At 70.4% G+C, this 56,654-nt stretch carries 51 protein-coding genes; 30 read left to right on the top strand and 21 right to left on the bottom strand.

The genetic code is table 11. The features are described 5' to 3' along the window. The first annotated feature begins 48 nt into the window (after window positions 1-48). Window positions 49-462, top strand: a complete 414-nt coding sequence (locus tag ACWDSJ_RS30830) for a hypothetical protein (RefSeq protein WP_450036071.1) — start codon at window positions 49-51, stop codon at window positions 460-462. Here ACWDSJ_RS30830 and ACWDSJ_RS30825 read toward each other — a convergent pair. From ACWDSJ_RS30825 to ACWDSJ_RS30810, 4 genes are read right to left on the bottom strand one after another with little or no spacing between them, the layout of a single operon-like run. After that, a complete protein-coding gene (locus ACWDSJ_RS30825; RefSeq protein ID WP_450036069.1) occupies window positions 447-929 on the bottom strand; it encodes an N-acetyltransferase family protein in 483 nt (160 codons plus the stop codon). The two genes, ACWDSJ_RS30830 and ACWDSJ_RS30825, sit on opposite strands and share 16 nt — an antisense overlap. Then, window positions 926-1,534 carry an acid phosphatase gene (locus ACWDSJ_RS30820; RefSeq protein WP_450036067.1) on the bottom strand — a complete coding sequence of 203 codons (609 nt, stop codon included), beginning with the start codon at window positions 1,532-1,534 and terminating at the stop codon, window positions 926-928. The genes ACWDSJ_RS30825 and ACWDSJ_RS30820 overlap by 4 nt, the downstream gene beginning before the upstream one ends. Window positions 1,535-1,564: 30 nt before the next feature. After that, window positions 1,565-2,785, bottom strand: coding sequence for an Rv3212 family protein (locus ACWDSJ_RS30815; RefSeq protein ID WP_450036066.1), 1,221 nt, complete (start codon window positions 2,783-2,785; stop codon window positions 1,565-1,567). A 17-nt stretch (window positions 2,786-2,802) separates the two neighbouring features. Then, window positions 2,803-4,548 (bottom strand): DEAD/DEAH box helicase, encoded by a 1,746-nt coding sequence (locus ACWDSJ_RS30810; protein ID WP_450036064.1) that lies wholly within the window; start codon window positions 4,546-4,548, stop codon window positions 2,803-2,805. 330 nt (window positions 4,549-4,878) lie between these two features. Between ACWDSJ_RS30810 and ACWDSJ_RS30805 the strand changes: the two genes are divergently transcribed. From ACWDSJ_RS30805 to ACWDSJ_RS30795, 3 genes are all read left to right on the top strand, one after another. Continuing rightward, window positions 4,879-5,937: an alpha/beta hydrolase gene (locus ACWDSJ_RS30805; protein WP_450036062.1), complete on the top strand. Its 1,059-nt coding sequence runs from the start codon at window positions 4,879-4,881 to the stop codon at window positions 5,935-5,937. Between the two features lie 41 nt (window positions 5,938-5,978). Further along, window positions 5,979-6,677 (top strand): ferritin-like fold-containing protein, encoded by a 699-nt coding sequence (locus ACWDSJ_RS30800; protein WP_387364072.1) that lies wholly within the window; start codon window positions 5,979-5,981, stop codon window positions 6,675-6,677. Window positions 6,678-6,797: 120 nt separating this feature from the next. Further along, window positions 6,798-7,025: a DUF3107 domain-containing protein gene (locus tag ACWDSJ_RS30795; RefSeq protein WP_387364075.1), complete on the top strand. Its 228-nt coding sequence runs from the start codon at window positions 6,798-6,800 to the stop codon at window positions 7,023-7,025. Between the two features lie 61 nt (window positions 7,026-7,086). On the opposite strand, the gene ACWDSJ_RS30790 is transcribed toward ACWDSJ_RS30795, so the two are convergent. Then, complete coding sequence (locus tag ACWDSJ_RS30790) at window positions 7,087-7,746, bottom strand: TetR/AcrR family transcriptional regulator (RefSeq protein ID WP_387364078.1); 660 nt, start codon at window positions 7,744-7,746, stop codon at window positions 7,087-7,089. Between the two features lie 268 nt (window positions 7,747-8,014). Here ACWDSJ_RS30790 and ACWDSJ_RS30785 point away from each other — a divergent pair, with 268 nt between their 5' ends. The 3 genes from ACWDSJ_RS30785 to ACWDSJ_RS30775 all read left to right on the top strand — a co-directional run bounded on the left by ACWDSJ_RS30785 (window position 8,015) and on the right by ACWDSJ_RS30775 (window position 11,287). Continuing rightward, window positions 8,015-9,067 (top strand): DUF3152 domain-containing protein, encoded by a 1,053-nt coding sequence (locus ACWDSJ_RS30785; protein WP_450036060.1) that lies wholly within the window; start codon window positions 8,015-8,017, stop codon window positions 9,065-9,067. Between the two features lie 50 nt (window positions 9,068-9,117). Then, on the top strand, window positions 9,118-10,341 hold the full coding sequence (gene moeZ, locus ACWDSJ_RS30780; protein ID WP_387364084.1) for an adenylyltransferase/sulfurtransferase MoeZ: 1,224 nt from the start codon (window positions 9,118-9,120) through the stop codon (window positions 10,339-10,341). 94 nt (window positions 10,342-10,435) lie between these two features. Beyond that, window positions 10,436-11,287: a TIGR02569 family protein gene (locus ACWDSJ_RS30775; RefSeq protein WP_387364087.1), complete on the top strand. Its 852-nt coding sequence runs from the start codon at window positions 10,436-10,438 to the stop codon at window positions 11,285-11,287. 89 nt (window positions 11,288-11,376) lie between these two features. On the opposite strand, the gene ACWDSJ_RS30770 is transcribed toward ACWDSJ_RS30775, so the two are convergent. Further along, the gene (locus tag ACWDSJ_RS30770) at window positions 11,377-12,846 is read right to left on the bottom strand and encodes an MFS transporter (RefSeq protein ID WP_450036058.1); all 1,470 of its coding nucleotides are present in this window, start codon (window positions 12,844-12,846) and stop codon (window positions 11,377-11,379) included. A gap of 151 nt (window positions 12,847-12,997) precedes the next feature. After that, window positions 12,998-13,675: a FadR/GntR family transcriptional regulator gene (locus ACWDSJ_RS30765; protein WP_450036057.1), complete on the bottom strand. Its 678-nt coding sequence runs from the start codon at window positions 13,673-13,675 to the stop codon at window positions 12,998-13,000. A gap of 64 nt (window positions 13,676-13,739) precedes the next feature. On the opposite strand from ACWDSJ_RS30765, the gene ACWDSJ_RS30760 reads away from it, so the two are divergent. From ACWDSJ_RS30760 to ACWDSJ_RS30735, 6 genes are all read left to right on the top strand, one after another. Next, complete coding sequence (locus ACWDSJ_RS30760) at window positions 13,740-14,981, top strand: CynX/NimT family MFS transporter (RefSeq protein WP_450036056.1); 1,242 nt, start codon at window positions 13,740-13,742, stop codon at window positions 14,979-14,981. A 205-nt stretch (window positions 14,982-15,186) separates the two neighbouring features. Beyond that, window positions 15,187-16,656, top strand: coding sequence for a nitrate/nitrite transporter (locus ACWDSJ_RS30755; RefSeq protein ID WP_450036055.1), 1,470 nt, complete (start codon window positions 15,187-15,189; stop codon window positions 16,654-16,656). A 23-nt stretch (window positions 16,657-16,679) separates the two neighbouring features. After that, window positions 16,680-19,217 (top strand): nitrite reductase large subunit NirB, encoded by a 2,538-nt coding sequence (gene nirB, locus ACWDSJ_RS30750; protein WP_450036053.1) that lies wholly within the window; start codon window positions 16,680-16,682, stop codon window positions 19,215-19,217. Window positions 19,218-19,282: 65 nt separating this feature from the next. Further along, window positions 19,283-19,681, top strand: coding sequence for a nitrite reductase small subunit NirD (gene nirD / locus ACWDSJ_RS30745; protein ID WP_450036051.1), 399 nt, complete (start codon window positions 19,283-19,285; stop codon window positions 19,679-19,681). Next, entirely contained in the window at window positions 19,678-20,901 is a 1,224-nt protein-coding gene (locus tag ACWDSJ_RS30740) for a uroporphyrinogen-III synthase (RefSeq protein WP_450036049.1), read from the top strand. The genes nirD and ACWDSJ_RS30740 overlap by 4 nt, the downstream gene beginning before the upstream one ends. Before the next feature lie 41 nt (window positions 20,902-20,942). Next, window positions 20,943-21,644 (top strand): sirohydrochlorin chelatase, encoded by a 702-nt coding sequence (locus ACWDSJ_RS30735; RefSeq protein ID WP_450036047.1) that lies wholly within the window; start codon window positions 20,943-20,945, stop codon window positions 21,642-21,644. Window positions 21,645-21,647: 3 nt separating this feature from the next. Here the strand turns inward: ACWDSJ_RS30735 and ACWDSJ_RS30730 are convergent, their stop codons facing one another. Next, window positions 21,648-22,706, bottom strand: coding sequence for an aldo/keto reductase (locus ACWDSJ_RS30730; protein ID WP_450036045.1), 1,059 nt, complete (start codon window positions 22,704-22,706; stop codon window positions 21,648-21,650). Window positions 22,707-22,819: 113 nt separating this feature from the next. Between ACWDSJ_RS30730 and ACWDSJ_RS30725 the strand changes: the two genes are divergently transcribed. The 3 genes from ACWDSJ_RS30725 to ACWDSJ_RS30715 all read left to right on the top strand — a co-directional run bounded on the left by ACWDSJ_RS30725 (window position 22,820) and on the right by ACWDSJ_RS30715 (window position 25,303). Continuing rightward, on the top strand, window positions 22,820-23,653 hold the full coding sequence (locus ACWDSJ_RS30725) for a helix-turn-helix transcriptional regulator (protein WP_450036043.1): 834 nt from the start codon (window positions 22,820-22,822) through the stop codon (window positions 23,651-23,653). A 98-nt stretch (window positions 23,654-23,751) separates the two neighbouring features. After that, the gene (locus ACWDSJ_RS30720) at window positions 23,752-24,198 is read left to right on the top strand and encodes a VOC family protein (RefSeq protein WP_450036042.1); all 447 of its coding nucleotides are present in this window, start codon (window positions 23,752-23,754) and stop codon (window positions 24,196-24,198) included. A gap of 124 nt (window positions 24,199-24,322) precedes the next feature. After that, window positions 24,323-25,303 carry an alpha/beta hydrolase gene (locus ACWDSJ_RS30715; RefSeq protein WP_450036040.1) on the top strand — a complete coding sequence of 327 codons (981 nt, stop codon included), beginning with the start codon at window positions 24,323-24,325 and terminating at the stop codon, window positions 25,301-25,303. A gap of 84 nt (window positions 25,304-25,387) precedes the next feature. On the opposite strand, the gene ACWDSJ_RS30710 is transcribed toward ACWDSJ_RS30715, so the two are convergent. Next, entirely contained in the window at window positions 25,388-27,091 is a 1,704-nt protein-coding gene (locus ACWDSJ_RS30710; protein ID WP_450036038.1) for a metallophosphoesterase, read from the bottom strand. Window positions 27,092-27,175: 84 nt separating this feature from the next. Here ACWDSJ_RS30710 and ACWDSJ_RS30705 point away from each other — a divergent pair, with 84 nt between their 5' ends. Beyond that, the gene (locus ACWDSJ_RS30705) at window positions 27,176-27,511 is read left to right on the top strand and encodes a TfoX/Sxy family protein (protein ID WP_450036036.1); all 336 of its coding nucleotides are present in this window, start codon (window positions 27,176-27,178) and stop codon (window positions 27,509-27,511) included. Here the strand turns inward: ACWDSJ_RS30705 and ACWDSJ_RS30700 are convergent, their stop codons facing one another. Next, the gene (locus ACWDSJ_RS30700; protein WP_450036034.1) at window positions 27,512-28,105 is read right to left on the bottom strand and encodes a TetR/AcrR family transcriptional regulator; all 594 of its coding nucleotides are present in this window, start codon (window positions 28,103-28,105) and stop codon (window positions 27,512-27,514) included. It lies immediately after the preceding gene. A gap of 104 nt (window positions 28,106-28,209) precedes the next feature. Between ACWDSJ_RS30700 and ACWDSJ_RS30695 the strand changes: the two genes are divergently transcribed. Next, window positions 28,210-29,253 (top strand): NAD(P)-dependent alcohol dehydrogenase, encoded by a 1,044-nt coding sequence (locus ACWDSJ_RS30695; protein WP_450036136.1) that lies wholly within the window; start codon window positions 28,210-28,212, stop codon window positions 29,251-29,253. A gap of 17 nt (window positions 29,254-29,270) precedes the next feature. Next, window positions 29,271-30,899: a class I adenylate-forming enzyme family protein gene (locus ACWDSJ_RS30690; RefSeq protein ID WP_450036032.1), complete on the top strand. Its 1,629-nt coding sequence runs from the start codon at window positions 29,271-29,273 to the stop codon at window positions 30,897-30,899. On the opposite strand, the gene ACWDSJ_RS30685 is transcribed toward ACWDSJ_RS30690, so the two are convergent. Continuing rightward, window positions 30,880-31,461, bottom strand: coding sequence for a TetR/AcrR family transcriptional regulator (locus ACWDSJ_RS30685; RefSeq protein ID WP_450036031.1), 582 nt, complete (start codon window positions 31,459-31,461; stop codon window positions 30,880-30,882). The two genes, ACWDSJ_RS30690 and ACWDSJ_RS30685, sit on opposite strands and share 20 nt — an antisense overlap. Before the next feature lie 57 nt (window positions 31,462-31,518). Between ACWDSJ_RS30685 and ACWDSJ_RS30680 the strand changes: the two genes are divergently transcribed. Together ACWDSJ_RS30680 and ACWDSJ_RS30675 are read left to right on the top strand one after the other, a co-directional pair. Beyond that, entirely contained in the window at window positions 31,519-32,220 is a 702-nt protein-coding gene (locus tag ACWDSJ_RS30680) for an SDR family oxidoreductase (protein ID WP_450036029.1), read from the top strand. 13 nt (window positions 32,221-32,233) lie between these two features. Continuing rightward, on the top strand, window positions 32,234-32,656 hold the full coding sequence (locus ACWDSJ_RS30675; RefSeq protein ID WP_450036028.1) for a tautomerase family protein: 423 nt from the start codon (window positions 32,234-32,236) through the stop codon (window positions 32,654-32,656). 2 nt (window positions 32,657-32,658) lie between these two features. Here ACWDSJ_RS30675 and ACWDSJ_RS30670 read toward each other — a convergent pair whose 3' ends face one another. The 6 genes from ACWDSJ_RS30670 to ACWDSJ_RS30645 all read right to left on the bottom strand — a co-directional run bounded on the left by ACWDSJ_RS30670 (window position 32,659) and on the right by ACWDSJ_RS30645 (window position 38,480). Continuing rightward, window positions 32,659-33,168: an anthrone oxygenase family protein gene (locus ACWDSJ_RS30670; protein ID WP_450036026.1), complete on the bottom strand. Its 510-nt coding sequence runs from the start codon at window positions 33,166-33,168 to the stop codon at window positions 32,659-32,661. A 208-nt stretch (window positions 33,169-33,376) separates the two neighbouring features. Continuing rightward, window positions 33,377-35,113 carry an NTP transferase domain-containing protein gene (locus ACWDSJ_RS30665; protein ID WP_450036024.1) on the bottom strand — a complete coding sequence of 579 codons (1,737 nt, stop codon included), beginning with the start codon at window positions 35,111-35,113 and terminating at the stop codon, window positions 33,377-33,379. Window positions 35,114-35,161: 48 nt separating this feature from the next. Further along, the gene (locus ACWDSJ_RS30660; RefSeq protein ID WP_450036022.1) at window positions 35,162-35,878 is read right to left on the bottom strand and encodes a VOC family protein; all 717 of its coding nucleotides are present in this window, start codon (window positions 35,876-35,878) and stop codon (window positions 35,162-35,164) included. 278 nt (window positions 35,879-36,156) lie between these two features. Then, on the bottom strand, window positions 36,157-36,471 hold the full coding sequence (locus ACWDSJ_RS30655; protein ID WP_450036020.1) for an MGMT family protein: 315 nt from the start codon (window positions 36,469-36,471) through the stop codon (window positions 36,157-36,159). Further along, on the bottom strand, window positions 36,472-37,233 hold the full coding sequence (locus ACWDSJ_RS30650; protein ID WP_450036019.1) for an alpha/beta fold hydrolase: 762 nt from the start codon (window positions 37,231-37,233) through the stop codon (window positions 36,472-36,474). 38 nt (window positions 37,234-37,271) lie between these two features. Further along, the gene (locus ACWDSJ_RS30645) at window positions 37,272-38,480 is read right to left on the bottom strand and encodes a flavin-dependent oxidoreductase (protein WP_450036017.1); all 1,209 of its coding nucleotides are present in this window, start codon (window positions 38,478-38,480) and stop codon (window positions 37,272-37,274) included. Window positions 38,481-39,066: 586 nt separating this feature from the next. On the opposite strand from ACWDSJ_RS30645, the gene ACWDSJ_RS30640 reads away from it, so the two are divergent. Then, a complete protein-coding gene (locus ACWDSJ_RS30640; protein WP_450036135.1) occupies window positions 39,067-42,729 on the top strand; it encodes a PD-(D/E)XK nuclease family protein in 3,663 nt (1,220 codons plus the stop codon). 7 nt (window positions 42,730-42,736) lie between these two features. Continuing rightward, on the top strand, window positions 42,737-46,231 hold the full coding sequence (locus ACWDSJ_RS30635; protein WP_450036015.1) for an ATP-dependent helicase: 3,495 nt from the start codon (window positions 42,737-42,739) through the stop codon (window positions 46,229-46,231). 45 nt (window positions 46,232-46,276) lie between these two features. Here the strand turns inward: ACWDSJ_RS30635 and ACWDSJ_RS30630 are convergent, their stop codons facing one another. Next, on the bottom strand, window positions 46,277-46,666 hold the full coding sequence (locus ACWDSJ_RS30630; RefSeq protein WP_450036013.1) for a DoxX family protein: 390 nt from the start codon (window positions 46,664-46,666) through the stop codon (window positions 46,277-46,279). A gap of 64 nt (window positions 46,667-46,730) precedes the next feature. Between ACWDSJ_RS30630 and ACWDSJ_RS30625 the strand changes: the two genes are divergently transcribed. Together ACWDSJ_RS30625 and nudC are read left to right on the top strand one after the other, a co-directional pair. Then, window positions 46,731-47,789: a potassium channel family protein gene (locus ACWDSJ_RS30625; RefSeq protein ID WP_387364168.1), complete on the top strand. Its 1,059-nt coding sequence runs from the start codon at window positions 46,731-46,733 to the stop codon at window positions 47,787-47,789. Window positions 47,790-47,811: 22 nt separating this feature from the next. Continuing rightward, a complete protein-coding gene (gene nudC / locus ACWDSJ_RS30620) occupies window positions 47,812-48,723 on the top strand; it encodes an NAD(+) diphosphatase (protein ID WP_450036011.1) in 912 nt (303 codons plus the stop codon). A 10-nt stretch (window positions 48,724-48,733) separates the two neighbouring features. On the opposite strand, the gene ACWDSJ_RS30615 is transcribed toward nudC, so the two are convergent. Further along, complete coding sequence (locus ACWDSJ_RS30615; RefSeq protein WP_387364174.1) at window positions 48,734-48,985, bottom strand: mycoredoxin; 252 nt, start codon at window positions 48,983-48,985, stop codon at window positions 48,734-48,736. Between the two features lie 75 nt (window positions 48,986-49,060). On the opposite strand from ACWDSJ_RS30615, the gene ACWDSJ_RS30610 reads away from it, so the two are divergent. After that, window positions 49,061-49,483 (top strand): EVE domain-containing protein, encoded by a 423-nt coding sequence (locus ACWDSJ_RS30610; RefSeq protein ID WP_450036009.1) that lies wholly within the window; start codon window positions 49,061-49,063, stop codon window positions 49,481-49,483. Continuing rightward, a complete protein-coding gene (locus ACWDSJ_RS30605; protein ID WP_450036008.1) occupies window positions 49,480-49,947 on the top strand; it encodes a MarR family winged helix-turn-helix transcriptional regulator in 468 nt (155 codons plus the stop codon). The genes ACWDSJ_RS30610 and ACWDSJ_RS30605 overlap by 4 nt, the downstream gene beginning before the upstream one ends. 4 nt (window positions 49,948-49,951) lie before the next feature. On the opposite strand, the gene ACWDSJ_RS30600 is transcribed toward ACWDSJ_RS30605, so the two are convergent. Then, entirely contained in the window at window positions 49,952-51,139 is a 1,188-nt protein-coding gene (locus ACWDSJ_RS30600) for a low temperature requirement protein A (protein ID WP_450036006.1), read from the bottom strand. Window positions 51,140-51,189: 50 nt separating this feature from the next. Here ACWDSJ_RS30600 and ACWDSJ_RS30595 point away from each other — a divergent pair, with 50 nt between their 5' ends. From ACWDSJ_RS30595 to ACWDSJ_RS30585, 3 genes are all read left to right on the top strand, one after another. Next, complete coding sequence (locus tag ACWDSJ_RS30595) at window positions 51,190-53,364, top strand: ATP-dependent DNA helicase UvrD2 (RefSeq protein WP_450036133.1); 2,175 nt, start codon at window positions 51,190-51,192, stop codon at window positions 53,362-53,364. A 103-nt stretch (window positions 53,365-53,467) separates the two neighbouring features. After that, window positions 53,468-53,767, top strand: coding sequence for a hypothetical protein (locus ACWDSJ_RS30590; protein WP_450036004.1), 300 nt, complete (start codon window positions 53,468-53,470; stop codon window positions 53,765-53,767). A gap of 135 nt (window positions 53,768-53,902) precedes the next feature. Beyond that, entirely contained in the window at window positions 53,903-54,211 is a 309-nt protein-coding gene (locus ACWDSJ_RS30585) for a WhiB family transcriptional regulator (protein ID WP_387364191.1), read from the top strand. Window positions 54,212-54,311: 100 nt separating this feature from the next. On the opposite strand, the gene ACWDSJ_RS30580 is transcribed toward ACWDSJ_RS30585, so the two are convergent. Then, window positions 54,312-55,655 (bottom strand): ABC1 kinase family protein, encoded by a 1,344-nt coding sequence (locus tag ACWDSJ_RS30580; protein ID WP_450036002.1) that lies wholly within the window; start codon window positions 55,653-55,655, stop codon window positions 54,312-54,314. Window positions 55,656-56,654: the final 999 nt, after the last annotated feature.

Below are 56,654 nucleotides of genomic sequence, written 5' to 3'. Positions count from 1 at the left end.
CTCCCCGGCCCCTGCCGTCCGCTGACGGGCGGGCCTTAGGCTGGGCGGGTGGCGAAGCAGGAGAACGGGGTCGGGCGGGTGGGGACGCCCGGGACGGTGCGGGGGGCCGGGGCGCTGGCCGCGGTCGAGGGGCTGGTGGGGGTGATCATCGCGGTCGTGCTGGTGGTGCAGGGCGCGCGGGGGAGCGGGAACCCGAAATCGGCGTACGGGACCGCGGCCTATTTCGCGATTCTGGCGGGGGCGGTGCTCGCGGCGGGGCTCGCGCTGTACTTCGGGCGGCGGTGGGGGCGGGCCATCGTGGTGCTCGCCCAGATCCTGTTGCTGCCGGTGGCCTGGTACATGTTCAGCTCGCATCGGCCCGAGCTGGCCGTGCCGGTGGGACTCGTCGCCCTGGTGACCCTCGGGTTGATCTTCGCCCCGCCCTCGACCCGCTGGATGGCCGAGCTCTACGACTCGGAGTGACCGCCCGCGAGGCGGTGCAACGCCGCCCCGGAGAGCCGGTAGCCGATCCACTCGCTCTGCGGTTCGGCGCCGAGGGATTTGTAGAAGTCGATCGAGGGCGTGTTCCAGTCCAGCACCGACCACGCCACCCGGTGGTACCCGTTGGCCACGGCCTCGCGCGCGAGTTCGACGAGCAGCCGCTTGCCCAGCCCGAGCCCGCGCGCCTGCGGCCGGACGTAGAGGTCCTCCAGGTAGATGCCGTGGGTGCCGGTCCAGGTGGAGAAGTTCAGGAACCAGATCGCGCACCCGACGATCTCCGAATCCCGTTGCGCCACATGGGCGTACAACGCGGGCGCGGGACCGAACAGCGCGCCGTGCAACTGCTCGACGGTGAGGTGGCACTGCTCGCTCGCCCGCTCGTACTCGGCGAGTTCGTGCACGAGCGCCACCATGGCGGGCACGTCGGCGGGCGTGGCGCGGCGGATCATCGGGCGCCCCCGTCCAGATCGGGAACCAGGTTGTGCGCGAGCACGGTGTGTGCGCCGTGGTCGTGGCCGAGCACGCTGAGCGCGCCGGTCGACAGGTAGAACCGGCGACCCTCGCGCACGTCGAACTCGGCCCAGCGCGCGATCAGCACCCGCGAGAAATGCCCGTGCCCGACCAGGACCACATCGCGTTCGCGCAGCGCGGGCGCGACCGCCGCCAGCACCCGATCGGCGCGCGCGCCCACCGCCCCGGCGGACTCACCGCCCGGCGTGGGATGGGTGAACACCGTCCAGCCCGGCACGCGCTCGCGAATCTGCGGGGTGGTCAGGCCCTCGTAGTCGCCGTAATCCCATTCGACCAGATCGTCGTCGATCCGAGGATCGGGCAGACCCGCCAGTTCGGCGGTGCGCCGCGCGCGCTGCCGGGGACTGGTGAGCACGAGGGGATCAGTGAGCTTCAGCCGGGCGAGCACGCCCGCCGCGGCCCGCGCCTGCTCCTCGCCGAGCGGGGTCAGCGGGACGTCCGTGCGCCCGGTGTGCCTGCGTCCCCTGGACCACTCGGTCTCGCCGTGCCGGAGCACCACCAGCCGGAATTCCGTTTCGCCCATCCCTCGATCATGCCCGACGCGGGCGCGCGCTCACCGGCCGAGCCCGTGCAGCCGCCCGCCGCGCGACTCCAGCACGATCGATCCGGCGACCGTCAGCGAACTGGGCTCGCGGTGATAATCCTTGCGCTCCACCGGAATTCGGGACAGCTGCGCGCCGGTGCCCGGATCCAGCACCGCCAGCCCCTCGGCGATCGGCGCGAGCAGCTGCCCGGCCAGCATGACCGGGGTGCCGAGTACATCGGGCGCTGTCCACACCGGATCCAGGGTGGTCGCGTTCAGGGCGACGAGGCTCGTGCCGGTGGTGACGAAGAAGGTCGCGCCGAGCCGGACCGTGGCGGTGGTGTCGGCGATCGGACCCGAAAGCCGGTGTGCCCCGACGAAATTCGCGGCCTGATCGTAGACCGCCAATTCCGGTGCGGCGGTGGACGTTCCGGGCAGGTAGAGCGCGATCCTGTTGTCGGTCACCGCGATCACGCGCACCCCGTCGGAGACCGCGCCCGGCTCGGTCAGCACGTGCGAGCCGTACTCCTCGGGCACGGTGTTGTCCTTGGGCGCCGGATTGAGGACGGTCAGCCGGACGGCGGCGTCGTCGGGGCAACGCTCGACCACCGCCACCCGCGAGGTGTTGGAGCTCGCCGAGAACAGCGCGCAGTCGTGCCGCGGTTGGGTGCGCACGTTCATCGGCGCGTCCACGTACCCGTACTCGAGCGTGCGGACCAGGTCCGGCCGCCAGAGCTCCATCCGGTCGCGGCCCAGCGCGACCACATAGGTGCCGTCGCTGGACAGCCGCACCGCGTCGTCCATATAGCTGCTGCGGGCCGCGCGGCGGGCGCCGGTGTCGGCGGTCAGCAGGGTGGTCTGACTGCATCCGCGCCGATCGCGGTAGGTCGCCACGACCGTGCCCTGCTGCACCTCGAGGCCGCACAAAGGCATGTCCCGCTGGTACTTCCAGACCTGCGCGCCGGTCGCCGGATCGCGTCCGGTGACGGTGCCGCCGTCGCCGGTGATCGCCACCCCGCCGCCGAACAGCGCGCGGCCCGCCGCGCCGTCGGGCGCGTCCCACAGTTCGCGCAGGGCGGTGGGCGGGCTGTCGGCGGGAGTGACCGGGCCGAGCGGATGCGCGGCGGGCTGCGAGACGGTCCCGCGCGCATCGCTGATCGCCCAGACCACGACGAGCACGATCACCACCACGACGGCGATCGCGGCCGCGGCGTACAGGTCGGCGCGCGTTCGCCGTTCGGGTGCGAGCACGTCAGCGAGACTAATGCTTAGGCGGAGGCGGCGGCCACCTGCGTGTCGGCACCGTCGTTCGTGTCGGACCCGTTCGACCGGCGGCGACGACGGCGACGGCGGGCCGGTTTGTCGGCGTGCGCGTCCTCGCGGTCGGCGTCGGATTCGGCGGCCGCGTCGTCTTCGCTTGCGGCGCCGGAGTTCTCGGCGGCGGCGTCCGAACCGGCACCGCCGCGGCGGCGACGGCGGCGGCGCGCGGGCCGCCCGGCGGTCGAATCATCCTCGGGCGCAGCGCCTTCGGTGGTCGCGTCGGCGGAATCCGATGCGTCCGAATCGGTTTCGGCTCCGTCCGCGCGGACCGCCACGACCTGCCCGCGCACGGTGCGGCGGCGGTTGCGCTTGCGCGGGGTGCGCTTCTCGCGCTCCACCACGACCGCGTCCTCGTCCCGTTCCGGCGCGCGGCGGCGCAGCGTGCCGGTGACGTTCTCGGGGATGCCGAGATCCGAATACAGGTGCGGCGAGCGCGAATACGTCTCCACCGGCTCCGGGATGCCCAGGTTCAGCGCGGCGTCGATGGCCTGCCAGCGGTTGATCTCGTCCCAGTCGACCAGGGTGACGGCGACGCCGGTGCGCCCGGCGCGGCCGGTGCGGCCGATGCGGTGGACGTAAATCTTCTCGTCCTCGGGGCACTGGTAGTTCACGACGTGGGTGACATCGTCGATATCGATGCCGCGCGCGGCGACGTCGGTGGCCACCAGCACGTTGATCTTGCCCTTGCGGAACTTCTCCAGCGCCTTCTCGCGGGCGATCTGGCCCAGGTCGCCGTGCACGGCCCCGACCGCGAAGCCGCGCTCGGCCAGTTCGTCGGCGACCTTCTGCGCGGTGCGCTTGGTGCGCGTGAAAACCATGGTGGCGCCGCGACTCTCGGCCTGCAGGACGCGCGCGATCAGCTCGCTCTTGTCCAGCGCATGCGCGCGGTAGACGAACTGCGCGGTGCGGTCGTGCACGGCCGAATCGTGCGGTTCCTCCGCGCGAATGTGGGTCGGCTTGTGCAGGAACGTGCGGGCCAGGGTGATGATCGGGCCGGGCATGGTGGCCGAGAACAGCATGGTCTGACGCTGATCGGGGACCATGGTCAGGATGCGCTCGATATCGGGCAGGAAGCCCAGATCGAGCATCTCGTCGGCCTCGTCCAGCACCAGCACGCCGACCTTGCCGAGGATCAGATGCTGCTGCTCGGCCAGATCGAGCAGGCGGCCGGGCGTGCCGACGACCACGTCGACCCCGGAGCGCAGCGCGGCGATCTGGGCCTCGTAGGGCCGCCCGCCGTAGATTGAGGCCACGCGCAACTTGCCCTGGTGGTTGGTCAGGTGCTTGCCGATGTTCTCCAGGTCCTGGGTGACCTGCACGCACAGCTCGCGGGTCGGCACGATGACCAGCGCCCGCGGCGTGCCGTCCAGGGCCGTGGTGCCGGATTCGGCGGTGACGATGCGGTGCAGCAGCGGGACGCCGAATCCGAAGGTCTTGCCCATCCCCGTGCGGGCCTGACCGATGAGGTCCTCACCGGCCAGTGCCAGCGGGAGCGTCAGTTCCTGGATGGCGAATGTGCGTTCGATTCCGATCTCACCCAGCGCGCGCACGATATCCGGGTGCACACCCAATTCCGCGAAAGTCGGGGCGGTGTGGTCGGAGTCGAGTTCGGCGGTCAGCAGGGTGTCGGTGAGCCCTGGTTCCTGTTCGACGGTGATCTTGCTCAGGTTCGTACCTTTCCTCGTGGATCGCATCTCGCGCGCACGAGGTGTGGAACTCCCCACACAGCTCCGGCGGTCTTTCCACCGCGGCCGCCGCGGGATGCCGGTCGGCATCAACCAGGCGCGGCGCGGTGTCGCGGACGGTGCGCGCACATTATCGGTGGGCTCGAAAAATCTCGTTGCCCACCGCGATTGTAGCGTGATAGCTTCTTCTGCCCGATTTGCGCCACCCCGATTTTCCGATTCCGCTCCGGCCCGGTTGTCGTTCGGCAAGGGCCGCAGGGCAATTCACCGGCGGCCCCGGCGCGACGGTGGCCCAGACCACATATGTGAGACGTGGTGTCACGGGATAAATTCGTAAGCGTGACTTTGGCAGACACGGTGAGCCTCGCCGCGCGCAACGCCTGGGCCCTGACCTTCGGTGACGGCATCGAACCTCCGACCCGCACGCCCTCGACCGTGCTGTGCGACGAACCGCACCGCGAGCTGCGGCGCTTCGAACGCGCCGACGGTTCGGCCGGGGGCCCCGACGAGGCCGCGGTGCTGCTGGTGCCGCCGCTGGCCGCGCCCGCGAGCTGCTTCGATCTGCGGCCCGGCCAGAGCCTGGCGAGTTTCCTGCTCGACTGCGGCCGCCACCCGTACGTGCTCGACTACGGCGAGATCACCTTCGCCGATCGCCGCATGGGCTTCGAGGACTGGATCGACGACATCCTGCCCACCGCGATCGGGCGGGTGTCCACCGATCGCGGCGGCGCGCCGGTCGATCTGGTCGGCTGGTCGCTGGGCGGGGTGCTGGCGTTGCTGACCGCGGCGGCCGACCCCGCGCTGCCGATCCGGTCCATCACCGCGGTCGGCTCGCCGCTGGACTACGACCGGATCACCGGCGTGCCGCAGCTGCGGGCGGTCGCCCGGTTCACCCGCGGCCTGGCCACCTCGACCCTGGTCCGGGCGGCCGGGGGCGTGCCCGCGCGGCTGACCCGGCTGGGCTATCGCGCGACGTCCTGGGAGCGCGAGCTGCGCCGCCCGATGTTCATCGCCGCCAATCTGACCGACACCGCGGCCCTGGCCCGGATGGAGACCGTCGACCGCTTCCAGGCCCAGCTGCCCGGCTACCCCGGCCGGTTGTACAACCAGCTGTGGAGCCGGTTCATGCTGGCCAACGACATCGCCAAGGGTGTGGTCCGGCTGGGTCGGCGGGAGATCGCGCTGGCGGAGGTGACCGCGCCCGTGCTGCTGGTCGGCGGTCCCGAGGACGTGATCACGCCCGCGCCCGCGGTCGAGCACGGCCGCACGACGCTGGTCAACGCGCACGAGGTGCGGTACGAGACCGCGCCCGGCAGCCACCTCGGCATCCTCACCGGGCCGACCGCCAGGGAAACGACGTGGACCTATCTGGAGAAGTTTCTCGGGGATCGGTCGTGACCGCGCGCGGGAGCGTCCGGACCCCGGTTAGGGTGGACGCCATGGGAGTTGACCCGTCTGCCGCACTGGGTGTTTCGACCGAACCCGACCCCCGCATCCCCGCCGACCATCCCGGCGTCACCGATCTGTTCGCGGTGCTCGCCTACGGCGAGATCTCGGCGTTCTATCGCCTGGCCGAGGAGGCCAAGCTCTCGCCGTCGCTGCGCGGCAAGGTGGCCGTGGCCGAGATGGCCGCCGCGGAGATGGCGCATTTCCAGACGCTCGAGCGGGCGCTGTCCGGCCGCGGTGTCGACGCCTTCGACGCGATGGCCCCCTTCGTGCGGGCCCTCGACGACTATCACGACTCCACCGACCCCTCGACCTGGCTCGAGTCGATGGTCAAGTTCTACGTCGGCGACGGCATCGCCGCCGACTTCTACACCGTCCTCGCCGACGCGCTCGCCCCCGAGGTCAGCACGGTCGTCCACGACGTGCTCGCCGAGACCAGCCACTCCGAGTTCGTCATCGAGGAGGTCCGCCGCGCGGTAGCCGAGAACCGCTCCGAACGCGACCGCCTCATGCTCTGGGGCCGCCGCCTCCTCGGCGAGGCCATCACCCAGGCCCAATACGTCATGGCCCAACGCGACGAACTCACCGAGCTGGTCCTCATCGCCACCGGCGACCTCTCCGGCATAGCCGCCCTCTTCGACCGCATGCAAACCAGCCACGCCCAACGCATGGCCGTCCTCGGCCTGGCCTGACACCCCCTCCCCTTCCCCCGATAGCTGGGGAGGGGAGAGGTGTTCACTTGCCGCGTAACCGTGGGGGAGCGGTCTGGACTAGCCTGAGCAGGACATCATTTGGACTCGAGGAGGATGGCCGTGGAGGTCAAGATCGGTATTTCGGACAGCCCGCGTGAGCTCGTGATCACCAGCTCGCAGACCCCGGAAGAGGTCCAGGCGCTGGTGTCCGGGGCGCTGGAGGGCAAGGGCGGCGTGCTCGCGCTGACCGACGAGAAGGGGCGCAAATACCTGATCCAGGCCGCGAAGGTCGCCTACGTGGAGATCGGCACCTCGACCAGCGGCCGCGTCGGCTTCGCCGCCGTCTAGTCCGGCACACGAAAAACGCGGCGGGGCAACAGCTCCGCCGCGTTTCGCGTTCTCGACCGGGTCAGCCCTGCGGATGCAGCGGCACCCGGGACAGCCCGCCCCAGCACAACTGGACCGTCGTGTCGACGGCCTCCTCCTTATCGATCGGCCGATCGGCCTCGAGCCAGTACCGCGCGGTGATCTGGCTGGCGCCCACCAGGCCCACGGCCAGGATGCGGGCCCGGTACGGGTCCAGTCCGGAATCGTGTGCGACCAGATCGAAGACCGCGTCCACACACGCCTCGGTGGCCTGCTCGACCCGGCGCTGCACCTGCGGCTCGCTGGTCAGGTCGGACTCGAAGACCAGGCGGAAGCCCTGGGTCTCGTGGTCGACGAAGTCGAAGTACGCCTGCACCGCCGCCCGCACGCGCTGGCGGTTGTCGGTGGTGGAGCGCAGCGCCTGGCGCACGCTCGACACCAAGGCGTCGATGTAGTTCTGCAACACCGCCAGGTACAACTCGAGTTTGCTCGAAAAGTGCTGGTAGAGCACGGGTTTGGAGACGCCCGCACACTGCGAGATCTCGTCCATCCCGGCCGCGTGGTATCCGCGTAGCACGAAGACCTCGCTCGCCGCGGCGAGCAATTGCGCGCGGCGTGCGTCACGGGGCAGGCGCGTACCGCGCTTGCTCGGCATGGCCTCGGAGGACGTGCGGGACGTCATCCGGTCCACGAGGTCTGTCATTTCGGCTCTCCCAATCGAATCCCGGCTGGAAATGGGTGTGCACGGGTATCTCTCGAACGATACTCGCATGCGGGCCAACGCGCTGATCCCGGTTCGCACACAATTCACAATTGCCCGCGAGGCGGACATAACCTTTCACACTATTGGCAACCTGTCAGTAACCGGCCGCCGTGAGAAATCTCGCACAGTCGCGTTTATCCTCGCAACCCCCCTGGTGACGCTGCGACTCCTGCGATGCGGCCGCACGGGTTGTGAGAGTCTGAAGGGTGTGACCGACCAACGGGGCAGTTCGACCGGCGGGCGCGATTCGACCCAACCCGTGGACACCGACGCGCCGCAGCCGCCGGAAATCTACGATCCGCTGGGCCTGTACGCCGCCGATCCGGAGCGCTCCCGGCAACCCCTGCGGGCCCTGTGGGATCCGACCGCCGAGCCCGAGCCCGCGCCGAGCGCACCCCGCAAGCGCGGCGTGCTGCGCCGCTTCGTCACCACCTACGGCTGGCGTGCCTACGCGCTGCCCGTGCTCGTGGTGCTCACTGTGCTGGTCGGGGTCGACGCCGTCAAGGGGGGCGGCAGTGCCGAGGGCGGCGCGCCGGGCCTGGGCCGGTTGAGTCAGCGCAGCGCCAACGCGGGCATCATCGGCGCGCCGCCGAAGGGCGATGTGAAGTTCTCCGGCGACCTGCCCAGCGGCATCCTGCCCGACGGCGGCCCGTTCGCCGAAACCGGAACGGGCGCTTGGCATCTCGTGCCGGGCACGGGCGCGCAGGTGGGCGCGGGCCAGGCGCACGTGTTCACCTACACCGTCGAGGTCGAGGACGGCGTCGACACCACCGCGCTCGGCGGCGACGCCGCGGTCGCCAAGATGGTCGAGGCCACCCTCGCCAATCCCAAGAGCTGGACCCATGATCCGCGCTTCGGCTTCCGCCGCGTCGACTCCGGCAAGCCCGATTTCCGGGTCTCGCTCACCTCGCGCCAAACCACCAAGAGCGCCTGCGGTTTCGAGATCCCCATCGACTCCTCCTGCTACAACTCCGATCTCGATCGGGTGGTGCTGTCGGAGGTGCGCTGGGTGCGCGGCGCGGTGGCGTTCGAGGGCGATATCGGCTCCTACCGCCAGTACCAGATCAACCACGAGGTCGGCCACGCCATCGGCTACCACGAACATCAGCCGTGCGAGACCGACGGCGGCCTCGCGCCGGTGATGATGCAGCAGACCTTCGGCACCCGCAACAACGACATCGCCGCGCTCGATCCGCAGGGCGTGGTCCCCTCCGACGGCAAGAAGTGCCGCTTCAACCCCTGGCCGTATCCCACCGGATAGCACTTGGCACGATGGTGGGGAAGAACCGCTCGACGCGCCGTGTTGCATGAATGAGCGTGATCGGCGAACTATTCGAGGAGTCTGAGGACGTGTCATCCCTGAAGTCCCTGCCACCACTGGTCGAACCGGCCGCGGAGCTGACCAGGGACGAGGTCGCTCGCTACAGCCGCCATCTGATCATCCCCGACCTCGGGGTGGACGGTCAGAAGCGGCTCAAGAACGCCAAGGTGCTCGTGATCGGAGCGGGCGGGCTCGGTTCCCCCGCGCTGCTGTATCTGGCCGCGGCCGGCGTCGGCACCCTCGGCATCGTGGAGTTCGACGAGGTGGACGCCTCGAATCTGCAACGCCAGATCATCCACGGCGAATCCGATATCGGGCGCCCCAAGGCCGACAGCGCGCGCGACTCCATCCTGGAGATCAACTCCGGAATCGACGTGCGGCTGCACAAGTTCCGCCTCGACAACGACAATGCGGTGGAGCTGTTCTCCCAGTACGACCTGATCGTCGACGGCACCGACAACTTCGCCACCCGCTACCTGGTCAATGATGCCGCGGTGCTCGCCGGTAAGCCCTACGTGTGGGGTTCGATCTACCGGTTCGAGGGTCAGGTGTCGGTGTTCTGGGAGGACGCCCCCGACGGCCGCGGCATCAACTACCGCGACCTCTACCCCGAGGCCCCGCCGCCGGGCATGGTCCCCTCCTGCGCCGAGGGCGGCGTGCTCGGCGTGCTGTGCGCGTCCATCGGTTCGATCATGGTCACCGAGGCGATCAAGCTGCTCACCGGCATCGGCGAACCGCTGCTCGGCCGCCTGATGGTCTACGACGCGCTGGACATGACCTACCGGACCATCAAGCTGCGCCGCGACCCCCAGCGCCAGCCCATCACCGAACTCATCGACTACGACGCGTTCTGCGGCGTGGTCTCCGAGGAGGGCCAGGCCGCCGCCGCGGGTTCGACCGTCACCGCTCGCGAGCTGAAGGAGATGCTCGACGCGGGCAAGGACGTCGCCATCGTCGACGTGCGCGAGCCGGTCGAGTGGGACATCGTCCGCATCGACGGCGCGACCCTGATCCCCAAGGACCGCATCCTCTCCGGCGAGGCCCTCTCCGAACTCCCGCAGAACCGCCCGATCGTCCTGCACTGCAAGACCGGCATCCGTTCCGCCGAGGCCCTCGCCGCCCTCAAGCGCGCGGGCTTCTCGGACGCCACCCACCTCCAGGGCGGAATCATCGCCTGGGCCAAGCAGATCGACCCCTCCCTGCCGGTGTACTGATCCCTCCCGAGTCGAGCGACACCCTCGGGTCCCGGTGTGGTGACGACCGGCGCGGCGGCGGGACTGGACAAAGACCCGGGAGTACGGTACCGCCGTGACTTCTGTGGAACCGCCCGAGCATGTGCGCGCCACGTTCGGGCTTCGCGAAGAAACCCCGGTCGCCCTTGGTGATTGGGACGGCGGCTGGCGCTGCGGCGACGTGGTGCTGAGCCCGGTGGCCGATCACGCGCGCGCCGCGTGGTCGGCCAAGGTGCGCGAGACGATGAAGGTGGACGGCCTGCGGCTCGCGCGCCCGGTGCGCGCCACCGACGGGCGGTACGTGGTCTCGGGCTGGCGGGCCGACACCTACGTCGAGGGCACCCCCGAACCGCGTCACGACGAGGTGGTCTCGGTCTCGCTGCGCCTGCACAAGACGACCGCGGCCCTGGACCGCCCGCGCTTCCTGGCCCAGCAGCCGATCGCCCCCTGGGTCGACGTGGACGTCTTCGTCGCCGCGGATCGCGCGGCGTGGGAGCCGGTTCCGTTGCGCAGCTTGAAGATCGGTGGCATGCTCCCGGTCACCTCGCCCGACGGACAGCGCAGCCTGGAGATGCTCGCCCAGCTCGCCACCCTGCGCAGACCGGTGCAGACCCCGCCGCAGCTGGTGCACGGCGACCTGTTCGGCACGGTGCTGTTCGCCGGGGCGCAGACGCCGGGCCTGACCGATATCACCCCCTACTGGCGGCCCGCGCCCTGGGCCGCCGGGGTCATCGTGGTCGACGCCCTGTCCTGGGGCGGCGCCGACGACGGCCTGCTGCAACGCTGGAGCGAACTGCCCGAATGGCCCCAGATGGTGTTGCGCGCGGTCATGTTCCGCCTCGCGGTCCACGCCCTGCACCCGCGTTCCACCCCCGAGGCGTTCCCGGGCCTGGCCCGCACGGCCGATATGATCCGCTTCCTGCTCTGAGTCGTTCCGAAAGCGTCGTCCCGCAACGGGAGTCGCACGGCGCCGCGCCGGGCCCCCCGAAGCGGTTGCCCGGCACGGCCTTCCACGCCCTACACGTTCGCGTACGCCAGCGACGGCGCCCGATTCACCGCGAACGAGGACCGCAGGTAGAACCACCAGGTCACGCTCGCCATCACCAGGAACGCCACCGCGTACGCCCAGAACGCCGGATTCATCGACCCGAAGTGGTTGTTGGACAACCGAAGCGCCTGCTGCAACACCCAGCCGCCCGCGGCCCCGACCGCGCCCACCACGCCGATGGCCGCCCCGGCCTGCCGCTTGGCCGTCACCAGCGCCGCGGCCGCGTCCTGCCCGCTCTCGGCGGCCCGGCGCTTGACCGCCGCCGCGAAGATCGACGGGATCATCCGGTAGGTCGACCCGTTGCCGATGCCGGTCAGCACGAACAACAGCAGGAACGAGATCAGATACAGCGGGAAGTTGTCCGCCGCCAGCGACGCCATGATCAGCGCGGTCGCCACCGCCATGCCCACGAACACGTACAGCGTGATCCGCGCCCCGGTGAACCGGTCGGAGATCCACCCGCCGAACGGACGGCTCAGCGATCCCACGAACGCCCCCAGGAACGCGAGATTGCCGATCGTGCTCATCCACCCGATCTTCGCCAGCTCCGGGAAATTGGCCTTGAGCAGCGTCGGGAACGCGAAGGAGAACCCGATGAACGACCCGAACGTGCCGATGTAGAGCAGCGCCATCACCCACGTGTGCGGATTGGTCAGCGCCAGTTTGTAGGACGACCCGTCGGCCTTGGCGTGCCGGATCGAGTCCATGTACCGCAACGCCCCGAACATGGCGATCAGGATGAACGGAATCCACATCAGCGTCGCCAGCGTGATGCCGAAGCGGTACCCGCCCGGATCCTTGGCCATGATGTGCGTGCCGAGCGTGATGATCAACGGCACGAACAACTGCGTCTGCGCCACACCGAGATTGCCGCCCGCCGCGTTGATCCCCAGCGCCGCGCCCTTCTTCCCCTCCGGATAGAAGAAGTTGATATTCGCCATCGAGGACGAGAAGTTGCCGCCGCCCACACCGGCCAGCGCGGCCAGGATCATGAACACCCAGAACGGGGTGTCGGGCTTGTTGATGAAATACGCCAGCCCCAGCGTCGGGATGAGCAGCATGCCCGCGCTGAACACGGTGAACGCCCGCCCGCCGAACTTCGGGATGGCGAAGGTGTAGGGCACCCGCAGCGCCGCGCCCACGAGCGTGGGCGTGGAGGTCAGCAGCAGCGAATTGCCCACGGCCACAGCGTTTCCCTTGCCGAGGCCGTCGAGGAAGTGGAAGCCCGCGGGGCCCATGGCCGTCACCACGCTGGCCCACAGCACCCAGATGCTGAAGCCCAGGTTCTCGGCGAACACCGAGAACATCAGATTCTTGCGGGCGGTGCGCTTTCCGCCACTCTCCCAGAAGGTTTCGTCGTCCGGTTCCCAGCGGTCGAGCCAGCGGCCGCGGGCTCGATGGGTGAAGGTGTCGGTACGGTCTACGGCGTCGGTGGACATCGGCGCTTCCTCTCGAGCGGGAATACGACCGCCCTCATCGTGGTCCGGCGATCGGCATTACCGTACGAACGGGCCGTTACACCGATTTCACCCGCGATGACGATCGGGCCAATTCTGGCTCACAGTGCCACGCGACACGCTGTGAAGTCGTTCAGCGGTCCGGATATTCGGCCATCAGCGTGCCGAAGAAGCAGTTCGCCACGCGCGCGGCCCGTTCCGGATCGCCCTCGACGACCGCGGTCACCAGCTCCTCGTGCTCGGCGTGATAGTCCTCGTCCGACCGCGCCGAACTGGACCGGATCGCCTGGGCGATGACCGGCAGCAGCGAATCGTAGAACTCCAGATACACCGCGTTGTGGCTGGCGACCACGATCGCCCGATGCAGTTGCACGTCGGTGTCGATGGATTCCTGTGACTGCGGGCCGTGCTCGGCCCAGGTGCGCATCCGCGCCTCCAGCAGCCGGGTCAGATTCGCGATGTCGTTCTCGTCGCGGCGTTCGGCGGCCAGGCGCGCGGCGGTGGTGTCGAGGGCCTGGCGCAGTTCGAGGATGTCGCGGGTGACCGCGTCGGCGAAGTACTTGGTGAGCGTGTTGCCCAGATCCGAGGTCGCGATCACGTAGGTGCCCGAGCCCTGCCGGCGTTCGAGCATGCCCGCGTGCACGAGCGCCTGCACGGCCTCGCGGACGGTGTTGCGCCCGGTGCCGGTCAGTTCGGTGAGTTCCGGCTCGGTCGGGATCCGGGTGCCCACCGGCCAACGGCCGGAACGGATTTCGGCACGCAGCTGCTCGGTCACCTGAGCGATGAGGCTGGTGCGGCGCACGGGTTGCACGTGTGAAGGGTACCCCGCATCACATTTCTTGCCGCATTACATCCAATCATCCTATGATTTCTCGGTGACCGTAACCGCCGAGCAGACCCTCGAACGCCCACCGCTACGCCGCCGTTCCCTCGTCGAGGGGCGGCTGCTCGTCCTCGCGGCGATCGTCGTCTCGGCGGCCACCCTGCGCATCGCGGTCACCGCGTTCAGCCCGCTGGCCGAGCGGATCGGCCAGGACATCGGCTATTCGACCGCGGTGGTCGGCGTGTTCGGCATGATCCCCACCGCCATGTTCGCCTTCGCGGGCATCCTCACCCCGATCCTCGAACGCCGCTTCGGCCTCGAACGCACCGCCCTGATCGCCATGCTGGCCGTCGGCGCGGGTCAGGCCGTGCGCGCGATCGTGCCCGACACCTGGGAGCTGCTGGCGTTCTCCGCGTTCGCGCTGGCCGGGATGGGCGTCGGCAATGTGGTGATCCCGCCGCTGGTCAAGCGGTACTTCGCGGATCGGGTCGGGGTGCTCAGCTCGCTCTACATCGTGATGGTCCAGCTCGGCACGGTCGTGCCCGCCCTGATCACCGTGCCGGTCGCCGACGCCTATGGCTGGCGGCTGTCGCTGGGCATGTGGGCGGTGCTCGGTTTCGTCGCGGTGCTGCCGTGGCTGGGCGTGCTGCGCGCGCGGCGCGGCCGGGACGGCGAGGACATCAGCGCGGTGCCGCAGCCGGGCGAGGCCGCGGGCCGGGTCTGGCGTTCCCCGCTGGCGTGGGGCATGGCGGGCATGTTCGGCATGACCTCGCTGACCACCTACGCCGTATTCGCCTGGCTGCCCAAGATTTTCGCGGAGGCCGGGGCCAGCGAGGCGTTCGGCGGCACCATGGTCGGCGTCTTCGCGCTCATCGGCCTGGTCGCGGCGCTGAGCGCGCCCGCGGTCACCGCGCGGGTGCGCAATCCGTTCCCGATCGTGGTGGCGTGCGCGCTGCTGTTCTTCGTGTCCTTCGCGGGGCTGCTGTTCGCGCCGATGAGCGCGCCGCTGCTGTGGGTGATCCTGCTGGGCTTGGGCCCGAGCACCTTCCCGATGGCGTTGACGCTGATCAATCTCCGCACCCGCACCCAGGCCGGATCGGCCGCGCTGTCCGGCTTCACCCAGGGCGTCGGTTACGCGGTCGCGTGCGTGGGCCCGCTGATGTTCGGTCTGCTGCACGATGTGAGCCACGGGTGGGCCGCGCCGTTCGCGCTGCTGTGCGTCGCGGTGGTCGTGTTGTTGTGCGGGGCGTGGCAGGCGTGCAAACCCCGTGTGCTGGAGGATACTTGGAACTGACCGGTCTCACACGGGTGCACCGCCCGTGACGGGCGCTTGGTCATACGCGGAAACGCTTGTGTCACATGGCTGAAACATAATCCGCTTCTCACGGGCCCGGCCGCGCGGTCGTGAGCAACCGTTGACTCGACGGTCATTTCGCGCAGCATCGGCGCAATACCGGTTTCCTACCTTGGGGTCTCAACGACAAGTTGGGAGGCCGGTTTTGAGCACGCTGACGCGTAACCGCGACATCGAGCACTGGGACGCCGAGGACGTCGCCGCCTGGGAGGCGGGCGGCAAGAACATCGCGCGCCGGAATCTGATCTGGTCGGTGTTCGCCGAGCACGTCGGATTCTCGGTGTGGTCGATCTGGTCGGTGATGGTGCTGTTCATGCCGACCGATGTGTTCCACATCGACGCGGCGGGCAAATTCTTCCTGGGCGCGGTCCCGACCCTGGTCGGCGGCGTGCTGCGGATCCCCTACACCGTGGCCACGGCCAAGTTCGGCGGGCGCAACTGGACGATCTTCAGCGCGCTGGCGCTGCTGGTGCCGACCGCGCTGACGCTGTACTTCATCAACCAGCCGGGCACCTCGTTCACGACGTTCCTGATCGTGGGCGCGTTCGCGGGCCTCGGCGGCGGCAACTTCGCCTCCTCGATGGCCAATATCAACGTCTTCTACCCGCAGCGGCTCAAGGGCTGGGCGCTGGGCCTGAACGCGGGCGGCGGCAATATCGGCGTGCCGGTGATCCAGCTCATCGGCCTGGCAGTCATCGCCGCGCTGGGCAACGCCTACGGCAACGCGTCGGTGGTGTGCCTGGTGTACCTGGTGTTCATCGTGATCGCCGCGACCGGCGCCGCGCTGTTCATGGACAACGTGCGCAACCAGAAGGCCGACTACTCCTACATGTGGACCGCGCTGAAGGTTCCGCAGTCGTGGGCCATCGCCTTCCTCTACATCGGCACCTTCGGCTCGTTCATCGGCTACGGCTTCGCCTTCGGTCAGGTGTTGCAGGTGAGCTTCCTCGCCGGGGGCGACAAGCCCGCGCAGGCCGCGCTGCACGCCGCGCAGATCGCGTTCATCGGACCGCTGCTCGGTTCGCTGGCCCGCCCCTACGGCGGCAAATGGGCCGACCGCTTCGGCGGCGCGCGGGTGACCCTGGCCGGTTTCGCGGTCATGATGGTCGCGGCCATCGTGGTCGCCGGGGCGAGCACGGCCGCCGACCGCAACGGCCACGTGCCCACCGGGGCGGTGATGACCGCGCTGGTCGCCGGATTCATCGCGCTGTTCGTGGTCTCGGGCATCGGCAACGGCGCCGTCACCAAGATCATCCCGTCCGTCTTCGCCGCGAAAGCCCAAGGGCTGGAACTGAATCCGGCCGAGAAGGCGGCGTGGTCACAGAACACCTCGGGCGCGCTGATCGGATTCGTCGGCGCGATCGGCGCCCTGGGCGGCGTCGCGATCAACCTGGTGCTGCGCTCGTCCTACGCCTCCACCAAATCCGCCACCACCGCGTTCTGGGTGTTCACCGCCTTCTACGTGTTGTGCGCGGCGGTCTGCTGGGCGGTGTTCCTGCGCCGCCCGCGCGGCGAATCGAGCGTGGTCACCGAGGCCGAGGAGCTGGTGATCGCCGCCGAGAGCGGAAAGCCCTTGTCGCACACCGATTCCGCCGACGCCCCCGTCCGGGCCTGACCGAGATCCCCAGGGAGGACGCTATGAAGGACACCCAGCGCAAGACCGTGGTGGTCGTCGGTCACGGCATGGTCGGCCACCGCTTCGTCGAGGCCCTGCGCTCGCGCGACACCGAGGGGCAGTGGCAGGTGGTCGTGCTGAGCGAGGAGCCGCGCGCCGCCTACGACCGGGTCGGCCTGTCGTCGTACGTCGGCGCGTGGGACGCGACCGCGCTCGCGCTGCCCGGCAACGAGTACGCCGGTGACGACCTGGTGGAACTGCGCCTGGGCGAGCGGGCCGAGAGCATCGACCGCGACGGCCGCAAGATCACCACCTCCGGCGGCGACGTGATCGGTTACGACGCAGTAGTTCTGGCGACCGGCTCGTACGCCTTCGTGCCGCCGGTGCCCGGCCACGATCGCCCGGAGTGCTTCGTCTACCGCACCATCGAGGATCTCGACGGCATCCGCGCCGCGGCTCAGGCCGCCGGTCCCGGTGCGGTCGGCGTGGTCGTCGGTGGCGGCCTGCTCGGCCTGGAGGCCGCGAACGCGTTGCGGCTCATGGGCATGACCCCGCACGTCGTCGAGTTCGCGCCGCGGCTGATGCCCGCGCAGGTCGACGAGGGCGGCGGGGCGATCCTCGAACGCCTGGTCTCCGATCTGGGCCTGCACGTGCACACGGGCGTCGGCACCTCCGCGATCGAACCCGCGGAAGACGGTGCGGGCCTTCGGGTCTCGCTGTCCGACGAATCGGTCATCGACGCCTCCCTGGTGGTCTTCTCCGCCGGTATCCGCCCGCGCGACGAGATCGCTCGCACCGCGGGCCTCGAGGTCGGCGCGCGCGGCGGCGTGGTGACGGATCTGGGCCTGCGGACCTCGGATCCGAACATCTACGCGGTCGGCGAGGTCGCCGCCGTCGAGGGCGTCTGCTACGGCCTGGTCGCCCCCGGCTACACCACCGCCGAGATCGTGGCGGACCGATTGCTCGGCGGCAGCGGCGAATTCCCGGGCGCGGACCTGTCGACCAAGCTGAAGCTGCTCGGCGTGGACGTGGCCTCGTTCGGCGACGCGCACGCGACGACCGAGGGCGCGCTGTCGGTCGTGCTGCACGACGCGGCCAAGGGCACCTACGCCAAACTCGTGGTCTCCGACGACGCCAAGACGCTGCTGGGCGGCATCCTGGTCGGCGACGCCTCGGCCTACGCGGCGCTGCGCCCGCTGGTCGGCAGCGAACTGCCCGCCGAACCGGCCGCGCTGATCTCGCCCGCCGGGGCCGAACTCGGCGCGGACGCGCTGCCCGACGACGCGCAGATCTGCTCCTGCAACAACGTTTCCAAGGGCGCGATCTGCGGGGCCATCGCCGAGGGCGCCTGCGATATCGCGGGCATCAAGAGCTGCACGTCGGCGGGGACGTCCTGCGGCGGCTGCGTGCCGATGCTGAAGAAGCTGCTCGAGCAGTCCGGCGTCGAGATGTCGAGCGCGCTGTGCGAGCACTTCAGCCAGTCGCGTCAGGAGCTGTTCCACATCGTGGCCAGCACCGGCATCCGCAAGTTCTCCGAGCTGATCGCCCGCTACGGCACCGGAATGGGTTGCGACATCTGCAAACCCGCGGTCGCGTCGATCCTGGCCTCCACCTCGAACGAGCACATCCTCGACGGCGAGCAGGCCGCCCTGCAGGACACCAACGACCACTTCCTGGCCAACCTCCAGAAGAACGGCACCTACTCGGTCGTGCCGCGGATGCCCGGCGGCGAGGTCACCGCCGACCAGCTGATCACGATCGGCCAGATCGCCAAGGACTTCGGCCTGTATCTGAAGGTCACCGGCGGGCAGCGCATCGACCTGTTCGGGGCGCGCGTGGAACAGCTGCCGGTGATCTGGCAGCGGCTGGTCGACGCGGGCATGGAATCCGGTCACGCCTACGGCAAGTCGCTGCGCACGGTCAAGAGCTGCGTGGGTTCGACCTGGTGCCGGTACGGGCAGCAGGATTCGGTCGGCATGGCCGTGCTGCTGGAGAAGCGCTACCGCGGCCTGCGCTCGCCGCACAAGCTGAAGCTGGGCGTGTCCGGATGCGCCCGCGAATGCGCCGAGGCGCGCGGCAAGGACGTCGGCGTCATCGCCACCGAGAACGGTTGGAACCTCTACGTCGGCGGCAACGGCGGCCTCACCCCCAAGCACGCGGTGCTGCTCGCCGGTGACCTCGACGACGAGACGCTGATCCGCTACATCGACCGGTACCTGATGTTCTACATCCGCACCGCCGATCGGTTGCAGCGCACCGCCGCGTGGCAGGAGTCGCTCGACGGCGGCATCGACTACGTGCGGCAGGTGGTGTGCGAGGACTCCCTCGGCATCGCCACCGAACTCGAGGAGACCATGGCCCGCCACGTCGCCGGTTACCGCGACGAATGGGCCGCGGTGCTCGACGATCCCGCCAAGCTCGCGCGGTTCGTATCCTTCGTCAACGCCCCCGAGCAGGCCGATCCCACGATCGCCTTCGACGACAGCGGTGAACGCAAGGTCCCCGTGCTGCTGGGCATGCCCGAGATCCCCGTCACAGCCGCCGCCACGGATGGGAAATAGGCGCGTAATCGCGTGGAAACAGGCCGCCGGTACCAATGGTTAAGGCGTTCGGAGGAGAATTACCGATGACCGTGCTCGACACACCAGGCATCGCCCAGGTCACCAGCACCGACTGGACCGCGGCGTGCCGCCTCGACTTCCTGATCCCCGGCCGCGGCGTCGCGGTGTTGCTGAAAGGTGGCCGGCAGGCCGCCCTGTTCCTGCTGCCCGACGGAACCCTCGCGGCCGTCGGCAATATCGACCCGTTCGGGCGCGCGGCGGTCATGTCGCGCGGCATCGTGGGCGATCGCGGCGGGGTGCCGATCGTGGCCTCGCCGCTGCTCAAGCAGGCGTTCTCGCTGCTCGACGGGCGGTGTCTGGACGATCCGGGGACGGCGCTACCCGTCTACGCGGTCCGGGTCGAGGACGGTCTGGTCCTGATCTCGGACGAACCCATGGACTGTTACGGCGGTGACACCGCATGACCGCCACTCCCGCCGCGCCCGGCTGTCTCGAGGGCTTCACCATCGGCGTGACCGCCGCCCGCCGCGCCGAGGAGCTGGCCACGCTGCTGACCCGGCGCGGCGCGACGGTCGTGTCCGCCCCGGCGATCCGCATCATCCCGCTGGCCGACGACACCGAATTGGAGCGCGTCACAAGGGAATTGGTGGCCGACCCGCCCAAGATCACGGTCGCCACCACCGGTATCGGCTTCCGCGGCTGGATGGAGGCGGCCGAGGGCTGGGGTCTGGCCGAGGATCTGCGCGCCACGCTCGGCTCGACCCGGATGCTGGCCCGCGGCCCGAAGGCCAAGGGCGCCATCCGCGCCGCCGAACTGCGCGACGAGTGGTCGCCCGCCTCGGAGTCCTCCGCCGAGGTGCTCGACCATCTGCTCGCCGAGGGCATCGAGGGCACCCGGATCGCGGTGCAGCTGCACGGCGCGACCACCGAGTGGGAGCCGGTTCCGGACTTCTGCGAGGTACTGCGTTGCGCCGGAGCCGATGTGGTGCCGGTGCCGGTGTATCGCTGGACCCCGCCGGAGGATCTGGTCCCGATGGACCGGATGATCGAATCGATCGTCACCTGCGCGCTGGACTGCGTCACCTTCACCAGCGCCCCGGCCGTGGCCTCGATCCTCATGCGCGCCAAGGACACCGGGCTGCTCGACGCGGTGCTGCACGCGTTCCGCACCCGGGTGCTGCCCGCCTGCGTCGGCTCGATCACCGCCGCCCCGCTGGAACAGCTCGGCGTCACCACCTCCCAGCCCGGCCGCGCCCGCCTCGGCGCGCTGGCCCGGCACGTCGCCGAGGAACTTCCCCGGCGCGCCAACCGGATTCACGCCGCCGGGCACGTGCTGAGCGTGCGCGGCGGCTGCGTCGTCGTCGACGGCGAGGTGCGTCAGCTCGCCCCCGCCCCCATGGCCCTCATGCGCGCCCTGGCCCGCCAGCCCGGCCGCGTGGTGTCCCGGGAGGATCTGCTCGCCGCCCTGCCCGGCGGCGGCGACGACACGCACGCCGTCGAAACCGGAATCGCCCGTCTCCGAGCGGGTCTGGGCACCCCCAAGGCCGTCCAGACCGTCGTCAAACGCGGCTACCGCCTCGCCCTGGACCCGGCCGAATGCGTCGACAACAACCCCCGCCCCCCGGTCAGCGGCTACAACCCGTCGCTCCGCCCGCCCCGCCCGGCCCCCCTCGCGGGCGTCTGACCCGGGCTCCCTCGAGCCCACGCAACCCGCAGGAGATCGCCATGACCGACCCGGCCCTGGTCCTGGTCGCCCACGGCACCAGAAGCCCCCGCGGCGTCGAAATGGTCGCCGAACTAGCCGCCGCCGTAGCCCGCGAACTCACCACCCCCGTCCGCACCGCCTTCGTCGACGTCCTCGGCCCCTCCCCGGCCGAGGTACTGCGGGATCTGCCGAATTCGGTTGGAGCAGTGGTGGTCCCGGCCTTCCTGGCGTCGGGCTATCACGTCTATCAGGACGTACCCCGCGAGGTGGCGGAGAGCGGGCATCCGGCCGTCGCCGTCACTCCGGCGCTGGGACCGGATCCGGCCTTGGCGCGGGTCATGCGGATTCGATTGCTGGCGGCGGGGTGGCGACCCGGGGACGCGGTGGTGTTCGCGGCCGCCGGATCTTCCGATCCGCGGGCGCGGGACGATGTGCGGCGGGCGGCCGATCTGCTGGCGGATCGGCTGGACACCCCGGTGCATCGGGCCTATATCGCCACCGGCGCTCCGCGTGTGGCGGATGTGGTTGGGCGGCTGCGGGATTCGGGGGAGCGGCGGGTGTTCATCGCGTCGTATCTGCTGGCGCACGGGCTGTTCCAGCAGCGGCTGCACGAGGCGGGCGCGGACGGGGTGGCCGAACCCATCGGGGTCCACCCCGCCGTGGTCCGGCTGCTCGCCGCCCGCTATCACACCGCCGCCCGGGAACTCGCGCCCGTGCGCTGACCCTCAGCGCGCCTCGACCGTCAGATCGCCGAAGGTGACGCTGCGGGTCATCGCGCGGTTCAGGAACTCGTGCGGGAAGCCGAGCTCCACCGCGCTGGCCCGCTCCAGCCGATCCACCTGCGCCGCATCGAATTCCACCTCGAGCGCGCCGAGATTGTCCTCCAGCTGCGCCGGGGTGCGCGCGCCGACGATGGGCGCGGTGACGGCCGGATTGCGCAGCGTCCAGGCCAGCGCCACCTGCGAGGGCGTCCGATTGAGTTCGGCGGCAACGTCTTTCACCACCTCCGCGATGTCCAGCCCGCGCTCGGTGAGCGACCCGTTGGCCAGCGCCACGTTCTTGCGCGTGCCCTCCGGCGAGCCCACGGCCTCGCCGAGGTCGGCGCGGGTGTACTTACCCGACAGCACCCCGCTGGCCAGCGGCGACCACGGCACCACGCCGAGCCCCATCTCCCGGGCCATCGGGATCAGATCGCGTTCCACGGTCCGCTCGATGAGGCTGTACTCGATCTGCAACGCCACCAGCGGCGACCAGCCGCGCAGATCCGCGATGGCCTGCATCCGCGAGACCTGCCAGGCGGGGGCGTCGGAGATCCCGACGTAGAGCACCTTGCCCTGGCGCACCAGATCGTCGAGCCCGCGCAGGATCTCCTCCACCGGCGTCCGGAAGTCCCACGCGTGCAGGTAGAGCAGATCGATGTAATCCGTATTCAGTTGGCGCAGGCTGTTTTCCACCGAGGCGAACATGCTCTTACGGTGGTTGCCGCCGGAGTTGGGATCGCCCGGCCGCCGCAGCATGGTGTATTTCGTTGCCAGCACCAGGCTTTCGCGATTGTCACGGGTGAACTCGCCGAGCAGGCGCTCCGAGCTGCCCGCGGTGTACATGTTGGCGGTGTCGATGAAGTTCCCGCCCCGGTCGACGTAGAGGTCGAACAGTTTGCGGGCCTCGTCGGTGTCCGCGCCCCAGCCCCAGTCCGCGCCGAAGGTCATCGCGCCGAGCGCGAGCGGGGAGACCCGCAGTCCGGAACGTCCCAGCAGCCGGTAGGTGTCGAGGGTGAGCGACATCTGGTCCTCCTGTGTGGTTCTCGCTGTCGAATTCGAGTGTCGGACCGCGTCGCTCGCGGGGTAAGGGAAGATCTTTCCTGGGAGTGCCGGTCCCACCCTCGTAGGATCGGAGAATGACCAGTGGCACCGTGGACGCGACCCAGGAATTGGCCGCCTTCCTGCGCACCCGGCGCGAACGGCTGGACCCCCGCGACTTCGGCCTGCCGCAGCGCCGCCAGTCCCGCCGCACGCCCGGCCTGCGCCGCGAGGAGGTCGCCGAATTGGCCGGGGTGAGTACCGATTACATCGTCCGGCTCGAACAGGGCCGCGGGCTGCGCCCCTCCCCGGAGGTGCTCGAGGCGCTGGCGCGGGCGCTGCGGCTGGCCCCCGACGAACGCGCCTACCTGTTCGACCTCGCCCAGCAGCGCCCGCCCCAGATCGACAAGGCCGCCACCACCGCCGACCCGGCGCTGGCCCAGTTGGTGCTGGATCTGTCGCCGCGTCCGGCCATGCTGGTCAACCACCGCTACGACATCCTGGCCTGGAATCCGGAGATCTCGGCGCTGCTGCTCGATCTCGACACGCTGCCCCCGGCGCAGCGCAACACCATGTGGCTGTGCCTGATGCATCCGCGGATGCGCGGCTTCTACCTCCACCGCGACCAGATCGTGCGCGAGGGCATCGCGGACCTGCGCGCCGCCTGGGCCGCCCACCCCGAGGATCAGGCGCTCGCCGACCTGATCACCCAATTCCGCAGCGAGGACGCCGAATTCGCGCGCATGTGGGCGATGCGCGACGTCCGCGTCAACGGCCGCGGCGTGAAGGTCATGTGTCACCCCGAGGTCGGCCGGGTCGCGGTCCGCTTCGAGGTCCTGATGCCGATCCAGGATCCCGACCAACGCCTGGTCATCTATCGCGCCGCCGACGCCGACAGCCAGGCCGCCCTGGACCGACTGACCGCGCGCTGAAGAATCTTGCGAAATTTCTTCGCGAGATACGTCGAAGACCCGTCGACGGCTTCGACCAAGGGGTGCAAGCACATCGACTCGACCCCGAGGAGCACGTCATGACCACCGTCACCACCTTCGTCTGGTTCGACCACGAGGCCGAGCAGGCCGCCGAGTTCTACGTCGGCCTCCTCCCCGACTCCCGCGTCACCGGCATCACCCGCACCCCCGACGGCGCCCCCTTCGTCATCTCCACCGAACTGGCGGGCCACCCGGTCACCCTGATGAACGGCGGCCCCGGCCATCCCTTCACCGACGCCATCTCCCTCCAGGTCACCGTCGAAGGCCAAGCCGAGGTCGACCGGCTCTGGTCCGCCCTCACCGCCGAGGGCACGCCCGGCCCCTGCGGCTGGCTCACCGACCGCTACGGCCTCTCCTGGCAGATCGTCCCCACCGAACTCCCCACCCTCCTCACCGGCCCCCAGGCCCCCGCCGTCTCCGCCGCCCTCCGCACCATGACCAAGATCGACCTCGCGACCCTGCGCGCCGCCCGCACGCCCGGCTGAGGCCGGACGCTGCTCGACGACGTGCGGGCGGTCGAGATCGCCGCGCCGCGTATGCATTCCGACGGGGAACACGCCCGCTGGAATAGCCGCCCGCCGCCTGGCGCGGGGTGCGATACTCGCGGCTATGCACCGGCTGCCGCGTTGTCTGGTCGTTCTGCTCGCCGTCGTCGCGTTCGCCGGAGTCCCGTCCATGGCCGCCGCGGATCCCGGGCCGAGCCCCGGGATTCTCGACGTGCGGCCGCTGGGCGGTCGGCAGTACTCGGTGGTGGTCTACTCCGCCGCCATGAACAAACCGGTCACCGTGTGGATCTCGCATCCGGACCACCCCGCGCCCGCGCTGTATCTGCTCAACGCCGTCGACGGCGGCGAGGACGGCGGTCCGTGGACCACCCGCACCGACGCGGCGCAGTTCTTCGCGGACAAGCCGGTCAACGTGATCGTCCCGATGGGCGGGCGGGCGAGCTACTACACCGACTGGCTCAACGACGATCCGGTGCTGGGCCGCAACAAGTGGTCCACGTTCCTGACCCGCGAACTGCCCGAGCTGCTGCGGGACCGCTTCGAGCTGACCGGGCGCAACGCGGTCGCGGGCACCTCGATGTCGGCGACCTCGGCGCTGGATCTGGCCATCGACGCGCCGGGCCTGTACCAGGCCGTCGGCTCCTACAGCGGCTGCCCGCGTATCAGCGATCCGGCCGGGCGCGCCTACGTCGCCTCGCAGCTCGGCCTGTTCGGCGCGAACGCCGCCAATATGTGGGGCGCCCCCGACGACCCCGCCTGGTCCGCCCACGACCCGATCCTCAACGCCGATCGCCTCCGCGGCACCGCGCTCTACCTGTCCGCGGGCAACGGCGCCCCCGGCCCCCACGAGGCCCTGACCGATCCCAGCATCGCCGGCAACCCGGCCGCCCTCGCCGACCGCATGGCCGTCGGCGGCGTCATGGAGTCCGTCGTCGACTCCTGCACACGCGCCCTCACCGATCGCCTTGCGTCCCTTGGCATCCCGGCCACCGTCGCACTGCACCCGGGCACCCACGCCTGGCCCTACTGGCAGGACGACCTGCACGCCTCCTGGCCCGTGTTCGAGGCCGCCCTCACGTCGTGACCCCTGCGCCTTCGGCGCGGGGACAGGTGGGGGCCACGGCTGGGGACAGGAGGGGGCCACGGCTGAGGACAGGAAGGGGCCGTCCTATTGCCGCACCTGGCGGCGGTAGGTGACCTTGTCGAATTCGCGCCCGTACTCGTCCACCGCGACGACGTCCATCTCGCTGGCGAAGTAGCCCGGGCGCACGTCGACTCGGATGAACGAGTAGTTGCGGAAGCGGACCCGGGACCAGGGGGCGGGCTCGTCCTGTTTGTGGCCGTCGGGGGACCAGACGTAGCTGTTGGGGACGGACGGGTCGGCGACCTCGTGGCCGCGGTAGGTCTCGTCCGAGCCGGGCTGGAAGCCGTAGCGGGGGCGACCGCCGCCGCCGACGGTGTAGTAGACCGTGCCGTCGGTCTCGGGGTAGACGATCGCGTTGTCGCCCGCCGGTTTGGTGGGTCGGCCCGCCCGGATGGGGTCGGTGCGCTCGAAGACGTGGTTGTGCCCCTGCAACACCAGATCGACCTGATAGCGGTCGAACAGCTCGCACCACGCGTCGCGCACGCCGCCGTCGCTGGCGTGCGAATCGGTGGTCGAGTAGGCGCAGTGATGGAAGAAGCAGACGATGAAATCGATGTTCGGATTCGCCCGGTAAGCCGCGAGAGTCGCACCGACCCAACCGGTTTGGGCCCCGCCGGAGTATCCGGTGTTGGCCTTGATCTCGTAGGACACGTCGTTGGCGTCCAGCGACAGCACCGCCACATTGCCGTAGCTGAACGCGTACGCCGACGGGCACCCCGCCGGACCGTTGCCCGGCAGATCCAGCCGCGCGAGATGCCCGCCGTACCCGTGCTCGCCGTAGGCGGCCTCCATGTCGTGGTTGCCGGTCGCGAACATCCACGGCGTCACCGACGCGCTGACCTCGATGTTCCCCAGGTACACGTCCCACACGTACGGGTTGAACTTGTCGAACCCGTCCGCGAGCTTCCCGCCCGACGGCACGAACTCCGGCGTCTTCCCGGCCCCCGACGGATCGGCGTAGGCGATGTCCCCGGCCAGCACGTGGAAGTCCGGCCGGGCGGCGGCGATCTGGTTCAGCACGTTCGCCGCGTGCGCCACGGTCGGCTCGTTGTCGGGCTTGTAGTAGTTGTCGTCGTAGTCACCGGCCGCCAAACCCGTTGGCAGCCGCGGCGTGTCGTCGGTGCCCTGATCGCCCATCATGGTGAACCGGAACGGCAGCACCGCACTGCGCGCCGACGGCATGGCCGGGGCCGCGCTGCGCACATCGCTCACGAACCCGTCGGAGGTCCGCCACCGGTAGAAGTGCGGCACCCGCCCGGCCAGCCCGTCGACCGGCGCGTGCGCGTAGAACTGCTCGGCCGCGAGCACCCCGCCGTCGCTGTCCGGGATCTGGGTGACCAGGTTGCGCACCTCGGCCTCGACCGACGCGCCCAGCGCCGGAGTCGGCCCGTGCTCCAGAAAGACCTTGACGCCGTTGGGGTTTCGCGACAACTGCGCCCCGAACCGCAACTGACTCGCCGCGTCGGCCCCGTACCCCACATGCCGTCCGCCGACCGCCAGCTGCGCGTCCTCGGCGTACGCCCGCCCCGCGAACGGCGAGGCCCCGACCGCCGCGACGGCCGCGGCCGCGGCGGAACCGCGCAGGAAGTTGCGGCGCGACACCGCCCGCCGCCGCAGATACGAGCGATGCCACTCGTACTGCTCGGCCATGGTCATGGTGGCGGCGAGCCGTTCGGGAATCCCGGTATCCGGAACATCACCGACTGGGTTCAAGCGAGGCGACGGCATGAGACGGATGTTCGTCCGCGCCACACCGCGCGGCAACTCGAAACCGCCGCACCCGCCGGGAAATCTTGGTGAACAATTCGAACCATGGCCTACGACGAACACCTCGCCGACCGAATCCGCGACCTGCTGGGCCCCGCCCTGCCCGAGGTGGTGGAGAAGAAGATGTTCGGCGGCCTGGCCTTCCTGATCGGCGGCAATATGGCCGTCGCCGCCAGCGGAAAGGGCGGTCTCATGGTCCGCGTCGACCCCGCCGACGCCGACCGGCTCGTCGACGGCGACACGGTCACCCCGATGATCATGGGCGGGCGCGAGATGCGGAACTGGTTGCGTATCAGTACCGAAGCCGTATCCGACGACGACGCCCTGAGCGCGTGGATCGAGCGCGGCATCGACTACGCCCGCGGCCTGCCGCCGAAGTAGTCAGGGCGCGCGCAGCGCCGGGAACCAGATATCGGTCAGCACCTCCGCTGCCCGCTCGGCGGACACGTCGATCGTCCCCTGCATGGCCCACCGCGTGAAGAACCGTTCCAGCTGCGCCACCAGCAGTTCGATCCGCAACCGCGCCTCGTCGCGCCGATCCGCGGGCCAGCGCGACAGATACGACGTCATCCGGTCCGACAGCGCCGAGATGCCCGCCCGCGCCGCCGCCCGGAACTCCGGTTCCACCGCGGTCGCCTCGTCCCAGGCGGGCAGCAGCTCCTTGTGCTCGAAGAACCACGCGATCGCCCGGGTCATCCACGCCGCGAACTCCGCGCGAGATCCGTTGTCCAGCACCCGATCCAGATCGTCGTAGAACCGCATGACGCTGGGCAGCGTGCTCTGTTCGGCGATCGCCCGCAGCACCTCGGTCTTACCGGTGAAATGCAGATAGAAGGTGGCCCGGCTACAGCCGACGGCCGCGGCGATGTCGTCGACCCGCACCCCGGAATAGCCCTGGGCCGCGAACAATTGGCGCGCCGCGTCGATGATCCGCGCCCGGGTCAGCCGCTTCTGTTCGTCGCGCAGCGAGGGCATGGCATCGATAGTAGACGAGCCGTCATTCACTGGACGCACTGTCAAGCGAAGTGTTAGCGTGTGGGCCACCTCACATACGGGAGACGATCGTGGCCACACAGGTGATGCGCGCGTTGCAGTTGACCGCGCCGGGCGTGCTCGAGATGCGCGAGGTCCCCGTGCCCGAGATCGGCCCGGACGACCTGCTGATCCGCGTCGGCGCGGCCGGGCTGTGCCATTCCGATTCGTTCGTGGTCGGCCTGCCGTTCCCGCTGCGCGAGGATCCGATGACCCTCGGCCACGAGATCGCCGGAACCGTCGAGGCCGTCGGCGGCGAGGTCACCGGCCGCGCGGTCGGCGAGCGCGGCATCGTCTACCTGTGCTGGTCCTGCGGTACGTGCCGAGAATGCCTGAGCGGCAACGAGAATGTGTGCCTGGCCGCCGGTCGCACCGCGATGCCGCCGTGTCCCGGGCTGGGCCCCGACGGCGGTATGGCCGACTACGTCCGCGTCCCGGCGAATTCCTTCGTCCCGGTCGGCGACCTCGACTTCGAGCAGGCCGCGCCGCTGGCCGACGCCGCGCTCACCTCCTATCACGCCATTCGCGGCGCCCGCGAGCAGTTGCGTCCGGGCGCGACCGCGGTCGCCATCGGCATCGGCGGACTAGGGCATGTCGCGGTGCAGATCCTGAAGGCGGTGGCCGAGGACGTGCGCGTAGTCGCCGTCGACGTCACCCCCGACAAGCTCGACCTGGCCGCCGAGTGCGGCGCGGAGCTCGGCCTGCTCGCCGATGACGAGACCGCCACCCGCATCCTCGAACTCACCGACGGCCGGGGCGCCGAGGCGGTCTTCGATTTCGTCGGCACCGATCCGACCGCCCGCCTCGCGGTCGAATCGGTCGCGCCCAACGGCGCGTACCGCATGGTGGGCCTGGGCGGCGGCAATCCGGGCATCGACGCGGGCCCCGCCGGCGATCCGGGACTGCCGTGGGGTGCGACGGTGCGAAAGTCCTACGGCGGCACCAAGAGTGACCTGCTCGCCTCGGTCGAACTGGCCCGCCAGGGCAGATTGCGCATGGCCGTGGAACGCTTCGACCTCGCCGACGGCCCCACCGCCCTGGACCGCCTCGACCACGGCCGCATCCGCGGTCGCGCCGTCCTGATCCCCTGAGCCATACCGAGGACGAGATGACCGACGCCGTCGCCGCCCTGACCGCCCCCGGCGGACCCTTCGAGATGACCGTGGAAACCGTTCTGGGAGCGCCGATTCCGGTGCTGCGCCAGCGCCGCCGGTCGTTGCTGGAACTGCTCGACGCCGCCCGCGCCTGGGGCGATCGGGACTTCCTGGTGACCGCGGACCGGCGGCTGTCGTTCGCCGCGCACCACGCCGCCGTCGAGGCGCTCGCGCACGCCCTCGCCGAGCGGTTCGGCGTCGAAAAGGGCGACCGGGTGGGCATTTTCGCGGCCAACACTCCCGAATGGGTGATCACCTTCTGGGCGGCGGTGCGGCTGGGCGCCATCCCGGTCGGCTACAACGCGTGGTGGGCTGCGCCCGAGATCGCCTACGGCCTGGGCCATACCACCCCGAAGGTGGTGGTCGCCGACGCCAAACGCGCTGCGCTGCTCGCGGATTCGGTGCCCACGCTCACCATGGAACGCGATCTGCCCGACCTGATCGCCGCGTACTCCGCCCGCGCCGACCTCGCCCGCCCGTCCCTCGCGGAGGACGATCCCGCCGTCATCCTCTACACCAGCGGAACGTCCGGCCGCCCCAAGGGCGTGGTGCACTCGCATCGAAATCTGGTGGCCATCAGCGACTATCACCGCTACACCGATGCCGTGGTCGCCGCCTTGCGCGGGCAGCCCGACCCGGGCGAGCCGAGCCCGAAACGCTTCCTGCTGACCTCGCCGCTGTTCCACATCGCGAGCCTGCACAATCTCGTGATCCCGCGCCTGGCCACGGGCGCGACGGTGGTGATCCATCAGGGATCGTTCGACCCCGACCGCGTGCTCGAGCTGATCGAGCGGGAACGGGTCACCAATTGGGGCGCGGTGCCGACCATGGTCGCGCGGCTGCTCGACCGCGACCTCTCCGGCTACGATCTGTCGGCGCTGACCGCCCTGTCGCTCAACGCCGCCCCGTCCTCGCCCGCGTTCCATCAGCGTATGCGGGAGCGGCTGCCGGTGGCCCGGACCGCGCTGGCCACCAGCTACGGACTCACCGAAAGCGGTACGGCCGCAACGGTCGCCGCGCCCGCGGAACTGGTCGAGCATCCGGAGACCGTGGGGCGCCCGATCATCGGCGTCGCCGTCGAGATCCGCGACGCGGACGGCGCGCCCGTGCCGGACGGCGTCGACGGGGAGATCTGCGTGCGAAGCCCGTACGTCATGCTCGGCTACTGGAACGACGAGGCCGCCACGGCCGCCGCCATCGATGCCGAAAGATGGTTGCGCACCGGCGATTTCGGTATGCTCGCGGAAGGTCGGCTGTATCTGTCCGGTCGTCGCACCGATCTCATCCTGCGCGGCGGCGAGAACGTCTACCCCGTCGAGATCGAGAATGTGCTCGACGAACATCCGGCCGTGCTCGAGGCGGCGGTTCTCGGTGTGCCGCACGAGGATCTGGGGCAGGAGGTCGCCGCGGTGGTCGTCGTCGCGGACCCCGACGCGGTGCGCGTGGACGACCTGCGCGAGTTCACGGCGGCCCGGCTCGCCTACTTCAAGGTGCCGACGCGCTGGCTGATCACCTCGAATCCGTTGCCGCGCAACGCGACCGGCAAGGTGGTGCGGCGCGAGATCACCCTCGGTCGGTCGTGAGGAATTCCCGGGCGGCGGTGAGTATGTGTTCGGACAGTTCGTCACCGGCGCTCGCCCGCGCCAGCATGAGCGCCCCCGCGAGCACCGCGACCTCCACCAGCGCCGCCGAATCCGCCTCCGACCGCTCCCCGAGCCGGTCCAGATTCGCGATCATCTCCCGCAGCCCGTCGAGATAGGCGGCGCGTAAAGGACTTTCGGCGTCGGCGCGGGCCACATCCCCGGCGAGCGCGGCGATCCCGCACCCCTGCCCGGGATGTTCGCGATGCGCCTCGGACAGGTAGCGCTCTATGAAGGTCCGGCGCGCGGTCGAGGCGTCGGGACTCGTCGCGAGCACGCGGTCGATCTCCCGCGCCTTCTCCGCGCACGCGGCCGCGCACGCCTGCGCGACCAGATCCTCCTTGGACCGGAAGTGGCGATAGAAGCCGCCGTGGGTCAGGCCCGCCGCGGCCATCAGCCCCGGAACGCTCATCCCGTGCGCGCCCCGTACCCGCACCTGCGCGGCGGCCGCGGCCAGCACCTCCCGGCGGTGCGACTCGGCCTCGGCCTTGGTGGTCCGCGGCATGTGAACTCCTCTCGACCGGTCTTGCGCTCTCGCTTAGATGATGATCATAATCTAAAAATGACAGAAATCGAAGGGGCCGTCGCCCTGGTGACCGGTGGGCAGCGCGGCCTGGGCCGCTCGTTCGTCGAGGAACTGCTGCGCCGCGGCGCGCGCAAGGTCTACGCCACCGCCCGCAAGCCGGTGGCGAGCGCGGATCCACGGGTGGAACCGCTCGAACTCGAGGTGACCGATCCGGATTCCATTGCGGCCGTGGCGGATCGGGCGGGTGAGGTGAGCATCGTCGTCAACAACGCCGGTGTGCTGTATCCGGCCCCGCTGTTGCAGACCGAGATGGCGCATGTGGTGGCGACCTTCGAGACGAACGTCTTCGGGCCGTTGCGGATCGCCCGCGCGTTCGCGCCCATTCTGGCGGCCAATGGCGGTGGCGCGCTCGTCGACATCCACTCGGTGCTGTCGTGGAGCGCGGGCGTCGGCTCCTACGGGGCGTCCAAGGCGGCGCTCTGGTCGATCACGAATTCGCTGCGTATCGAGCTGGCGCCGCAGGGCACGCAGGTCGTCGGGGTGCATCTCGGATTCGCCGACACCGATATGGTGCGCGCGTTCCCGGGGGAGAAGCTCGATCCCGCCGACGTCGCCCGCGCGGTCTTCGACGCCGTGGCCGCCGGGGAGAGCGAGGTGCTGGTGGACGAGTTCAGTCGCCGCGTCAAGGCCGCGCTGTCCGGTCCCGTCGAGGGCCTGTCCATTCGCACCGCGGACTGAACGGGGAAATGTCATGCCGCTCTGGCAGATTCACCATCCCGTCGGCGCCTACTCCGAGCAGGACAAGCGCGCCTTCGCCGCCGACATCACCGCGATCTACACCGCGGTGGGCCTGCCCGCCTTCTACGTCGTCGTCCTGTTCCACGAGGTGCCCGCCGCCGACTACTACGTGGGCGGCGAGCCCTCCGACGCCACGGTCCGCATCGTCGTCAAGCATCTGGCGCGCCATCTCGACGATCCGGACCGCCGCCGCGTGATGACCGAACGCCTCGACGCCACGCTGCACCCCTACACCCGGGATCGCAAGCTGCACTGGGAGTTCCACGTCGAGGAGTCGCCCCGCGACCTGTGGATGATCGCGGGCCTGTGGCCGCCCGACCCCGGCACCGACGCCGAACGCGCCTGGGCCGAGGCCAACCGCCCCCTTCCGTACTGACCTCACCGCGCCGTCCGCAGCGCCATCGCCAGCACCCCGATCGCCCCCGTATTGGCCAGCGCCCGAGCGATATTCAGCGCCACCCACGGCATCTCGAACCCCTGCCGCAACGCCGCGAAATCCCCACCGCTCACATCCGCGAGCTGATTGTTGAGCGGAATGTTCCCCCCGATGGAGATGAACAGACTGATCACATTGAGCGCCAGCGCGACCAGCACCCACCACAACACCTGCCGCTGATCCCCCCGCAGGTGCAGCGCCGCCGCGACCCCCGTGAGCACCACCGACCCCAGAAAACTGAACATGAACAGCGGATTCACGATCACCACATTGATCCGATTCATCACCTCCACGAACGTCCGATCATCCACCTGCCGCAGAGCCAACATCACCGAGGTCCCGTACGCGTAATACACCCCCGCCAACAACCCGGTCGAAATAGTCGCCAGCACAAGCGAAGTCGTGCCGAGCGCGGAGGAGGTGGACGCGGTGACAGTCGTTGTATTCGTCATACTTCGAGTACACCGGCTGCGCCCGGTTCCCGACATCGCCCCGACGCTCAGCCACATGCGTCAGCGTCTCGCCTTCGCCCGGCCTATTTCCCTGTTCCTCGGCATTCGGTCCGAACCGCTTCCCTGTTCCTCGGTACTCGGTCCCGAACCGATTCCCTGTTCCTCGGCATTCGGCCCCCAGGCCGAATGCCGAGGACCGCCCGCACACTCACCCGGGCAGCGGCAGGAATTCCACCAGCGCCCCATCCTCGACCTCCGGCGGGACTACGACGAGCCCGTCCCGATCGATCAACCCGGCCAAATGAGCCGTGCGAACGCTCGGATCGCCGATCCACCCGCCTCCGGGCTGGGCTCGGGCGGGAACGATGCGGGCGACGGGCCCGCTGATCTCCGAGGCATTGGCGAGCGGCCCGACCAACGGCCGGGCGGGGGAGCGGTCCGTGCGGCCCTCGATGATGGCCGGAGTGAGGGCCAGTAGGGTGGCTATCGCGGCGAAGGGGTTGCCGGGAAGGCCGAGAACGGTTGTGGCGGCGGTGGTTTCGGCGACAACGGTCGAGCCGCCCGGGCGGAGGCGGAGGCGGTGGACGAGGGTCCGGGCGGTGGTCCGATCGAGAGCATCGCGGAGCTGGTCGGCCGCCCCGCCTCCGGTGGCACCCACAATGACGAGAAGATCACAATCGGCGGCAACGGCGAGGACCTCATCGAAGCCGGTTGCGGTGTCGCGCAGGTGAACTCGATCGAGAACCTGAATACCGAACCGCGCCAACAGATCCGGCAATACCGGCCCGATCGAGTCCCGCGTCTGGCCGGTACGTAGCGGCCCCTCGCTGCGAATCTCGTCCCCTGTCATAACGATTCGCGCCTTGATAGGCCCCCGCACCTCGATCGACGACACCTCGGCCGCGACGGCCGCCGAGACCAGAGCCGTCGTCACCGGAGTCCCGGCCTCGGCGATGAGATCGCCCGGCTCCCAATCCTCCCCGCGCCCGCGCACGTCGTCCCGCACCGGCGTATCCGGCAGCCGATACAACATCCCCGACTCGTCGATCCGCGAGAACTCGTCGCGCACAACGCTTGTCGTACCCTCCGGCACATGCGCCCCGGTGGCGATCAGCACCGCCTCCCCGTCCGCCAGCCCGACCGGCCGCTGCCCGCCCGCGAACCCGACGTCGTGCCGCAGCCGCCACGGCCCCGCGCCCGCCACGGCGTACCCGTCCATCGCCGACACGTCGAATCGCGGCAACGCCTCGGCGGCGAGCAGCGGCGCGGCCAGGGTCGCGCCCCGTGCTGCCCTGACGGCCGATGTGCGGGTCGGCAGACGAGAGAGATTGCGCCGCAGAGTGTTTCGAGCCTCCTCGAGCGACAGTGGCGCGACCCGGGCGCGCGCCTTACGCACATCGTCGGCGGTATCGCAGTCCGCGACCCCCGGCAGCGCCACCATGATCGTGTCCACCGGCACCAGCACCTTCATCGGCTGATTCACCACCGAATCCAATCCGGCGAGACCGTCCAGCAGCGCCGCCCGCCGCCACACCCCGACCAGATACTGCGGCCGCCCGGACTCGTCGGCCGCGAAAACCGCCGCCGCCCCGGACTCCTCCGCCCCGCGCACCAGCTCGTCGACGGCCTCGGCGCTCAGGAACGGCATATCCGCCGCGAGCACCACGACCAGTTCCGTAGGAAAGTCGCACTCCTCCAGTACCCCGAGCCCCGCCGCGATCGCCGCCACCGGTCCCGCCCCGGCGGGCACCTCCTGCACCTGCCGGATCGCCGGGGGCAATTCGGGTCGCTGCGGACCGACCACCACCGTGCGCGCCGCTCCCGCCACCGCGTCGAGCGCAGCCTCGAGCATCGACCGCCCGCCGACCACGATCGCGGGTTTGTCGACCCCGCCCATCCGGGTCGCCCGCCCGCCCGCGAGCACGATCGCGTCGACGGTGCTCACGAGCCGTCACCCCGCAGGTTGATCATGGCCCGATCGTAGGCGATGCGGTCAGTCCGATCGCGCACGCAACAGCCCGAATTCGTAGGCGTCCGGATCGGCCAGCGCCATGGCGGCATCACCGAAAGTGCTGTGCCCCAACGATTTCGCGCCCGCAGCGCACAGCCGATCCACATCCTCCGCCCCCGAGCACAGCACATCCAGCCGCACCCGCCCCCGCTCCCCACCCGCCGACCGCAGGAATTCCACCCACGGCCCCTGCCCCGTCGCCGACCGAATCCCGCTGAACTCCCCCGAGTCGTGCATCACCGGCCACCCCGACACCGCCGACCAGAACCGCGCCGACCGCCCCGGATCCCGCGCATCGACCACGATCGCCGCCACCGCCCCCGTATCGACATACTGCTCCCGCGGCTCCAGCACACAGAACTCGTTCCCCTCCGGATCCGCCATCACCTCCCACGGCACCTCCCCCTGCCCGATATCGATCCGCCGCGCCCCCAACCCCAACGCCCGATCCACCAGCCCCCGTTGATGTTCCACCGACCGACTGGCCAAATCCAAATGAATCCGATTCTTCCCGCCCTTCACCCCCACCCCCTCCCCGAACCACAACCCCACCTCGAACCCCTCCGCATCCGGCGCCACCACCTCCACCACCCCACCCCGCTCCACGACAACCACCCACCCCAACAACTCCGCCCAAAACCCCGCCACCCCCCGAGCCCACCCCACCTCGAACCCCACCCGCCCCAACCGAGTGCCCATACCCCACCGTAACCCCCCACCCACCCCGACATACGCCAACCAACCCAAGGTACGCCACCCCAGCCGCACCCCTTATTCGAATCCGCACCCTCTACAGGGCTCTACAAGGGGTGCGGCTCCCAACAAAGGGTGCGGCGCGAGCTGCCACACCCCGGAGAGGTACGGCAACCCGAGTCGCACCCTTTATTCGGATCCGCACCCCTTACAGGGCTCTACAACCGGTGCGGATCCCAATAAAGGGTGCGGATTGGGTTGCCGTACGGGAGGAACCGAGTGGGTCAGGCAGGGAGATCGGGGATCGGGAAGTGGTGGCGGGCGAGGGTGAGGTCTACTCGGTCGCCGCGGAGGGGGCAGCCTTCCTCGGCCAGGCGTTGGAGTTGGCGCGTGTGCAGGTGGCGGGCGGGGGTGCCGTCGGCGCGGAGGACGCGGTGCCAGGGGAGGTCGGCGGAGTCGGTGCGCATGATCCAGCCGACCGTGCGGGGGGTGGACAGGCCCGCGGCGGCGGCGATGTCGCCGTAGGTGGCGACGCGGCCGGGTGGGATGGCGGCGACCAGTTCGCGGACGCGTTCGATCTCGGCGTCGGTGGTCGCCATTCAGAGCACCGAGCGGATGACAGCCGCGGTCTCGGCGGGACGGGCCTGGGCCACCATGTGATCGCAGTCGAATTCGTGCACCACGAGGTGGTCGCCGAGATGCTCGGTGAGGGTGGCGCGCAGCCGCGGGGTGACGATGGTCGACTTCAGCGCGTGCACCAGAACGGTCGGCAGATCCTTGGGCGGCAGCACGATCTCGCGCCCGAGCTGACCCCAGTACGCGACGATGGCGGGCAGGCTCATCCGCCACGCCACCCGGCCCTCGCTCGTGGCCACCAGATGTTCGGCGAGTTCCGCGTCCAACAGCCTGGGTTCCACATCCGCCCAAGCGCTTTCGAGCTTGTCGAGCCGGGCGGTCTCGACATCGGGATAGTCCGGCCGCGCGAGGGTGCTCTCCGCGACCTCGAGCAGGAAGTCCCGATCCAACCCGACCGCCGGATCGAGCAGCACCAGCGCCTTCACCAATTCGGGATGACGCCGCGCGAGATGGATCCCGGCCGCCCCGCCGAACGAATGTCCGACCACCACCGCCGGTTCCTCGTCGAGCAATGCGGCCGCATCGTCGGCGACGGCCTCGAGCGTCCACGGCGGCACGGCCGTCGAACCGCCGTGCCCGCGCAGATCGGGAGCGAGAACCCGCACGTCGGGCAGATGCTCGGTGGCCAGCGACGCCCAGCGCCGACCGTGTCCGGTCAGGCCGTGCAGGGCGAGGACGAGCGGCCCGTCGGCCGGGCCGAAGCGGTGGACGTTGAGGTCGGTCATGCGCCCATTGTGCCCAGGTCGCGGCCCGCCGCGCACGGTCAGCGGATGCTGGTGCGGCGATACCCGTCGGTGATGGCGCGCAACTCGTCCCGGCCCAGGACGTCCTCGATCCGCCGGAACCCCGTCGGCGCGCGCTCGGCCACCAGGCGCAGCACATGATCCATGGGCATGTCGCGATTCGCCAGCACCAGGGTGTTCACCAACCCCCGGCGCAGCGCGTCGTAGGCCGCCGCGCCGCGCTCGGGATCGCGGGTCAGTTCGCGCGCGAGGATCCGCGCATCGATGACGGCCTGCGAACCGCCGTTCGACCCGATCGGATACATCGGATGAGCCGCGTCGCCGACCAGGGTGATCCGCCCGAAGGTCCAGCGCGGCAACGGATCCCGATCGACCATAGGATACTCGAGGATCCGCTCGCTGCCCGCCATCAACTCCTCGACATCGAACCCGGCCACCCGCCACCCGCGATAGTGCGGCGCCACATCCGCGAGGCACCCGACCCGATTCCAGTCCGCCGCACGACGTCCCGGATCGTCGGTCCGCACCTCGGCCACCCAGTTGACCAGCGACCGCCCGATCCGCCGCGCCGCCGCGGAAATCGGATAGAGCACGAGCTTCGCGGCGTTATTACTGCCCGCGATAACCATGGATTCGCCAGACAGTAGGGGGCGGGTGAGCGTCGTCCCCCGCCACATCCGGATTCCGTTCCACAGCGGCGCGCCCTCGTCGGGATACAGCCCCGCCCGCACCGTCGAGTGCAGACCGTCCGCGCCGACCACCAGATCCGCGCGTAAGTCGGTCTCCGCGTCGGCTTCTCGATCGCGCAGCCGCACCCGCACCCCGGTGCCGTCGGATTCCGCCGCGACGAACCGCAGCCCGGTCCGCACGGCACCCGAGCCCAGGCGGGAACGCACCGCGCCGAGCAGGATCGCCTGCAACTCACCACGGTGGATCGAGTACTGCGGGCACCGGTGCCCGGCGCGCAAACCCCTTGGCTCCCGCCAGATCTCGTTTCCGAATCGGTCGAGGTGGATGACCTCGGCGGTGGCGATACCGCTCTCGGCGAGCCGGTCGCCGAGCCCGAGATCGGACAGCGCGGCGGTCGCGTGCGGCAGCAGATTGATGCCGACGCCGAGCGGCCGCAGCGCGGTGACGCCGTCGACCACGGTCGCCTCGATCCCGACGGCGTGCAGGCTCAGAGCCGTTGTGAGACCGGCGATTCCCGCGCCGACGATCAGCACCCGCATCGGTTCTCCCCCCTCTGCACGTCGGAGCGGTCGCGGCGCTCGAGCGGACGGACGGCCGTGGCGGTGCCGTCGAGGAGCGCGCTCTCCCGGTACGCACACATCGTCTCGCCTCGTCGCCGCACGGTCGAGCCCGTGGTGATCGCGCGTCGACGCACGAGCCGTTCGGCAACCGCCGGGCGATGCTCGATCGCTGGCCGCCGCGTGGTCGACAGCGCCGTCAGCTTCGAGTCAGCAACGACCGCAACGTGATTCGCGCGGGTCGTGCGGCCGTCGGCTCGCGACCGCATTCGGATCGTGGGACGCGTCGATTCCCTTGGGGTCGCCTGTATCACGCGCAGAGCTTACGAAGCGGCGTGTCGCCCTCACTCCGCGCGTCGTCGGTCGGCGTGTCGGGAGCGGAGAGAGCCCGACGAGCCACACCTCCCCCCGTATATCGAAAGTATGTTCGAATTCGAGAATAGCTTTCCGGCGCCATTCGCTCGATGTGGGCTCCCTATCACAGAACGGCCACTTTCGAGGGGAGCGACACGCGGGGAGGGGTCGGTATACATTTTTGTCGGGGGTGTCTGTTGAAATAGCCGCCGTGATGCGATCGGATAGCGCGGTGCGACTGGTGCGCCGCGGTGAGACGGGGCCCCGCCTGCGGGAGTGGGGCGCCGATGTCCGGACGCTGTTCGCATGCGGGGGACCCGATCCCGGGTGGCGGCCGTGGCAGGTGCTGGGCGGGCCGGGTACGGGAAAGACCGCACTGTTGACCGATGTGGCGGCCGATCGGATCGCCGAGGGCGCCGACCCGGAATCGGTGCTGGTCCTGACCCATTCGAAGGGTGCGGCGCTGCGGGTGCGCAATGCCGTGGGTCGTCAGCTCGGTGGTGTGCCGGGCGCGACGCGGGAACCGTTGGTGCGCACCGTGCACTCCTACGCCTTCGCGATCCTGCGCGCGCACGCCGCCGCGCACGGCAACCCGCCGCCCCGCTTGTTGACCGGCGCGGAACAGGATGTGGTGCTGCGCGAGATGCTGCGCGGCGAGCTGATCGATATCGCCGCCGGAGCGGATGATTTGTGGCCGCAGCGGTTACAGCCCGCGTTGGGCACACTCGGATTCGCCGAGCAATTGCGCGATCTCATGCTGCGCGCCACCGAACGCGGCCTGGGCCCGGAGGATCTGGTCGAATGGGGCCGCCTGCACGAACGCCCGGAATGGGAGGCGGCCGGGCGTTTCCTGGAGCGGTACGAGCAGGCCATGCTGTTGCGCTGGTCGGTGGGGATCGAGGCGCCCGAGGCGACCGCGCCCGCCTTGGACGCCGCGGAGCTGGTCGGCGCGGCCCTCGACGCGCTGGCGCTGGATCCGGATCTGCTCGAGGGGGAGCGCGCCCGGATCCGCTATCTGCTCGTCGACGACGCCCAGCATCTGGATCCGCTTGCGGCGCAACTGATTCGGGCCGTGGGCGCGGGCGGGGCCGTGACCGTGGTGGCGGGCGATCCGGACCAGGCGGTGTTCACCTTCCGCGGCGCGGAGCCGCGCTTCCTCGCCGACCTCGACGCGCCCGCCGATCGCCGCATCGTCCTGCGCGACAACCGCCGTTCCGCCGTCGCGGTCCACGACGCCGTCGCCCGCATCGCCGCCCGCATGCCCGGCAGCGCCCCGCACCGTTTCGATCCGCGCGACCCCGCGACCACGACCGATCTCCCCGGCGATGTCCGCGTCCGCGTCCTCACCACCCCCGCCAAGGAGGCGGCCCTCATCGCCGACCACCTCCGCCGCGCGCACCTCTCCGACGGAACCCCCTGGTCCCGCATGGCCGTCATCGTCCGCTCGGTCCCCCTCTCCCTGGCCCCCCTCCGCCGCGCCCTCCTCGCCGCCGGAGTCCCCGTCCTGCAACCGAAACCCGATGTCCCCCTGGCCCGCCGCCGCGGCGCCACCTGGCTCCTCCTCTCCCTCCGCGCCCTCCTCGCCGCCGACCGCACCCCCACCCTCTTCACCCCCGACGACGCCCTCGACCTCCTCACCGGCCCCCTCGGCGGCGCCGACCAGATCACCCTCCGCCGCCTCCGCCGCGGCATCCGCCGCACCCTCCTCACGCGCGCGAGGTATGGGACGGACCCTCGCGCCTTCGGCGGCGAGGGGCAGGGGGAGGGGTCGCTCGCGGGGCAGGGGACGCCATCCGAGAGTGAGGTGGAGACGCCGTCCGAGGGGCAGGGGGGGACGGCGGCGCGAGGAGGCGCAACGGCCGAGGCGCGGGGGGAAATCGCGGCCGAGGCGCGGGGGGAAATCGCGGCCGAGGTTGGAAGGGCGTCGGACGGGGGGCGCGAGAAATTCGAGGGCGGGAGGGCCGAGCCGCTGGGGCTGGAGGACGGTGGATCGGTCGGTGAAGGGGATGAGCTGCCGTACCGGGGGCAGGACGCGGGCGGTGACGGGCGGCGGCGGAGTGTGGTGGACGAGGAGTTCGGGTGGGATGTGGGGGATGTGGATCGGTCTTCGGCGGAGGTTTTGCGGGATTTGATTGTGGGGGTGGGGGATTCGACGGTGTTGGAGGGGTTGAGTGAGGTGGAGGGGGCGCCGTTGCGGCGGGTGTTGAAGGCTGTGGGGCGGGGGCGGCGGGCGATGCGGCGGGGGGCGGGGGTGGAGGACGTGTTGTGGGCGGTGTGGACGGGGTCGAATCTCGAGAAGCGGTGGGTGGGGCAGTCCGAGCGCGGGGGAGCGGTGGGGATGCAGGCGGATCGGGATCTGGACGCGGCGGTGGGATTGTTCGACGCGGCAGCGGCGTATGTGGATCGGCTGCCGGGCGCGACCATCGAGAGCTTCGTGGAATATCTGGAACAGCAGGAGATTCCGCAGGATTCGGCGCCGCTGACCGATCCGGGGGAGGCGGTCGCGATCGTGAGCGCGCACGCGGCCGCCGGACGGGAATGGGACGTCGTCGCGGTAGCCGGTGTGCAAGAGGGCATCTGGCCCAACCTGCGCCCGCGCGGCACCCTGCTCGGCGTCGAGGATCTGGTGGATCTCGTTGCGGGCGTGTCGGATTCGGGCGAGCGGGTCAGCCGCGCGGCGCCGATCCTCGCCGAGGAACGCCGCCTGCTGCTGCTGGCCTGCGGCCGTGCCCGGAACTCGCTGCTGGTGACCGCCGTCGAATCCGTCAGCGGCGACCGGGATCTCGTCCCCTCCCGCTTCCTCGCCGAACTCGATCCCGAGGCCACCCCGGGTGAGGCGGGCCGCATCCCGGCGCCGGTCGACCCGGGCCGGGCGCTGGTGTTGCAGGCCCTCATCGCCGAATTGCGCGGCGTGGTCTGCGATCCCGAGGATTCCCCCGAACGCCGCGAACGCGCCGCCCGCCAACTAGCCCGCCTGGCCGACGCCGGTGTCCGCGGCGCCCACCCCGACGACTGGTACGGCACCGCCGACCTCAGCTCCCAACTGCCCCTGTGGGGCGACGACCAGGGTCCGATCGCCCTGTCCCCCTCCACCGTCGAACTGCTCAGCACCTGCCCCCTGCGCTGGGCCCTCGAACGTCACGGCGGCGACAACGGCGACAATCCGCATGCCGTCAAGGGCAATCTCGTGCACACCCTGGTCCAGGCTCTCGCCGGTCAGGTGACCGAGGCCCAGGTGAAGGCCGCCCTGGTCCGCGCGTGGAAGGCCATCGACCCCACCGCCACCGACGAGGGCCCGCGCAGCTGGCACTCCCGCCAGGACCTGCGCCGTACCGAAACCATGCTCGACACGTTCCTGGCCTGGCTGCGCAACACCCGCGCCGAACTCACCCAGCTGGGTGTGGAGGTCCCGGTCGACTGCCTGCTGCCCGCCCGCGGCCCCGGCGAACCGCCGGTGCGCATCCGCGGCCGCGTCGACCGGGTCGAGCGAGACGCGTTCGGCCGCTTCGTGATCGTCGACGTGAAGACCGCCAAGACGCCCATCTCCAAACAGGCCGCCCAGGACCACGCCCAGCTCGCCACCTACCAGGTCGCCGCCGCCGCGGGCGCGCTGGACGACGGCTCGGCCGACGCCGAACCCGGCGGCGCCCGGCTGGTCTACGTCGCCAAACCCAATGCCAAGGAGGGCGCCACCCAGCGCGTGCAGTCGGCCCTCGACGACGAGGGAATCGAGCAGTGGCGCAACACGATTCACGACGCGGCCGCCGCGACCCGCGGCCCCAGCTATCTGGCCATGCGCAACGACGGCTGCCGGCACTGTGCCGTAGCCGGTAGTTGTCCCGTACAGGATTCGGGCCGCCAGGTGACCGACACGTGAGTGCGGCATGAGGGTCACCCCGTGGCAGCTGGCGGAGGCGTTGGGCCTACCGCCGCCGACCGACGAGCAGGCGGCCGTCATCGCGGCCCCGCCCGGACCGACGCTGGTGGTCGCGGGCGCGGGCGCGGGCAAGACCGAGACCATGGCCGCGCGCGTGGTCTGGATGGTCGCCAACGGCCTGGTCACCCCCGATCAGGTGCTCGGCCTGACCTTCACGCGAAAAGCCGCGCAGCAGTTGACGACTCGCATCCGCACCCGCCTCGCCCGGCTGGCGGGCGCGCCGCTGGTCCGCGAACTCGATCCGAGCGGGCGGCTGCGCGGCCTGCTCGCCGGTTCCGAACCGGAGATCGGCACCTATCACTCCTACGCCGGTCGCCTGCTGTCCGAACACGGCCTGCTGCTGCCGGTGGAGCCGAACGCGACGCTGCTCACCGAGACCCAGCTGTGGCAGCTGGCCCATCGCGTGGTCACCGGCTGGGACGGCGACCTCGACACCGATCGCGGCCCGGTCTCGGTCACCGAGGCCGTCCTGGCGTTGTCCGGCCAGCTCGCCGAACATCTGGTGGAACCCGAACAACTCGCCGAGGCCCACATCGAACTGGAGAAGCTGGTCTACACCCTGCCCGCGGGCCCCCGCCAACGCGGCGGCCCCAACCAGGACCTCCAGAACATCGTCAACGCCCAACGCGAACGCGTCGCCCTGCTCCCCCTGGTCCGCCGCCTCGCCGAGGAACTGCGCCGCCGCGGCGCCCTCGACTTCGGCTCCCAGATGTCGCTCGCCGCCCGCCTCGCCGCCGAACACCCCGAGGTCGGCCGCGCCGAACGCCTCCGCTTCCGCCTGGTCCTACTCGACGAATACCAGGACACCGGCCACGCCCAACGCATCCTGCTCGCCGCATTGTTCGGCGATCTCGATGGGGCGCAACAAGATCCGAGCTCGCAGGATGCCGAGCCCGTCGATGGCGGCCAGGGGGCCGAATCATCGGAGCGGCAGGGGTTTTCGGACGACGAGGTCACGCCGTCGCAACGTCTGGCCGTCACCGCCGTCGGTGACCCCATGCAGTCCATCTACGGCTGGCGCGGCGCCTCGGCGGCCAACCTGCCCCGCTTCGCCACCGACTTCCCCAGTGCCCCAGGGGTGCCCGCGCCCATCCTTCCGCTGCTGACCAGCTGGCGGAATCCGCCCGAGGCGCTGGATCTGGCGAATCTGGTGGCCGAACCCCTGCGGGACACCGGGGTGAGCGTCGATCCGTTGCGGCCGCGCCCGGACGCCGGCGCCGGAACGGTCGCGCTGGCATTGGCCGAAGATATTGCGCGCGAACGCGTTTGGGTCGCCGAGCGGATCGCGGCCGAGTGGGAAGCGCACGCGGACGCGGGACTGCCGCCGCCGACCTCCGCGGTTCTGGTGCGCCGCAACGCCGATGCCGCGCCGCTCGCGGAGGCGCTGCGCGAACGCGGGCTGCCGGTGGAGATCGTCGGTCTCGGCGGGCTGCTGGCCACGCCCGAGGTGGCCGATGTGGTGGCGACGCTGCGGCTGATCGCCGATCCGTCGGCGGGCAGCGCGGCGATCCGCGTCCTCACCGGCGCCCGCTGGCGCATCGGCGTCGCCGATCTCGCCGCGCTGGCCCGCCGCGCCCGCGAACTGTCGATCGTGCGGCCACCCGACCGCACCGACGCCATCACCGACGGCGCGGCCCTCACCGAGGCGCTGCGCGCGGTCGCCCCCGAACCGGCCGAGCAGGCGGGCCTGGTCGACGCGATCGCCGATCCCGGTGCGCCGGACGGCTATTCGCACGTCGGCTATCAGCGGATCGTCGAACTGGGCCGCGAGCTGACCGCCCTGCGCGAACGCAGCGGACAATCGCTGCCCGAACTCGTCGCCGACGTCGAACGCACGCTCGGTGTCGGCGTGGAGACGCAGGCCCGGCGCGCCGCGGCGGGCGGCGGCGCGGGACGCGAACATCTGGACGCCTTCGCCGAGGTCGTCGCCGGGTACGCCGCCGACCACCGGGCCGACCTGCCCGGCCTGCTGGCCTTCCTCGCGGCCGCCGAGGAGGTCGAGAACGGCCTCGAACCCGGCGAGGTCGAGGTGGCGCGCGACCGCGTGCAGATCCTGACCGTGCACGCCGCCAAGGGCCTGGAGTGGGAGGTCGTCGCCGTGCCGCACGTCGTGCGCGGCGTCTTCCCGTCCGGCACCGCCGCGGGCACCTGGCTCGGCGCGCTCGCCGAACTGCCCACGAGCCTGCGCGGCGACCGGCAGCGCGAGGACGCCGCCGAGGGCGTGCCCGTTCTGGATCTGACCGAACTCTACGACCGCACCGACCTCGAACAGGCCATCAAACAGCACAAGGACGCGCTCGCCCGTCGCCGCGTCGACGAGGAACGCCGCCTGTTCTACGTCGCCCTCACCCGCACCGAACGCGCCCTGTTCGTCTCCGGCCACCACTGGGCAGAGACCGGCTCCACCCCCAAGGGTCCGTCCGACTTCCTCCTCGAACTGAAACGCGCGGTGGCGGAATCGAATTCGACCACCGGGGTCCGCGTCGACCACTGGGCCGACCCGCCCGCCGCCGACGCGGTCAACCCCTTCACCGACAACCCCGCCTCCGCCGAGTGGCCCCGCGACCCGCTGGGCAAACGCCGCCCGGCGGTGGAGCAGGGCGCGAATCTGGTCCGCGACGCCCTGGCCGAACAGCGCGAAAAATCCGGCGCCGCAACGGGATCCGCGACCCAGCTCGCCCTGTTCGACGACCCGGAGTCCGGACCCGACGACGACGATCCCGAGGGCTGGGCCACCGACGTCGACGCCCTGCTCGCCGAACACTTCGCCGCGACCGATACCGTGCGCGAAGTTCAACTCCCCGAACAACTTCCGGCCACCGCCCTGGTCGACCTGCGCGCCGATCCGGCGAAGCTCGCGGCCCGCCTGCGCCGCCCGCTGCCGTTCCCGCCGAGCCCGTTCACCCGCCGCGGCACCGCGTTCCACGCCTGGCTGCAACGCTGGTTCGGCGCGACTCGGCTCCTGGACTTCGACGAACTCCCCGGCGCGGGCGACACCACCGGCGCCGACGCCGAACTGGTCCGGCTCCAGGAGGCGTTCCTGTCCTCCCCGTGGGCCAACCGCAACCCGATCGAGGTCGAGGTCGCCTTCGAAACGACGTTGGCGGGCATCCTGATTCGCGGCCGCATGGACGCCGTCTTCCCCGAACCGAACGGCCGCTGGATCGTGGTCGACTGGAAGACCGGCGCGGAACCCACCCGCGCCGAGGAGAACGCGGTAGCCATGCAGCTGGCCGTCTACCGCCTGGCCTGGGCCCGCCTCGTCGCCGCCCGCACCGGCGAGCCCGAGTCCGACGCCCTCGCCCGAACCGCCGCCGCCTTCCACTACGTCCGCACCGGCCGCACCATCGCCCCACCCAACCTCCCCGGCCCCGACGAATTGGCCGACCTCATAGACACTTCCGCACCGGGCTGGCAGCCGCCCGAGGAGGAATCGGCGTAACGCTCTGCGCCCGACTGGCAGCCCCTGGGGGAGGAGTCGGCGTAGCTATCGGGCGCGCGCGAGCCGCAGCGCCTGCACGATCAGCGGGATCTGCAACGGCAGCCGCAGTACCGTGCCGACCTTCAGCGGGAGGGGCTTCTTCGGGTCGTTCACCCAATCGGCGGCCATCTGTACGTTCGCCGGGAACACCGCGATGAACAGCAGTGCCGCCAGCCAGCCGCCGAGGCGGCGGGTGCGCGGGAGGGCGATGGCCGTGCCCACTCCGAGTTCGGCCACGCCCGAGGCGTAGGTGTAGGTGCGCGGGCGGCCCGGCAGCCCGCGCGGGATCACCGAATCGAAGGGCGCGGGAATCACGAAGTGCAGCACGCCCATTCCCAGCAGCAGGGCGGCCAGCGGCCGGGCCCGGCCGGGGCGGCGTTCGGTGACGGCGGTCATGCCCCCACCCTGTCATTCGCGCGCCGCCGCGTCGAGTCCGGGCTCGACCGGTACGCTGCGGGACGTGTTCGATGATCGGCTCCACGGGCTGCGGCGGTTGACCGATCGCCCCGACTACGCCCTCGTCGGAATTCTGCGCATTCCGGAAATTCAGACCAGCCCGTGGGTTTCGCTGACGCGCCGGGTCGCCTTCGCGCTCGCGCTGCTGGTCGCCGCCACCGCGGTGGTGTATCTGGGTCGCGACGGCTACCACGACAATCGCGGCACCGAACTCACCCTGCTCGACGCCGCGTACTACTCGACGGTGTCGCTGTCGACCACCGGCTACGGCGACATCACCCCGGTCACCGAGCAGGCTCGGCTGATCAACACGATCGTCATCACGCCGCTGCGCGTTCTCTTCCTGATCGTCCTGGTCGGCACCACCCTGCAGGTGCTCACCGAACGGTCGCGGCAGGCATTCAAGATTCAGCGATGGAGGCACAGGGTGCGCAATCACACCGTGGTCGTCGGCTACGGCACCAAGGGCCGCACCGCCATTGACGCGATGCTCGGCGACGGCGTGCAGGCCGGTGACATCGTCGTGGTCGACACCGATCCGGTCGTGCTCGAGACGGCCGCCAACGCGGGCCTGGTCACCGTGCACGGTTCGGCCACCCAGTCCGATGTGCTGCGGCTGGCCGGGGTCCAGCACGCGGCGTCGGTGGTCATCGCCGCCAACCGCGACGACACCGCCGTGCTGGTGACGCTCACCGCGCGGGAGATCAACCCCAAGGCCAAGATCGTCGCCTCGATCCGCGAGGCGGAGAACATCCACCTGCTGCGGCAGTCCGGCGCCGATTCGGTGGTGGTGTCCTCGGAGACCGCGGGCCGCCTGCTCGGCATCGCGACCACCACCCCCAGCGTGGTCGACATGATCGAGGATCTGCTCACGCCCGAGGCCGGATTCGCGATCGCCGAACGCGAGGTCGAGTCCGACGAGGTGGGCGGCTCACCGCGGCATCTGCGCGACATCGTGTTGGGCGTGGTGCGATCCGGCACGCTGATCCGCGTGGACGAACCCGAGGTGGACGCCTTGGAAAACGGAGACAAACTGCTCTACGTCCGCCGCGTGCACAAGTGAGACCGCCCGATACGCTCGACGGGTGCCCGGATTCCAGCTGAAGAACATTCCCCTGCTCTCCCGTTCCGCCTTCGATCGCGCCGAGGAGTTGCGCAAGGACGAGCGGGCGCTGAAGGACGGATGGCCCGAGGCCAAGGTGCTGCGGATGAATCGGCGCGGCCAGGTGCGCACCGACGGCGGGGCCATCGTGTTCGAACCGGCCCTCGAGCTGGCCCCCGAACCCGATCCGGCGGCCGTGTTCCTCGGCGTGGACGCGGGCGTGCACCTGTGGGCGGTGCGCGACAACACCATCGAGGGCACCCTGCTGGATCTGCGCGCGGTCGGCACCGCGCTGGATCTCGACGATGTGGCGCTGGGCGTCCTCACCACCGCGCTGGCCCTGCTGAACTGGCACGACAAGGCCAACTTCAGCGCCACCGACGGCACCCCGACACATCCAGCGAGCGCGGGGTGGACCCGGGTGTCCGAGGCCGGGCACGAGGAGTTCCCGCGCATCGATCCGGCGGTGATCTGCCTGATCCACGACGGCGGCGATCGGGTACTGCTGGCCCGGCAGCAGGCATGGCCGTCCGGAATGTTCTCGCTGCTGGCCGGATTCGTCGAGGCGGGCGAATCCCTCGAGCGCTGCGTCGAACGCGAGATCCGCGAGGAGGTCGGCGTCGACGTGCGAGATATCGCCTACCTCGGCAGCCAGCCCTGGCCGTTGCCGCGCTCGCTCATGCTCGGCTTCGCCGCGGTCGCCGATCCGGCGCAACCGCTGACCTTCACCGACGGCGAGATCGCCGAGGGTGACTGGTTCACCCGCGACGAGGTGCGCGCGGCCCTGGCCCTGGGCGGCTGGGGAAGCGCGGGCGCGGAGGGGGCCCGGCTGATGCTGCCCGGTTCCATCTCCATCGCCCGCACCATCATCGAATCCTGGGCGGATCCGGACTGATTCGCGCCGATCAGGCGATCGCGGCGAGGGCCTGCTTCACCTGGACCAGGCTCGGATTGGTGGCCGTCGACCCGTCGCGATACTTCACGGTGGGCACCACGTGGTTGCCGCCGTTGACGCTGCCGACGAATTCGGCCGCGGCGGGGTCCTGCTCGATGTCGACCTCGTCGTAGCTGATCCCGGCCTCGTCGAGCTGCTTCTTCAGGCGTCGGCAGTAGCCGCACCAGGTGGTGGAGTACATGGTCAGGTCGGTAGCTGTCACGGTCTGTGAAACAGCGTCGCGTCGAGTTCTGTTCCGGGCCTTGCCATGGATTTAGTAAGCGCGCATACTAAATCCATGACCAAGTACTGGCTCGCGGTGGTATCGCGGGAACACGTCCAACGCGGTGTCGAACTCGGCATCGCCCAGGCCAACCACGGCAAGCGCACCGCCGTCGAGCGGATGCGCCCCGGCGACGGGCTGGTGTACTACTCGCCGCGCACGGGCATGCGCGCGGGCGCGCCGGTCAAATCGTTCACCGCGATCGGCACGATCGACGATGTGCCCGTCTGGCAGGCCGAGGATCAGGGCGGCTGCTTCCGGCCGTGGCGGCGATCGGTGTCGTATCAGGTTGGGGCGCAAGAGGTTCCGATCGACGCGCTGCGCGCCGACCTCGATCTGACCAGCACGCCGAACTGGGGGATCGTGCTGCGGCGCGGCGTGGTCGAACTGAGCGAGCACGACTACGGGACGATCTCCCGCGCTATGGTCGGCGTGTGATCCCGGACCGAAAGGCCGGGCTGCGTACGGGATTCGCCCATCCGGACCACAGCCCCGGCCTGCTGCTGTGGCAGGTGACCCATCGGTGGCAGGCCGCCCAGCGCGCGGCCCTGGCCCCGTTCGACCTCACGCACGTGCAGTTCGTCCTGCTGGCCGCGCTGACCTGGCTCGCCGAACACTCCGGCGGCGAGCCCGTCACGCAACGGGAGTTGGCCGCCCAGGCCGCGACCGATCCGATGATGACCTCCCAGGTGCTGCGCGCCCTGGAACAGAAGGACCTGGTCGAACGCCGCGAGCACCCGCACGATCGCCGCGCCCGCGCGCTGGCGCCCACGAAAGCCGGTGTGGCCCTGGCCAATCGCGCCATTGTCGCGGTGGAGACCTGCGATCGCGAATTCTTCGCCCCGCTCGGCGGAAGCACCGGCGAATTCGCCACCGCGCTGCGCCGCCTGCGCGATCGATGACGGGTCAGCTCCGGGTCCGCCGATACTCCCACCCCAGCGCCCACCCGATCGTCAGCACGATCCCGTAGACCAGCCACAGCGGATCCAGACGCGGGCCGAACGCGCCGAGCACGACGGCCACCAGCGCGCCCGGCAGCGGCCAGGTCAGCGTCCACCGCCACCCGTCCCGGCTGCGTGCCCCGCCGAGGGCGGTCAACAGGAAGTAGGCCGCCGCCCCGCCGCACAACGCCCACCCCACACCCGCCCCGAGATGACCGTCCGGATGGGACAGCACCAGGCTCAGCCCGGCCGCGATCGTGGCGATGGCCCCGGTGAGCAGGCAGTGCGCGGCGAGCAGATGCTGCCGGGGCACCGCGTCGGGAGCGGTGTCCCCGCTCATCAGCCGGGGGATGAAACCGTAGGTCAGCGTGAGCGCCCACAGTCCGGTCAGGATCACGAACGCCCCGAACCCCAGACCCAGCACGCGCGCGTTCCAGGCCACCCCGCCGATCGCGGCGATGATTCCGATGACCCCCTCGCCGAGCACGATGATCACGTACAGCCCGAGCCGCTCGCCCAGATGCTCCGGATCCACGTGCAGCGCTTGCAGTTTCGGGATCTCGACGCCCTCGAAGCGGTGCGAGCGACGCAATCGGCGGTCGAACGCCTCCTGCGCCCCGGCCATCATGCGCTCGCCGGACACCGCGAACATGCCCCACAGATCGATGGCCAGGCCCAGCGCCCACAGCCAGAACTTCCAGGGCTCGGGCACCCACAGCGACACGATCCAGGGCAACACGCCACCGGTCAGCTGCGCGTTCGGCCAGTCGACCACGATCCGCCCGCGGCCCCACACCTGCGACAACCCGATCCGCACGACGACGTACACCGCGGCGAAGGCGGTCGCGTGCCGATCCGGCATCCCCGGCACGGCGGCGGCCATCACGCCCAACCCGAGCATGGCCGCCAACATGAGCGGCAGGCGGATGTGATCGTAGGCGATGTCGCCGTAGAGCGTCACGCTCGCCCAGCCGATCCAGAACGCCAGGTAGAGCAGGGCATAGAGGACGAATTCGCCGATCGTCGGACCGTGGTGCAGCACATGGGTGAGCTGCCCGATGCCCGCGACCGCCACCAGATCGAAGAACAACTCCATCCAGGTCGCGCGCCGCTCGTGCCGCAGGGTGTCGTCGTCCGGCGTGTCGGAGGCCATGCGCGCACAGTAACGGGCGCGGCCGCGAGTTGTCGGACCCCGCTGTCATGATGGAGCACGTGCCCGCCCCGACCTCCTCCCCCCAGGTCCGGCTCGATGGACTCGATCCCGAGCAGGCCGCCGCCGTGCGGGCGCCGCGCGGGCCGGTCTGCGTGCTGGCGGGCGCGGGAACGGGCAAGACCCGCACCATCACCCACCGCATCGCGCATCTGGTCACCACCGGCCACGTGCGCGCCGACCAGGTGCTGGCGGTCACCTTCACCGCCCGCGCGGCGGGGGAGTTGCGCACCCGGCTGCGCGCGCTGGGCCTGGGCGGCGAGGCGAACACCGTGCAGGCCCGCACCTTTCACGCGGCCGCGCTGCGCCAACTGCGCTACTTCTGGCCGCAGGTCGTCGGGGACGTGCCGTGGCGGCTCGTCGACAGCAAGTTCCCCATCGTCGCGCAGGCGGCCAACCGGACGGGCCTGTCCACCGCCACCGAGAGCGTGCGCGACCTGGCCGGCGAGATCGAGTGGGCCAAGGCGTCGTTGGTCGCCCCGGAGGACTACGCCGCCGCCGTGGCCCGGCTGCGCCGCGAAACCCCTTACGACGCAACCAAAGTCGCCGACGTCTACGCCGGATACGAGGAGCTCAAGACCTCCGCCGACGGCCTGCTGCTGGATTTCGACGATCTGCTGCTGCACACCGCCGCCGCGCTCGAGGACTATCCGGCCGTCGCCGAGGAGTTCCGCGGCCGCTACCGCTGTTTCGTGGTCGACGAGTACCAGGACGTCACCCCGTTGCAGCAGCGGGTGCTCGACGCCTGGCTCGGCGGCCGCGACGATCTGACCGTCGTCGGCGACGCGAACCAGACCATCTACTCCTTCACCGGCGCGAGTCCCGGCTTCCTGCTGGACTTCTCGCGGCGCTTCCCGGACGCGGTGGTGGTCCGTCTCGAACGCGACTACCGCTCGACGCCGCAGGTGGTCTCGCTGGCCAACCGGGTGATCGGGGCCGCGCGCGGCCGCATCGCGGGCACCCGGTTGCAGCTGATCGGGCAGCGCGCCGATGGACCCGAACCGTCGTTCGCCGAATACGACGACGAGCCCGCCGAGGCCGCGGCCGTGGCCAAGGCCGTCGCCCGGCTGATCCGCAAGGGTGTGCCCGCGGCGGAGATCGCGGTGCTCTATCGCATCAACGCCCAGTCCGAGGCGTACGAGCAGGCGCTCACCGAGGCCGAGATCCCGTACCAGGTGCGCGGCGGCGAGGGCTTCTTCCAGCGCGCCGAGGTCCGCCAGGCCGTGCAGGCGTTGCGCCAGACCGCCTCCCGCGAGGATCTGCCCGACGCCCGCGGCCCCGAACTGGTCACCCTCGTGCGCGCCGCGCTGGCCCGCCTCGGCCTCACCGCCACCGAACCCAGCGGCGTCCAGGCCCGCGAGCGCTGGGCCTCGCTGGTGGCGTTGGTCCAGCTCACCGAGGAATTGACCACGCACGACGGCGAACTCGACCTGTCCGGCCTGCTGCGCGAACTCGCGGGCCGCGCCGAATCCCGGCATCCGCCGACCGTGCAGGGCGTCACGCTGGCCTCGCTGCACGCGGCCAAGGGCCTGGAATGGGACGCGGTGTTCCTGGTCGGGCTGGCCGACGGCACGCTGCCGATCGCGCACGTCCTCGGCGACAACGGCACGGTGAGCAACGAGGCCGCGCTGGAGGAGGAGCGGCGGCTGCTCTACGTCGGCGTCACCCGCGCGCGCGAACATCTGCACCTGTCGTGGGCGCTCTCCCGGGCCGCGGGCGGCCGAAAGTCGCGGCGGCGCAGTCGTTTTCTGAACGGGCTCATTCCGGAGGACTCCCCGGCCTCGCGGATCGCGCACGCCGCGGGCGATCGGCGCGGCCCCGCGCGCGCCCATCCGACGTGCCGGATCTGCGGGCGGCCGCTGCTCGGCACCAAGTCGACCATGCTGGGCCGCTGCTCGCGCTGCCCGGCCGACCTCGACCCGGTCCTGCTCGACGCGCTGCGCGAATGGCGGCGGGAGAAGGCCGACGAGCTGTCGGTGCCGCATTTCGTCGTGTTCAGCGACACCACGCTCACCGCCATCGCCGAACAACTGCCCGCCGACGACCGCGCCCTGGTCGCCATCCCCGGCATCGGCGCCAAGAAGCTCGGGCAGTTCGGCGCCGACGTGCTGGCGATAGTGCGGTCGCACAGCAGCGCGCAAGACCACAAAACCCCTGGTGAAAAATAGGTTGTGCGGTTGTGATCGCCCCCCGTAGGGTGGGGTTCACGCACCGGGTCACTCCGGCGCGCACACCGAGAAAACGGATACGAGTAAGGAGGGAGGCAGACCGATGAACGGGATCATCAATATCGCGTCGTTCGGCGTTGCGGCGTCGGCGAATTCGTGTGTGCCTGCCTCCCGGGGGGTCCTCGCTATGCAGGGGACCGGTCTGTCCGCCGTACGCATCTTCGGAACCGAACAGCACGGGCCGAAGTATGTCGTCATAACGGACAAGCCCATGCGGAGCTGGCACCCGATCCATGCCGACGCATTCATCGGCGCCGATGAGGCGGTCGTCCACCCGACGGCAGCCCGCTTCCGCAACGCACGCCCAGCGACCGTGATCAGGAGTCGTCACCGACTCAGGTAGGGGATAACCTCCCCCAGCCTCCTGGCCACGGATCGCAAGAAGCGAAACCGTGGCCAGAGATTCAAGGCACTTCAGCCACCGGCACCGGTTTCGTGGACCAACCAACGACCGCTGCACGAGCTGAAGGAGCAAGACGTGTCGACCGCGACCATCTCTCGCGTGACATGCCGTCCGACCGTGGCCTCGACCCCCCGCACCCGTGGAGTCGCGCTCACCCTGCCCTGCCGAGTCGGCGACCCCGACCTCTGGTTCGCCGAAAGCCCCGCCCAGCTGGAGGAGGCGAAGGCGCTCTGCGCCAGCTGCCCGATCCGCAAGGGCTGTCTCGCCGCCGCGCTGGATCGCGGTGAGCCCTGGGGCGTCTGGGGTGGGGAGATCTTCGACCAGGGTGTCGTCATCGCCCGCAAGCGGCCCCGCGGCCGCCCGCGCAAGGTGGCCGTGGCGTAATGGTCACCCCGCACGCACGCGAACACGACCGAGCCCCGCATCTTTGTACAGATGCGGGGCTCGGCCTTTTTGCTGATTCGGCTCCTGGATGGGCGAAAACTCAACTGGCGCTGCGGTATTCCGCATAGCCCGGCACCCAGTCCTGCATCAGGCGCATGAAGGGAACCTCGGCGTCGAGTTGGGCGCAGATGCCGATCGACCCCATCAGGACGCGGAAGACCATGGCGTGTTCGGGCGGGAGTTGCAGCGACCAGGACGTCTTCATCTCCGGGCTGCCGATGTCGGTGGCCTTGCCCGCGACGCGCTGCATCCAGCGGCGGGTGAAGTGGAAGGTCTCGGTGCGGATCGGGTCGGCGAACGGGCGCAGGAAGTCGGCGATCTCCTGGTGGCTGACCGTCTTGCCGGGCAGGACGAAGCCGTTCTCGTACATGAGGGTGGTCAGTTCCTCGTAGCGGTCCTCGACCGCGAGGGCGACCATCCGGCCCAGGATCGGCGGGAAACCGTCGGGCAGCGGGGCGCAGGAACCGTAGTCGATGACCGCGAGCCGCTTGTCCGGGAGCAGCATGAAGTTGCCCGGATGCGGATCACCGTGCAGCAGGCCCACCTTCGAGGGGGAGGAGAAGTGGAATTCGGCCATCCGCAGCGCGACATGGTTGCGCAGGTCGCGGGTGCCCTCGGGGTCGGCGTTGCCGCGCGCGATGATCGCCGAGACCGGGGTGGCGTCGAGCCATTCGGTCACGATCACCTTCGGCGCGCTGGCCACCACCTTCGGGACCACGAAACGAGGATCGCCGTCGTAGCCCTTGGCGAAGGCGCGCTGATTGCTCGCCTCGATGCGGTAGTCGAGCTCCTCCTCCATGCGCTCGGTGAGCTCGGCGAGGACCGGCTTGACGTCCCCGGTCTGCAAGATCGAGGCCAGCATCCCGGAGACCCGGTTCAACGTCTTCAGGTCGGCCCGCAGCGCGTCGTCCGCGCCCGGATACTGCACCTTCACCGCGACCTCGCGTCCGTCCGACCACACCGCCTTGTGCACCTGCCCGATGCTGGCCGAGGCGGCCGGGGTGTCGTCGAACTCCCGGAACCGCTGCCGCCACCCCGTACCCAACTGCTGATCGAGCACCCGATGCACGGTCGCACTAGGCATCGGCGGCGCGGCGGCCTGCAACTTGGTCAGCGCCTCCCGATAGTGCTCCCCGAACTGCTCGGGCACCGCCGCCTCCATCACCGACAACGCCTGCCCGAATTTCATTGCCCCACCCTTGAGTTCACCCAACACGGTGAACAACTGCTCAGCCGCCTTCTGATTCAGCTGCGCATTGATCTCCCGCTTGTCCCCCCCGGCAAGCCTCCGCCCGAACCCCACCGCAGCCCGCCCAGCGATGCCCAGCGGAATCTTGGCCAGCTTGGCATTACGAGACGAACCACGGCGCACGATGTCGGACACAGTCCCATGATGGCGGACGTAGCAGGCGGTGTGCCATGAGAATAGGGTGAACGGGCCGGTCTGGGGGGTACGTGTTGTCTGTCACACCTGCTTTTCCGTGCCCGCCCCACGGACAGGTCCGGCCGCGTGCCTGCTTGCTAATTCTCTTCTCCTCCCGCCCGTTCCGCACCGTCCACCGCGATACTCCTCGCCGCCTGCCCGAAGCATCGGAAGGCCCCATCGGTACTACCCACCGTCGCTACTCCAGCGCCCCTGGCTTCCTCTTTGCTCATCCCGGTCCCGGCTGAGGCCCGCTTCGCTGCCCGCCGATACGCCCTGTCAAACTTCGCTGCGGTGCCCGCCCTTCGAGGCCGCCTCGGCTTGTCCGGACCTCCATGACCGAACGGGCTCCCCTGTCGCGCCGCTCTTCCGGGGCACAGGATGGCGGTTCGACGGCAGACGCCGACGACGACGCGGAACGCTGTGATGGGTTGGGTATCCCGCGCGTGCGGGGAGCACGCCGCAGGCGGCCCCGGCTACTGCCCGATCTACGGCTCGTCCCCGCGCGTGCGGGGAGCACGGAAGTCAACGCGTTCATCGGTGCACCCTCCAGGGCTCATCCCAGCGCGTGCGGGGAGCACGTGGCTCCGCATCTCCATGTCGAGGTGCACCGCGGCTCATCCCCGCGCACGCGGGGAGCCCGCCCCGTGCGAATAGCCGCCCAGGACAACGCGAGGCTCATTCCCGCGCACGCGGGGAGCGCAGCCTGAACGGGTCCACTTCGCGCCAATGGTGGGCTCATCCCCGCGCACGCGGGGAGCACATCAGATAGTCCGGCAGATCCTCGGGGGTGAGGGGCTCATCCCCGCGCGTGCGGGGAGCACGTGGTCGGAGCCGCGACATAAACCCCGGTCCAGGGCTCATCCGGTTGTGTCCAGCAGGATGGTGTACGACCGGACGCCAGCGAAGTGGTGGCGTGTCGTAGCCGAGTAGAGGGTGGTCACCGCGTGATCCTTCAAA

The sequence above is a fragment of the Nocardia sp. NPDC003482 genome (genome assembly GCF_053588115.1).
Note: the sequence above shows the minus strand (reverse complement) of the source record. Positions and strands in the feature narration are given on the sequence as shown.

Excerpts from the sequence above, each read along its gene's own strand:
- ACWDSJ_RS30825 (WP_450036069.1), bottom strand. The coding sequence starts at position 929 with ATGATCCGCCGCGCCACGCCCGCCGACGTGCCCGCCATGGTGGCGCTC.
- ACWDSJ_RS30820 (WP_450036067.1), bottom strand. The coding sequence starts at position 1,534 with ATGGGCGAAACGGAATTCCGGCTGGTGGTGCTCCGGCACGGCGAGACC.
- ACWDSJ_RS30810 (WP_450036064.1), bottom strand. The coding sequence starts at position 4,548 with ATGCGATCCACGAGGAAAGGTACGAACCTGAGCAAGATCACCGTCGAA.
- ACWDSJ_RS30800 (WP_387364072.1), top strand. The coding sequence starts at position 5,979 with ATGGGAGTTGACCCGTCTGCCGCACTGGGTGTTTCGACCGAACCCGAC.
- ACWDSJ_RS30790 (WP_387364078.1), bottom strand. The coding sequence starts at position 7,746 with ATGACAGACCTCGTGGACCGGATGACGTCCCGCACGTCCTCCGAGGCC.
- moeZ (WP_387364084.1), top strand. The coding sequence starts at position 9,118 with ATGAGCGTGATCGGCGAACTATTCGAGGAGTCTGAGGACGTGTCATCC.
- ACWDSJ_RS30770 (WP_450036058.1), bottom strand. The coding sequence starts at position 12,846 with ATGTCCACCGACGCCGTAGACCGTACCGACACCTTCACCCATCGAGCC.
- nirB (WP_450036053.1), top strand. The coding sequence starts at position 16,680 with ATGAAGGACACCCAGCGCAAGACCGTGGTGGTCGTCGGTCACGGCATG.
- nirD (WP_450036051.1), top strand. The coding sequence starts at position 19,283 with ATGACCGTGCTCGACACACCAGGCATCGCCCAGGTCACCAGCACCGAC.
- ACWDSJ_RS30740 (WP_450036049.1), top strand. The coding sequence starts at position 19,678 with ATGACCGCCACTCCCGCCGCGCCCGGCTGTCTCGAGGGCTTCACCATC.
- ACWDSJ_RS30735 (WP_450036047.1), top strand. The coding sequence starts at position 20,943 with ATGACCGACCCGGCCCTGGTCCTGGTCGCCCACGGCACCAGAAGCCCC.
- ACWDSJ_RS30730 (WP_450036045.1), bottom strand. The coding sequence starts at position 22,706 with ATGTCGCTCACCCTCGACACCTACCGGCTGCTGGGACGTTCCGGACTG.
- ACWDSJ_RS30725 (WP_450036043.1), top strand. The coding sequence starts at position 22,820 with ATGACCAGTGGCACCGTGGACGCGACCCAGGAATTGGCCGCCTTCCTG.
- ACWDSJ_RS30720 (WP_450036042.1), top strand. The coding sequence starts at position 23,752 with ATGACCACCGTCACCACCTTCGTCTGGTTCGACCACGAGGCCGAGCAG.
- ACWDSJ_RS30715 (WP_450036040.1), top strand. The coding sequence starts at position 24,323 with ATGCACCGGCTGCCGCGTTGTCTGGTCGTTCTGCTCGCCGTCGTCGCG.
- ACWDSJ_RS30710 (WP_450036038.1), bottom strand. The coding sequence starts at position 27,091 with ATGCCGTCGCCTCGCTTGAACCCAGTCGGTGATGTTCCGGATACCGGG.
- ACWDSJ_RS30705 (WP_450036036.1), top strand. The coding sequence starts at position 27,176 with ATGGCCTACGACGAACACCTCGCCGACCGAATCCGCGACCTGCTGGGC.
- ACWDSJ_RS30700 (WP_450036034.1), bottom strand. The coding sequence starts at position 28,105 with ATGCCCTCGCTGCGCGACGAACAGAAGCGGCTGACCCGGGCGCGGATC.
- ACWDSJ_RS30695 (WP_450036136.1), top strand. The coding sequence starts at position 28,210 with ATGCGCGCGTTGCAGTTGACCGCGCCGGGCGTGCTCGAGATGCGCGAG.
- ACWDSJ_RS30690 (WP_450036032.1), top strand. The coding sequence starts at position 29,271 with ATGACCGACGCCGTCGCCGCCCTGACCGCCCCCGGCGGACCCTTCGAG.
- ACWDSJ_RS30685 (WP_450036031.1), bottom strand. The coding sequence starts at position 31,461 with ATGCCGCGGACCACCAAGGCCGAGGCCGAGTCGCACCGCCGGGAGGTG.
- ACWDSJ_RS30680 (WP_450036029.1), top strand. The coding sequence starts at position 31,519 with ATGACAGAAATCGAAGGGGCCGTCGCCCTGGTGACCGGTGGGCAGCGC.
- ACWDSJ_RS30675 (WP_450036028.1), top strand. The coding sequence starts at position 32,234 with ATGCCGCTCTGGCAGATTCACCATCCCGTCGGCGCCTACTCCGAGCAG.
- ACWDSJ_RS30670 (WP_450036026.1), bottom strand. The coding sequence starts at position 33,168 with ATGACGAATACAACGACTGTCACCGCGTCCACCTCCTCCGCGCTCGGC.
- ACWDSJ_RS30660 (WP_450036022.1), bottom strand. The coding sequence starts at position 35,878 with ATGGGCACTCGGTTGGGGCGGGTGGGGTTCGAGGTGGGGTGGGCTCGG.
- ACWDSJ_RS30655 (WP_450036020.1), bottom strand. The coding sequence starts at position 36,471 with ATGGCGACCACCGACGCCGAGATCGAACGCGTCCGCGAACTGGTCGCC.
- ACWDSJ_RS30650 (WP_450036019.1), bottom strand. The coding sequence starts at position 37,233 with ATGACCGACCTCAACGTCCACCGCTTCGGCCCGGCCGACGGGCCGCTC.
- ACWDSJ_RS30645 (WP_450036017.1), bottom strand. The coding sequence starts at position 38,480 with ATGCGGGTGCTGATCGTCGGCGCGGGAATCGCCGGTCTCACAACGGCT.
- ACWDSJ_RS30640 (WP_450036135.1), top strand. The coding sequence starts at position 39,067 with ATGCGATCGGATAGCGCGGTGCGACTGGTGCGCCGCGGTGAGACGGGG.
- ACWDSJ_RS30635 (WP_450036015.1), top strand. The coding sequence starts at position 42,737 with ATGAGGGTCACCCCGTGGCAGCTGGCGGAGGCGTTGGGCCTACCGCCG.
- ACWDSJ_RS30630 (WP_450036013.1), bottom strand. The coding sequence starts at position 46,666 with ATGACCGCCGTCACCGAACGCCGCCCCGGCCGGGCCCGGCCGCTGGCC.
- ACWDSJ_RS30610 (WP_450036009.1), top strand. The coding sequence starts at position 49,061 with ATGACCAAGTACTGGCTCGCGGTGGTATCGCGGGAACACGTCCAACGC.
- ACWDSJ_RS30600 (WP_450036006.1), bottom strand. The coding sequence starts at position 51,139 with ATGGCCTCCGACACGCCGGACGACGACACCCTGCGGCACGAGCGGCGC.
- ACWDSJ_RS30595 (WP_450036133.1), top strand. The coding sequence starts at position 51,190 with ATGGAGCACGTGCCCGCCCCGACCTCCTCCCCCCAGGTCCGGCTCGAT.
- ACWDSJ_RS30590 (WP_450036004.1), top strand. The coding sequence starts at position 53,468 with ATGAACGGGATCATCAATATCGCGTCGTTCGGCGTTGCGGCGTCGGCG.